Genomic DNA, 56175 nt, shown 5'->3' on the forward strand with positions numbered 1-56175 from the left:
GGCGGTGTCCCCGACGACCGGCAGAAGCAGGCCGAGTACGAGATGGACATCATCATCCAGATGGGGTTCCCCGGGTACTTCCTCGTGGTCGCCGAGTTCATCATGTGGGCCAAGAACAACGGCATCGCGGTCGGCCCCGGCCGAGGCTCCGCGGCAGGCTCGATCGTCGCGTACGCCATGGGCATCACCGACCTCGACCCGATCACGCACGGACTGATCTTCGAGCGGTTCCTCAACCCCGAGCGCGTCTCCATGCCCGATGTCGACATCGACTTCGACGAGCGTCGGCGCGTCGAGGTGATCCGGTACGTGACCGAGAAGTACGGCGCCGACAAGGTCGCCATGATCGGTACGTACGGCAAGATCAAGGCGAAGAACGCCATCAAGGACTCCGCGCGCGTGCTCGGATATCCGTACGCGATGGGCGACCGCCTCACCAAGGCGATGCCCGCCGACGTCCTCGGCAAGGGCATCGACCTCTCCGGCATCACCGACCCCAAGCACCCGCGCTACAGCGAGGCGGGCGAGATCCGGGGGATGTACGAGAATGAGCCGGACGTGAAGAAGGTCATCGACACCGCCAAGGGCGTCGAGGGCCTGGTCCGGCAGATGGGTGTGCACGCGGCCGGCGTGATCATGTCCAGCGAGCCGATCGTCGACCACGCCCCGCTCTGGACCCGGCACACCGACGGCGTGACCATCACGCAGTGGGACTACCCCCAGTGCGAGTCGCTCGGCCTGCTCAAGATGGACTTCCTGGGTCTGCGCAACCTCACCATCATGGACGACGCCGTCAAGATGGTGCGGGCCAACAAGGGCATCGACCTGGAGATGCTCTCCCTCCCGCTCGACGACCCGAAGACCTTCGAACTGCTCTGCCGCGGTGACACGCTCGGCGTCTTCCAGTTCGACGGCGGCCCGATGCGCTCGCTGCTCCGCCAGATGCAGCCCGACAACTTCGAGGACATTTCCGCCGTCTCGGCCCTGTACCGGCCGGGCCCGATGGGCATGAACTCGCACACGAACTACGCCGAGCGGAAGAACGGCCGCCAGGAGATCACGCCGATCCACCCGGAGCTCGAAGAGCCCCTGAAGGAGACGCTCGGCCTCACCTACGGCCTCATCGTGTACCAGGAGCAGGTGCAGAAGGCCGCCCAGATCGTCGCGGGCTACAGCCTCGGCGAAGCCGACATCCTGCGCCGCGTGATGGGCAAGAAGAAGCCCGAGGAGCTGGAGAAGAACTTCGTCCTCTTCCAGGCCGGCGCCCGGAAGAACGGCTACTCGGACGAGGCCATCCAGGCCCTGTGGGACGTCCTGGTCCCCTTCGCCGGCTACGCGTTCAACAAGGCGCACTCCTCCGCGTACGGCCTCGTCACCTACTGGACCGCCTACCTCAAGGCGAACTATCCGGCCGAGTACATGGCCGCGCTGCTCACCTCGGTGAAGGACGACAAGGACAAGTCGGCCGTCTACCTCAATGAGTGCCGCCGCATGGGCATCAAGGTCCTCCCGCCGAACGTGAACGAGTCCGTGCACAACTTCGCCGCCCAGGGCGACGACGTGATCCTCTTCGGCCTGGAGGCCGTCCGCAACGTCGGTACGAACGTGGTGGAGTCGATCATCCGCTCGCGCAAGGCGAAGGGGAAGTTCACCTCCTTCCCCGACTACCTCGACAAGGTCGAGGCCGCCGCCTGCAACAAGCGCACCACGGAATCGCTCATCAAGGCGGGCGCCTTCGACACCATGGGCCACACCCGCAAGGGCCTCACCGCGCAGTACGAACCGATGATCGACAACGTGGTCGCGGTCAAGCGGAAGGAGGCCGAGGGCCAGTTCGACCTCTTCGGAGGGATGGGCGACGAGTCCGGCGGCGACGAGCCCGGCTTCGGGCTCGACGTGGAGTTCTCCGAGGACGAGTGGGAGAAGACCTACCTCCTCGCCCAGGAGCGGGAGATGCTCGGTCTGTACGTCTCCGACCACCCGCTCTTCGGCCTGGAGCACGTGCTCTCCGACAAGGCGGACGCGGGCATCGGACAGCTCACCGGCGGTGACTTCTCCGACGGCTCCGTCGTCACCATCGGCGGCATCATCTCGGGCCTCCAGCGCAAGATGACCAAGCAGGGCAACGCCTGGGCCATCGCCACCGTCGAGGACCTCGCGGGCTCCATCGAGTGCATGTTCTTCCCGGCGACGTACCAGCTGGTGTCGACGCAACTCGTCGAGGACGCGGTGGTCTTCGTCAAGGGACGCCTCGACAAGCGCGAGGACGTGCCGCGGCTCGTCGCGATGGAGCTCCAGGTCCCCGACCTGTCGAACGCGGGGACCAACGCGCCCGTGATCATCACCATCCCGACCGTCAAGGTCAGCCCGCCCATGGTCCACCGGCTCGGCGAGGTCCTCAGCCACCACCGGGGCAACAGCGAGGTGCGGATCAAGCTCCAGGGGGCGCAGAAGACCACCGTGCTCCGGCTCGACCGGCACCGCGTCAAGCCGGACCCGGCGCTCTTCGGTGACCTGAAGGTGCTGCTCGGCCCGTCCTGCCTGGCGGGCTGACCCACCGCGCGACCGAGAGGCCGCCGGCCTGTGACCAAGGCCGCCGACCCACGACTGAGGGGCGCACCCGGGAGACCGGGTGCGCCCCTCATGTGTGCCTGGATGTGTGTCAGTTGTGGCCGAAGCGACGCTGGTGCTTACGGGCAACATCGGCAGGGCTGCCCTGAGCCTGCGACTGCATCGCCGACTGGGCATCGGTGGCGGCCGTCTTGGCCTGCTCCTGCGCCTGCTCGGCCTGCGAGGCGCGGTTCTGTTCGCCGCCCTGCTTGCGGTTCTTGTTCTTGGCCATGGTGATCTTCCTCCTGAAGGGGATCTGGGGGCCAGGACGCGATCAGATTCACATACCGCAACCAAGAGCGCATTTCGGAGAATTACCGTGCGTAATAAGGCCTGTGGACGGGCGATCCGCGGCTGCGCCACGCCGAAGATCGAGTTCCGGCCGTTAACCTCCGCCGGGTCGGGCAGACTCGAAGGGAACCCGACGCGGACCCGCACCCCTGATTCGTTGTCCTTACAGGGTGTCTTCGTGGGACTTCGAGGGAACGTCCAGAGACCTCCGGGCAGGGAAAGAGGGTGGACCGCGTGGATCGCTGCATCGTCCTGGTGGACGCCGGGTATCTGCTGGGTGCCGCCGCGAGTCTCCTCGCCGGCGAGCCCTCCAGGTCCCGGATCACCGTCGATCACACCGCCCTGATCCAGGGCCTGCGCGAGCGCGCGGAGGCGGACACCGAGCGCCCCCTGCTGCGCATCTACTGGTTCGACGGTGCCCCCGACCGGGTCCCGCAGCCCGAGCACCGGCGGCTGCGCGTCATGCCCCGTGTGACGGTCCGGCTCGGCGCCCTGACCCGCAGCGACGGACGGTGGGCCCAGAAGGGCGTCGACGCCGCGATGCACGCCGAGCTGACGGAGCTGGCCCGCAACCGCGCCTGCTCCGACGTCGTGCTCGTCACCGGCGACGGCGACCTGCTGCCCGGCATGATGGCCGCCAAGGAGCACGGCGTCGCCGTCCACCTGTGGGCCGTCCAGGCCGCCGACGGCGACTACAACCAGTCCGAGGACCTGGTCGCCGAGGCCGACGAGCGGCGCGTGCTCGACCGGACCTGGATCACCAAGGCCGTCCGCCCCAAGGAGCTCACCGGCATCTGCGCGCCGCCGCCCGCGCCGCGCCCCGAGATCGCCGCGATCCTCTCGGCGCCCCTCCCGGAGTCCGCGCTCGCCGCCGCCGCGCAGCGCGCCGAGGAGGAGGCCCCCGCCCGGCACGCCGAGCCCGCCGCGAACGGCCGGCAGACCGACGAGCACCGCGTCCCCCCGGGCAAGGGCGTCCCCACCCCCAAGGACCTCGCCGCCCTGCGCGGCCCCGGCACCCAGCCCGCCCAGCACCCCACGAACGCGACGCTGCGCTGGTCCTCCGACAAGGGCTGGATCGAGCGGCCCGGCGGCGCGGCCGAGAGCACCGAGGCCGCCGCCCTGCCCACCCTCGCCCAGCTGACCACGGCCGAGCAGCGCTGGGCCGACCGCGAGGAGGACATCACCACCGTCGGCGGCGACCCCTACGAGGTCGGGCAGGTGTTCGCCCGACGCTGGATGGCGCGCCTCCCCGAACAGCACAACCTGCAGAAACTCTCGACGATGTACCCGCGCATCCCGCACCGCATCGACGGCGAGCTGCTCCGCTACGCCGCGCGGTTCGGCCTCCTCGCCCACAAGGACGACCAGATCGACGAGCACGACCGGTACGCGATCCGGGCGGGCTTCTGGCGCGAGGTCGACGTGCGGACGGCCGCCGAGCACGCGCCCGCGGGGGACCGCGCCGGTGACTGACACGGGCCGTACGGACCGCCCCGGGCGTCGCCCGCGCCCGCGGACCCCGTAGGCTCGTCCTTCGTGAGTACGCGCCCGGCACCGGCAGTCCGACAGGGACTCCGTCAGGAACACGGCAACGACGCCGTCTGCGCGGTGCGCGACCTGGTGAAGACCTATCCCGCCGCCCGCGCCCGACGCGGCAGGCCCGCGACCCCCGAGGTCCGCGCCACCGACGGCATCGGTCTGACGGTCGGCCGCGGCGAGATCTTCGGTCTGCTCGGCCCCAACGGCGCCGGCAAGTCCACCCTCGTACGCCAGCTGACCGGCCTGATGCGGCCCGACAGCGGGAGCGTCGACATCCTCGGCCACGACATCGTGCGCCACCCCGAGCGGGCCGCGCGCCTTCTCGCGTACCTGGGCCAGGAGTCCACCGCCCTCGACGAGCTGACCGTGTCGCTCGCCGTCGAGACGACCGGGCGGCTGCGCGGGCTCGACGTGCCGCGGGCCCGGGCCGAGCGGGACGCCGTCCTGGCGGAGCTCGGACTCACCGCGCTGGCCTCGCGGCCGCTGAAGAAGCTCTCCGGCGGGCAGCGCAGGCTCGCCTGCTTCGCCACCGCGCTGGTGGGGGAGCGGCCGTTGCTCGTCCTCGACGAGCCGACCACCGGCATGGACCCCGTCGCGCGGCGCGCGGTCTGGGCGGCGATCGACTCGCGGCGCGCCGAGCACGGGACGACGGTCGTGCTGGTCACCCACAACGTGATCGAGGCCGAGACGGTCCTCGACCGGGTCGCCGTCCTCGACCAGGGCAAGGTCATCGCCTGCGACAGCCCGGCCGGGCTGAAGGAGAAGGTCGCCGACGAGGTCAGGGTGGAGCTGGTGTGGCGGGAGCGGGCACCGCTCGGCGTCCCCGAAGTGGCCGCGCTGCGCTCCCTCGCCGTCGAGTCGGGGCGGCGCTGGACCCTGCGCCTCGCGCCCGACGCGGCGCGGGCCGCCGTCGCCGCGGTGACCGGCGGCGCCGCGTTCGCCGCGCTCGACGACTTCACGCTGGCCACGCCGAGCCTGGAGGACGTCTATCTCGCCCTGGGCGGGAGCGGACAGGGGTTGGTCAAGGCGTGACTCTTTCCGCGACCCGGTGCGGCCGTCCCCGCGCCGCCGCTTGTAGGAACGAAGACGGAGGGGTTGTCCGGTGAGTGCGGTTCCCTTGGAAGCCGCCGTGCGGGCCGACGGCGGCCGTGCGGAGCGGGAGGCCGGAGGCCCCGCGCCCCTCGGACCGCCGGCGCGGCTTTTCCCCGCGCTCTCGGCCGTCTACCGGGCCCAGCTGTCCCGGGCCAGGGTCGCCCGGATACCGCTGCTGTTCGTGGCGACCTTCCAGTCCGTCGGCATCATGATCCTGATGCGCGGGGTCGTCGACGGGGGCGGTGAGGCGCGGGCCGTCGTCGCCGGTTCGTCCGTGCTCGTCGTCGCGTTCGTCGCGCTCAACCTGCTCGCGCAGTACTTCGGGCAGCTCCGCTCCGACGGAGGGCTCGACCACTACGCGACGCTGCCCGTGCCACCCGCCGCCGTGGTCCTCGGGGCCGCCGCCGCGTACGCCTCCTTCACGGTCCCCGGCACCTTCGTCACGGCGCTCGTCGGGTGCGGGCTCTTCGGGCTGCCGTTCACCCACCTGTGGGTGCTCCTCGCGGTGATCCCGCTGGCCGGCGCCGCGCTCGCCGGGCTCGGCGCGGCCCTCGGGCTGCTCGCGCCACGGCCCGAACTGGCCACGCTCCTCGGCCAGATGGGCATGTCGGCGGCGCTGCTGCTCGGCGTGCTCCCGGCCGACCGGATGCCGACCCTGCTCCAGTACGCGCGTGACCTGCTGCCCTCGACGTACGGCGTGGAGGCCTTCGCCCGGACGTTCGGGCCGGATCCGGACTGGGCCGTCGTCGCCCTGGACCTGGCGGTCTGCGCGGGCGTCGGCGTGGTCTCCCTGGCCGTGGCCACGTGGGCTTTCCGCCGGGCGGCCGTCCGGTGACGCGCCGCACAGGGAGTGCTGGCACGATGTGGGGGTGACCGCACCGCATACACCCTCCCAACCGCCGCACGACCGCACCCCGCACGAGTCCTGGCAGTCAGCCGCGCAGCCGTCGGGAGCGACGTCTCCGCACGGATACGAGGACGAGGACGGTCCTGGTATGAAGACCGAAGTGCGGCAGGCCGCAGTGATCACGGTCGCGGTGGCCGTCGGCGGTGTCCTGCTCGGCCTCCTGTGGATGTGGCTCGCGCCGCGGGTGCCGCTCGTCTCGGACGGCGAGGCGGTGTACCTCAAGGACACCGAGGGCGAGCAGGCGATGGGCGTAGACGGAACGTTTACGCTGCTCTCGCTCGGGTTCGGCCTCGTCAGCGGTGCCGTCGTCTTCCTGTTGCGCAGGCGCGGCGGAATCCCGCTGGTCGTGGGGCTCGGCCTCGGCAGCCTGCTCGGCGCGCTGCTCGCCTGGCGGCTCGGCGTCTGGCTCGGCCCCGAGACGGACGTCGTGGCGCACGCCAAGTCCGTCGGCAAGGGCGTCGTCTTCGACGCGCCGCTCGAACTCAAGGCCAAGGGCACGCTCCTCGCCTGGCCGGTGGCCGCGCTCGCCGTGCACCTCGGCCTGACCGGCCTCTTCGGACCGCGGGACCCCGAGCCGTACCCGGAGGCGTACCCGGACCCGTACCCCGCTCCCTAGGCGGGGCGCTTCCCGTGGTTGGCCTTGCGCTTCTTCGCCCGCCACTTCCGCATGCGCGTCTTCTTCGACATGCCCTCGGTACTAGTCCCGCCCGGGACATGTGTCGAGGGCGCTTTCACGTCGTCCCTCTCAGGCCCGGCCGATGGGCGCGAGGACCGCGCCGGTGAGCTCCGCCAGGTCGCCCGGCGCTAGCTCCACCTCCAGGCCGCGGCGGCCCGCCGAGACGCAGACGGTGGCGTGCGCCGACGCCGAGTCGTCCAGGACCGTGCGCAGCTTCTTGCGCTGGCCGAGCGGGGAGATGCCGCCCCGAACATAGCCCGTGGTGCGCTCGGCGGCGGCCGGGTCGGCCATCACGGCACGCTTGCCGGAGACCGCGGCGGCCAGCGCCTTCAGGTCGAGGGAGCCCGCGACGGGCACGACGGCCACGGTGAGCTCCCCGTCGACCTCGGCGACCAGCGTCTTGAAGACCCGGTCGGGGGAGACGCCCATGGCCTCGGCGGCCTCTTCGCCGTACGAGGGGTGGGACGGGTCGTGGTCGTAGGCGTGGACGGTGAACTCCGTGCCCGCCGCGGTGAGGGCCACCGTCGCGGGGGTCCCCGCCGACTGCTGCTTCTTCTGCTTCTTCGCCAACGTGCTCGTGCCCTTTCCCGGGCTCAGTTGAGGCTGGTCGTCCCGCGTGTCAGGTCCGTCGCGGGCAGCGACGGCAGATTACGGATGATCGCGGTCTCGGAGCGCAGCGTCTTCAGCTCGTCCCGCAGCCGCGACGCGGTGTCCGGCGCCTCCAGGAGCCGCTGCTTGGTCGCGGTGTCCAGGACGGCCGCCGCGGCGACGAGGTACGACACGACGGACGGGTCGTCGGGCAGTTCGGCTCCCGTGGACAGGGAGCCCTCCCGCGCCCCGGCCAGCCGCTTCTGGTAGGAGCGGAAGGCCCGCAGGACGCCCTCGGCCAGGGCGCCCGCGCCGTCGCCCGGCTCCTCGGGCAGCTCCTCGACCTCGGCGGTGAGGAAGGCTCCCGAGGCGTCGACGGAGTGGACCCGCACGCGGGTCGTGCCGGTGGCGAGGACCTCGAAGCCGCCGTCGTCGCGCTCCCTGATCGTCGCCGCGCTCGCCACGCAGCCCACGGCGTGGAAGGCCTTGAGCGGGTCGCCGCCGAAGCCCGCTGCGGGGCCGTGCTCGGGCAGTGCCGTGGGGTCGGGGAGGCCGGGCGCGCTCGGCGCCACCTCCAGGCCGTCGCGGATCGCGACGACGGCGAACAGACGCTGCTCCTCCTCGGGGGTCTTGAGCAGTTCGCGCATCATGGCGCGATATCGCTCCTCGAAGACGTTCAGCGGCACGACGAGGCCGGGGAACAGCACCGAGTTGAGCGGAAAGAGCGGAAGCCGGGTGGTCACGACCGGCAAGCCTAATGCTCGCCGGAGCGGTCGCGTTCGCGCGGAGTGCGCAGCGGCGTCATCGACGCCACTTCGATGCGTACGCCGTCCCGCAGCTCCAGGAACTGGCCGAGCGGATCGTCGGCCATCCGGTCCCAGGGGAACGACGTCGCGTACGGCCCGATCAGGCGCAGCTGCTCCAGCGCGTCGTCCCAGCGCTCCAGGCGGACCAGGACGTACGTGAGGAGGTTGCGGACCTCGGCGGGCCACGGGTCCCCGGCCTCGTACTCGTACGAGAGGGCGATCGCGAGGTCGGCGGCCGCGTCCAGGCGCTCGCGCGGCAGGTTCCCCGAGGGGCTGGTCAGATAGGCGAAGGCGGCCCGCGCGGGGAGGACCTGTATCAGCGAGCCGGGCAGCGCGTCGGCCGCGGCCCGCTCGGCGAAGTCGAAGCACTCGCGGTGCGAGCCGTACCAGGCGGCGGACAGGTACTGCAGGGCCGAGGCGTGGCAGCCGTAGTGGTACGAGGAGCGGCGCACCGCCTCCTCCCACAGCCGCTCGAAGACGGTGTGCGGGGCGTGCGTGCCGCGGGCGTGGTCGAGGGCGATCCGCCAGGGCACCGGGTCGCGCGGGTCGGCCTCGGCGGCGGCGGTGAGCAGCGGGCCCGACTCGCGCAGGAGCTCGGCGCGGGCCGGTGACTCCCAGCCGCGGACGACGGCGAGCTCGGCCTTGACGAGCAGGGCGTCCGGGTCGTGCGGGGACGCGCCGAGCCAGTCGTCGAACCACTCGGGGCGGGAGCGGGCGAAGGCGGCGAGGCGCGTGGTGTAGCGGTCGCGGTTCTCCCACTCGGCGGCCTCGCGGGTGGTGGCGAGGACCTTCGCGGCCGGGCCGTAGTCTCCGCGTCCCGCGGCGACCAGGGCGGGGGCGAGCCGCTCGTCGGGCACGTCGAGGAGCACCTCGTCGTCCGGCGGCAGCCCGGCGGCGAGCCGCGGGGTGTGCCGGAGCATGCGGGCGGTACGGATGAAGGCACGCAGCACCCGTGCCCTCCTTTGCGCCTGAACCGGCGCCGCTCGCGCGGGCTCGCCGGTCACCGTCGTGGTTGCTCTTTTGTTGGTCGCAGGGATGACGGACGGGGGAGGGCGATGGTTGCCCGGCGGCGCATAACGGTTCAGCCGCCGGATGTCCGCCGCGCAGGGGCACCGGATCTCAGTTGCGGCGCAGCAGCCGGGTGGCGCCCGCCGCGACCGTGGTGGCGAGGACCCAGCCGAGCAGGATCAGCGCGGTCGAGAACCACTGCCAGCCGCCGCGCAGCTGCCAGTAGGTGTCCTGGCCGAGGTTGATGACGGGCAGCAGCAGGTCGAGGGCGAAGAGCGCGGGGTTCCACTGCGGGTGCTCGCCGGGCTTGATCGCCGGATGGTCGGCGCGCGAGAACGCCACGGCGCTGACCGCCCACAGCACGGCCATCCAGACCGCGGCCCGGCCCGGCCGGTAGCCGTAGGCGACGGTCCAGTCCTGCGCGTACCCCCAGAGCTTCGCGGCCAGGGGCAGGGTCTCGCGGCGCCGCCGCTGCTTGGCGAGGAGGACCTCACGGGCGTCGGCGTCCTCGCCGCCGTTGCGCAGGACGGCGGCGAGCTTCTCGTACGGCTCGGGGTTGTACTCGGCCGTCGCGGCGAGCACCCAGTCGAGGCGCCGGGAGAGCGGGAAGCTGCCCTGCGGCACGAGGTTCTCGTACGTGAACCCGCCCATCTGGAGGCCGCCCGGCCCCGGCCAGCTGGTCGCCCTGTCGATGAGGTTGACGACCTTGGCGCCGGACAGCACGACCTTGCCGCGCCGCGGCGCCTCGCCGAGGAAGCGGAGCTCGGGCGTCTGGACGCGGCGCAGCGAGATCTCCTGGTCCTGCCGGAGCGTGAAGCGGGCGTGCGCGAAGTCGATGGCGTCGCCGAAGCGGCCGTCGTCGAGACGGATGCCGCCCACGCACTCGAAGTGCTGCACGCGGGTGCCGCGGGCCGGTGTCGTGCCGCTGGTCTGCGGCGGATTGCCGACGGCCGCCGGGGTCAGGTACAGGGTGCGCTCGACGGTCATCTGCGGGGCGTTCAGGGCCTGCCTGCCGTACTGGTTGATCAGTCTGCTGCCGCGCAGGCTGAGCGAGACGCCGACCTTCGCGCCGCGCAGGCTGAGCTGGCCGTGCGACTCCATCATCTCGGCCTGGAGGTCCTGTCCGACGGTGAGGCCGTCGCCGGTGATGGACTGGCCGCGCCGGTCGCGGTAGACCACCGCCTGGTTGAGCAGCAGGTCGGTGCCGATGTGCGCGTCGGTGAGGCGGATGCCGTTGTGCACCCGGCAGCGCGGCAGGTGCAGATCGCCCTCGGTGTGCAGCCTGGCGGCCTCGATGCGGGGCACGGAGCAGTCGACGAGCCGCAGTGTCGCGAAGCGGGACTCGGGGAGCAGGACCTCCTTCTCGAAGCGGCAGTGCTTCATCTCCGTGTACGGGACGACCGTGCCGCCCGCGAGGTCGAGCGGATCGGTGATCTGCACGCCCGCTAGCTTCAGCGACGATACCCGGCCCGCGAGCGCCGGCGGTCCGTCGAGCAGCAGCCAGCACACGATGCGCGCCCGCACGCTGCGCTCGGGGCCCCAGGGGTGCCCGCCGTGCGGGTCGTCGGCGGCCGGATCACCCGATCGGAGGTCGTAGACGCTGCCGTTCCGGAAGGCTTGCCACATGCCGATCTCCGCGGCGGTCAGGCCGTCCGGCGGGTCGCCGGTACCGGCGTCGTCGACCACTGCTTCCGTCCTCCGTCCTGCGGTGCGCGGCTCCCTCGTACACCCGTTTCATGCCCGCTCTGTGACCGGCTGAACGCCAGGGGTGAACACGGTCTTCCGTGGCTCATATCAGTCAGTGATACGGGCGACCGACGTCGAAAGAAGGTCTGAGAGAATTGGCCATGTGATCTCTCGAATCGATCTGCGCGGCGATGCCCTCACGGACTTTCCGTCGGGGGCCGCCCTGCGCGCCCTGCTGCCCCGTGCCGACTTCGACGTCGCGGCCGCCCTGGAGAAGGTGCGGCCCATCTGCGAGGACGTGCATCATCGTGGCGACGCGGCGCTGATCGAGTACGCGGAGAAGTTCGACGGGGTGCGCCTGGACCAGGTCCGCGTCCCCGCGGCCGCGCTCACCGAGGCCCTGGCCGGCCTCGACCCGGCCGTGCGCGAGGCCCTGGAGGAGTCCATCCGCCGCGCCCGCGCCGTCCACCGCGAGCAGCGCCGCGCCCCGCACACCGTCCAGGTCGTGCCCGGCGGCAAGGTCACCGAGAAGTGGGTGCCCGTCGAGCGCGTCGGGCTCTACGCCCCGGGCGGCCGGTCCGTCTATCCGTCCTCCGTGATCATGAACGCCGTGCCGGCGCAGGAGGCGGGCGTCGAGTCCATGGCGCTCGCGTCCCCGCCGCAGGCCGACTTCGGCGGGCTCCCGCACCCGACGATCCTCGCCGCCTGCGCCCTCCTCGGCATCGATGAGGTGTACGCGGTCGGCGGTGCCCAGGCCGTCGCCATGTTCGCGTACGGCACCGAGACCTGCGCCGCCGCCAACATGGTCACCGGCCCCGGCAACATCTGGGTCGCCGCAGCCAAGCGCTACTTCACCGGCCGCATCGGCATCGACACCGAGGCGGGCCCGACCGAGATCGCGGTCCTCGCCGACGACACCGCCGACCCGGCGCACGTCGCGTCCGACCTGATCAGCCAGGCCGAGCACGACCCGCTCGCGGCCGCCGTCCTCGTCACCGACTCGGTGGCGCTCGCGGACGCGGTCGAGAAGGAGCTGGCGCCGCAGGTCGCCGCCACCAAGCACGTCGAGGACCGGATCGTGCCCGCGCTGAGCGGCCGCCAGTCCGCGATCGTCCTGGTCGACGGCCTGGAGGAGGGCCTGCGGGTCGTCGACGCGTACGGCGCCGAGCACCTGGAGATCCAGACCGCCGACGCCACCGCCGTCGCGGGCCGCGTCAAGAACGCGGGCGCGATCTTCGTCGGCCCCTGGGCGCCCGTCTCCCTCGGCGACTACTGCGCGGGCTCCAACCACGTCCTGCCCACCGGCGGCTGCGCCTGCCACTCCTCGGGCCTGTCCGTCCAGTCGTTCCTGCGCGGCATCCACATCGTGGACTACACCCGCGACGCCCTCGCCGACGTCGCGCACCACGTGGTGACGCTCGCCGAGGCGGAGGACCTGCCCGCGCACGGCGCGGCGATCAAGGCGAGGTTCGGATGGAAGGTGCCGGGCCAGTGAGCGACGTACGCATCGACGACCTCCCCGTCCGCGCCGAGCTGCGCGGCAAGTCGCCCTACGGGGCACCCCAGCTGGACGTCCCCGTGCGGCTGAACACGAACGAGAACCCGTACCCGCTCCCCGAGCCGCTCGTCGAGCGCATCGCCGAGCGGGTGCGCGAGGCCGCCCGCGACCTCAACCGCTACCCCGACAGGGACGCGGTCGAGCTGCGCACCGAGCTGGCGCGCTACCTCACCCGCACCGGCGGGCACGAGGTCACCCTCGCCAACGTCTGGGCGGCCAACGGCTCGAACGAAGTCATCCAGCAGCTCCTGCAGACCTTCGGCGGCCCCGGCCGCACGGCCATCGGCTTCGAGCCCTCGTACTCGATGCACGGCCTCATCGCCCGCGGCACCGGCACCGGCTGGATCTCCGGCCCGCGCCACGACGACTTCACCATCGACGTCGAGGCGGCCACGAAGGCCATCGCCGAGCACCAGCCGGACGTCGTCTTCATCACGACGCCCAACAACCCCACGGGCAACGCCGTCTCGGCCGAGGCGGTCCTCGCCCTGTACGAAGCCGCCCAGGCCGCGAAGCCGTCCATGGTGGTGATCGACGAGGCGTACGTCGAGTTCAGCCACGGCGACTCGCTGCTCCCGCTGATCGAGGGGCGCCCGCACCTCGTCGTCTCCCGCACCATGTCGAAGGCGTTCGGCGCCGCCGGGCTGCGCCTCGGCTATCTCGCCGCCGCCCCGGCGGTCGTCGACGCCGTGCAGCTCGTACGCCTGCCGTATCACCTGTCGGCCGTCACACAGGCCACCGCGCTGGCCGCCCTGGAGCACACGGACACCCTCCTCGGGTACGTCGATCAGCTCAAGGCCGAGCGGGACCGCCTGGTCACCGAGCTGCGCGCGACGGGGTACGAGGTGACCGACTCCGACGCCAACTTCGTGCAGTTCGGGCGGTTCCCGGATGCTCATGAGGTGTGGCGGAAGATCCTCGACCGGGGCGTCCTGGTCCGTGACAACGGAGTGCCCGGCTGGCTCCGGGTGTCCACCGGAACCCCCGCCGAAAACGACGCGTTCCTCGATGCGGTACGCGAACTCAAGAAGGAGCAGGACGCATGAGCCGCGTAGGACGGGTCCAACGCACCACCAAGGAGACGTCGGTCCTCGTCGAGATCGATCTCGACGGCACCGGCAAGGTCGACGTGTCGACCGGAGTCGGTTTCTACGACCACATGCTCGACCAGCTCGGCCGCCACGGCCTCTTCGACCTCACGGTCAAGACCGAGGGCGACCTGCACATCGACTCGCACCACACCATCGAGGACACCGCGCTCGCGCTGGGCGCCGCCTTCAAGCAGGCGCTCGGCGACAAGGTCGGCATCTACCGCTTCGGCAACTGCACCGTCCCGCTGGACGAGTCGCTCGCCCAGGTGACGGTCGACCTCTCCGGCCGTCCGTACCTCGTGCACACCGAGCCCGAGAAGATGGCGCCGATGATCGGCGAGTACGACACGACGATGACCCGGCACATCCTGGAGTCCTTCGTCGCGCAGGCCCAGATCGCGCTGCACGTCCACGTGCCGTACGGCCGCAACGCCCACCACATCGTGGAGTGCCAGTTCAAGGCGCTGGCCCGCGCGCTGCGCTACGCCTCCGAGCGCGACCCGCGCGCGGCCGGCATCCTTCCGTCCACGAAGGGCGCGCTGTAAACCCATGACCGGTCTGAACACCATCCTCATCGTCGTCGGGCTCTTCCTGATCGGCGGCATCATCTCCTTCGTCAAGCAGGGCATGCCGAAGAGCCTGATCACGCTCCTCTCCATCGGTGCCGCGATGTGCCTGGCCGCGGGCATCCTGCGGCTCGACTACTGGAACTGACGGGAGGAGTACGCGACATGAGCTCTCCCAAGAAGGTCGTCGTCTTCGACTACGGCTTCGGCAACGTCCGCTCCGCCGAGCGTGCCCTCGCGCGCGCGGGCGCCGACGTCGAGATCACCCGTGACTACGACAGGGCCATGAACGCCGACGGCCTGCTGGTGCCCGGTGTCGGCGCCTTCGCCGCCTGCATGCAGGGCCTGAAGGAGGCGCGCGGCGACTGGATCGTCGGGCGCCGGCTCTCCGGCGGCCGTCCTGTCATGGGCATCTGCGTCGGCATGCAGATCCTCTTCGCGCGCGGCATCGAGCACGGCGTGGAGACCGAGGGCCTGGACGAGTGGCCGGGCACGGTCGCGCCGCTGAAGGCCGAGATCGTCCCGCACATGGGCTGGAACACCGTCCAGGCCTCCGCGGGATCCCCGCTCTTCAAGGGCCTGGACGACGACGCCCGCTTCTACTTCGTGCACTCCTACGCCGTGCACGACTGGACCCTGGAAGTCGCGAACCCGGCGATGCGCGCCCCGTACGTGCACTGGTCCACCCACGGCGAGCCCTTCGTGGCGGCCGTCGAGAACGGCGCGCTGAGCGCCACCCAGTTCCACCCCGAGAAGTCCGGCGACGCCGGCGCCCAGCTCCTCACCAACTGGATCGGAACCCTGTGAGCACCCTCGAACTCCTTCCCGCCGTCGACGTCCGCGACGGCCAGGCCGTACGCCTCGTCCACGGCGAGTCCGGCTCGGAGACCTCCTACGGCTCCCCGCTGGAGGCCGCCCTCGCCTGGCAGCGGTCGGGCGCCGAGTGGCTGCACCTGGTCGACCTGGACGCCGCCTTCGGCACCGGCGACAACCGCGAGCTGATCTCCGAGGTCGCGGGCGCCATGGACATCAAGGTCGAGCTGTCCGGCGGCATCCGCGACGACGCCTCGCTGGCCGCCGCCCTCGCCACCGGCTGCACCCGCGTCAACCTCGGCACCGCCGCCCTGGAGACCCCCGAGTGGGTCGCCAAGGTCATCGCCGAGCACGGCGACAAGATCGCGGTCGGCCTCGACGTACGTGGTACGACGCTGCGCGGCCGCGGCTGGACCCGCGACGGCGGCGACCTCTACGAAACCCTGGAGCGCCTGAACGGCGAGGGCTGCGCGCGCTATGTGGTGACCGACATCGCCAAGGACGGCACGCTGCAGGGCCCGAACCTGGAGCTCCTGAAGAACGTGTGCGCGGCGACGGACCGCCCCGTGGTCGCCTCCGGCGGTGTGAGCAGCCTGGACGACCTGCGCGCGATCTCCGAGCTCGTCCCGCTCGGCGTCGAGGGCGCGATCGTCGGCAAGGCGCTGTACGCGAAGGCGTTCACGCTGGAGGAAGCGCTGGAGGCCGTGTCCCGATGAGTGGCGTACGACGAGTGCAGAGCGGCAGCCCCTGGGAGGAGGCCTTCGGCTTCGCCAGGGCCGTCGAGGCGGGCGACCGGGTGGTGGTCGGCGGCACCACGTCCTTCAAGGGCGACATCCTGTACGGCGAGGGCGATCCCTACGAGCAGACGCGGGTGGCCATCGCCAACGCGCTGGCGGCGATCGCCGAGTTCGGGCTCGGCCCCGAGTCCGTGACCGCCGTGCGGCTCCTCATCACCCACGCGCGGGACGTCGACGCGGTGGGCCGTGCGCACAAGGAGGTCTTCGACTCCGTGCGCCCGGTGATGACCATGGTGGTCGTCTCCGGCTTCGTCGACTCGCGCATCCTGGTCGAAGTGGAGCTGGAAGCCTACCGAGGAGCGTCCGCATGACCCTCGCGGTACGCGTGATCCCCTGCCTCGACGTGGACAACGGCCGCGTCGTCAAGGGCGTCAACTTCCAGAACCTGCGCGACGCGGGCGACCCCGTCGAGATGGCCAAGGTGTACGACGCCGAGGGCGCCGACGAGCTGACCTTCCTGGACATCACCGCGTCGTCCGGCAACCGCGAGACCACGTACGACGTGGTCCGCCGCACCGCCGAGCAGGTCTTCATCCCGCTCACGGTGGGCGGCGGCGTGCGCACCGCCGAGGACGTGGACAGGCTGCTGCGCGCGGGCGCGGACAAGGTCGGCGTCAACACGGCGGCGATCGCACGCCCCGACCTGATCCGCGAGATCGCGGAGCGGTTCGGACGCCAGGTGCTCGTCCTGTCGGTCGACGCGCGCAGGACGGCGTCGGGCGGCTTCGAGGTCACCACCCACGGCGGCCGCGAGTCCGCCGGCATCGACGCCGTCGAGTGGGCGCACCGGGCCGCCGAGCTCGGCGCGGGCGAGATCCTGCTCAACTCGATGGACGCCGACGGCACGAAGGACGGCTACGACATCGAGATGATCTCGGCGGTCCGCAAGCACGTCACCGTGCCGGTGATCGCCTCCGGCGGCGCGGGCCGCCTGGAGCACTTCCCGCCGGCCATCGAGGCGGGCGCTGACGCGGTGCTCGCGGCTTCGGTCTTCCACTTCGGGGATCTGCGGATCGGCGAGGTCAAGGAGACGCTGCGGGGGGCGGGGCACCCCGTCCGCTAGGCAACCGCTTCCTGCCCACGGGCAAGCTCTCTGCCTGATGGGCAAGCTCTCTGCCGCCACGGCCTCGTGCCGTGGCGGCATTGTCTTGGCGAGATGCGAAAGATCTGTTGCGCAATACTTATTGTGCAACCTTTCTTTCGTATCTAGGGTGAGCGCATGGAGAACCGTCGCCGGATCACGGACCTCGGCACCCTCAAGGCCTTCGGGCACCCCCTGCGGATGAAGCTGTACGGCACGCTGCGCGTGGGCGGCCCCGCGACCGCCTCGCACCTCGCCGCGCAGGTCGACGAGGCCGTCTCGCTGGTCAGCTACCACCTGCGCAAGCTCGCCGAGCACGGCCTCATCGAGGAGGCCGAGACGCAGAGCGAGGACGCCCGGGAGCGCTGGTGGCAGGCCGCGCAGGACACCCTGAGCTTCCGCCACGAGGACTTCAAGGACACGCCGGAAGGAGCGGCCACCCACGCGGCCGTCCTCCGCGGCCTCATCGCCCACCGCAGGGAGCAGTACGAGACCTACCTGGACCAGCAGGCGGCCTGGGGCGCCGAGTGGCGCACGGCGGCGGACCAGTCCGACTTCCTCGCCCGGCTGAACCCCGCCGAACTGAAGGCCATGAACGAAGAGATCCACGCACTCGTCAGGACGTACGAGGAGCGCGGCAGGGCCGCCGAGGCGGCCGGCGACACCGAGAACCGCGAGAACGTCGCCGTCCACCTGGCCAGCTTCCCCTTCCGGCTCTGAGAGGGCGCCCCGTGACCGCCGCGATATCCCCGCACCCCGTCACCGAGCGCCCCGCCCACCGCGACGGCAACGTCCTGCGCTGGCTGAGCGCCTACACCGCCTCGATGGTCGGCGACAGCATCTACTTCCTCGCGCTGTCCTGGGCCGCCACCCGCAGCGGAAGCCCCGCGCAGGCGGGCCTCGTGCTCGCCGTCGGCGCCGTCCCGCGCGCCGCGCTCATGCTGGGCGGGGGAGTCGTCGCCGACCGCTTCGGACCGCGCCGCGTCGTCATCGGCAGCGACGCGGTGCGGTGCGCGGTGATCCTCGCGGTGACCGTGCTGCTCCTGGTGTCCACGCCCGGGATCTGGCCGCTCGCGGCCCTCGCCCTCGTCTTCGGCGCGGTCGACGCCCTCTTCCTGCCGAGCGTCGGCGCGCTGCCCCCGCGCATCACCGCCCCGGGCCAGCTGGGCCGCGTGCAGGGCATGCGGGGGCTCGCACAGCGCGTCGCCACCGTGACCGGGGCGCCGCTGGGCGGGCTCGCGGTGGCGGCGGGCGGGCCGGTGGCGGGGTTCGGCGCGGCGGGGGCGCTGTTCGCCGTGTCGCTCGTGCTGCTCCTCGCCGTACGCGTCCGGGACCTCGCGCCCGACGAGGCGGCGGGGCGGACGGAACCGGCCCGGCGGCAGCTCGTCGACGGCCTGCGCTACATCCGCGGGCACCGCGTCCTCGCCCCGCTGGTCGTCACGGCCGGGGTCGTGGAACTGGGCTTCGCCGGACCCGCCAACATCGGGCTCGTGCTGCTCGCCGAGGAGCGCGGCTGGGGCGCGACCGGCCAGGGCTGGATGCTCGCCGGCTTCGGCGTCGGCGCCGGGTGCGCCGCCCTCCTCATCGCCGTCCGCGGCCGCGTCCCGCGCGCCGGGCTCGTCCTGTCCTGGGCGGTGATCGGCGGCTCGGTCGCCCTGGGCGCGATCGCCTTCGTGCCCTCCGTGGTGACCGCGACGGCGGCCGGGCTCTGCGTGGGCCTGCTCACCGGCCTCGGCGGCGCCGTCATCGGCACCCTGGCCCAGACGGTGACGGACCCCGCCTACCTCGGCCGCGTCACGTCCGTGTTCACGTTCTTCACCATGGGCGTCGCCCCGCTGAGCTACCCCGTCGCGGGCGCGGCGATCGGCGCCTGGGGCGCCGGGCCCGTGTTCGCCGCGAGCGCGGCGCTCAGCGCGGCCGGAGGCGTCGTCGGCCTCTGCGCCCGCCCCCTGCGCCGCGCCGAACTCCCGCGCTGAACACCACCGTTCAGCAGACCAGCGCAGTTCAGCCGAACAGCACGGTTCACCCGAGCAGCACCGCTCAAAGGCCCAGCTGCTTCGATTCGTGCAGCGTGGCGATCGCCTCCTTGTCACCGTCGAGACCGACGTCGGCGACCTCCTGCCTGCCGAACGCGAACAGCAGCAGCTCGGCCGGCTCACCGGTCACCGTCACCACCGGAGTGCCCCGGTGCGCCACCGCCGTCCGGCCGTCCGGGCGGCGCAGCACCAGGCCCACCGGTGACTTGCGGCCCACCAGGCGGGCCGTGCGTTCAAGACGGGACCACAGGGCGTCCGAGAAGACCGGGTCGAGCTCGCGCGGCGTCCAGTCGGGCTGCGCGCGGCGCACGTCCTCGGTGTGGATGTAGAACTCGACGGCGTTCGACGCCTCGTCCACCTGCTTCAGGGCGAAGGGCGAGAAACGCGGCGGCCCCGTCCGGATGAGCTGGATCAGCTCCTCGTACGGCTTCGCGGCGAACTCGGCCTGCACCCGCTCCAGGCGCCCTGCCAGCTGCTTGATCAGCAGCCCGCCCGCCGCGTCCGCGCGGCGCTCGCGCACCACCACGTGGGCCGCGAGGTCACGGGTCTTCCAGCCCTCGCACAGAGTGGCCGCCTCGGGCCCCTCCGCCTCCAACAGGTCGGCGAGAAGAAGTCGTTCACGCTTCGCATGGGTCGACATACCAGCCAGCCTACGACCGTGCCACCGGTCCGCACAGTGGACGCCCGCAGGAAGCACCTCCCGAGAGCGGCACAATGGGCCCATGACCAGCGTGCCCCCGCCCAGCAGCAGCCTCGACCCGGAGATCGCCGCGCGCCTCAGGCGCAGCGCCGACGGGCTCGTCCCCGCCATCGCCCAGCAGTACGACACCGGTGAGGTGCTGATGCTCGGCTGGATGGACGACGAGGCGCTGCACCGCACCCTCACCACCGGGCGCTGCACCTACTGGTCGCGCAGCCGCCAGGAGTACTGGGTCAAGGGCGACACGTCCGGCCACTTCCAGTACGTCAAGGAGGTGGCGCTCGACTGCGACGCGGACACCGTCCTCGTCCAGGTCGACCAGGTCGGCGCGGCCTGCCACACCGGCACCCGCACCTGCTTCGACACCGACGTGCTGCCCGTGCTTCCCGTGCCCGGCGCGCCCGCGCCCGGTCAGTAGGGTCCTGCCATGGACCTCGAGACCTTCCGCAAGCTCGCGACCGACCGCCGTGTCATCCCCGTCAGCCGCAAGCTCCTCGCGGACGGCGACACCCCCGTCGGGCTCTACCGCAAGCTCGCCGCCGAACGCCCCGGCACGTTCCTCCTCGAATCCGCGGAGAACGGCCGGTCGTGGTCCCGGTACTCCTTCGTCGGCGTCCGCAGCGCCGCCGCCCTCACCGTCCGCGACGGCGAGGCCCACTGGCTCGGCACCCCGCCCGTCGGCGTGCCCACCTCCGGCGACCCGCTCGCCGCGCTGCGCGCCACCATCGGCATACTGCACACCCCGCGCGACGTGGTCAGCGCCGACGGCCTGCCGCCCTTCACCGGCGGCATGGTCGGCTACCTCGGCTACGACATCGTGCGCCGCCTGGAGAAGATCGGCCCCGGCGACCGGGACGACCTGAACCTGCCCGAACTGACCATGCTCCTCACCAGCGACCTCGCCGTCCTCGACCACTGGGACGGCTCGGTCCTCCTGATCGCCAACGCGATCAACCACAACGACCTGGAGACAGGAGTCGACGAGGCGTACGCCGACGCGGTCGCCCGCCTCGACGCCATGGAGGCCGACCTCTCCCGGCCCGTCTCCCAGCCCCCTGCCGCCCTGCCGCCCTCCGAGCTCCCCGAGTACACCGCCCTGTGGGGCGGCGAGCAGTACCAGGAAGCCGTCGAGGACATCAAGGAACGCATCCGGGCCGGCGAGGCCTTCCAGGTCGTGCCCTCCCAGCGCTTCGAGACCCCGTGCACCGCGACGGCGCTGGACGTCTACCGCGTGCTGCGCGCCACCAACCCGTCGCCGTACATGTACCTCTTCCGCTTCGACGGATTCGACGTGGTCGGCTCCTCGCCCGAGGCCCTCGTCAAGGTCGAGGACGGGCGCGCCATGGTCCACCCCATCGCCGGGACCAGGCACCGCGGCGCCACCCCGCGCGAGGACCAGGCGCTCGCCGACGAACTGCTCGCCGACCCCAAGGAGCGCGCCGAGCACCTGATGCTCGTCGACCTGGGCCGCAACGACCTGGGCCGGGTCTGCGAACCGGGCTCCGTCGAGGTCGTCGACTTCATGTCCATCGAGAAGTACTCCCACGTCATGCACATCGTGTCGACGGTCACCGGACAGGTCGCCCAGGGCCGCACCGCCTTCGACGTCCTCACCGCCTGCTTCCCGGCGGGCACCCTCTCCGGCGCCCCCAAGCCGCGCGCGATGCAGATCATCGACGAGCTCGAACCGTCCAGGCGCGGCCTGTACGGCGGCTGCGTCGGCTACCTCGACTTCGCGGGCGACTCCGACACCGCCATCGCCATCCGCACCGCCCTCCTCCGCGACGGCACGGCATACGTGCAGGCCGGAGCCGGGGTCGTCGCCGACTCGGACCCCGTCGCCGAGGACACCGAGTGCCGGAACAAGGCCGCCGCAGTGCTGCGCGCCATCCACACGGCGAACCGGCTGCACGACCGTTCGGGCCGTGAGGGATAGTGGACGGGTGACTTCTGCCGTACCTCCGCCCCGTACCGAGGCCGTGTCCGAGAGCCGCGCCCAGCGCAGCAGCCGGCGCAGCATCGCCGCCGCGCTGCTGCTCGGCGCCGTCGGCGCGGCCCTCGCCCTGCTCGCCTCCCGCCAGGACTGGGCCCACGGCACCGCGTCGGTGGCCGGCGGCGAGCTGCCGCTGACCGCCAAGGGCAGCGACGTCACCGGCGTGCCCGCGGCCCTCGCCATAGTGGGCCTCGCCGCGCTCGTCGCGGTCTTCGCGGTCCGCCGCGCCGGACGCTTCCTCGTCTCCCTGCTGCTCACGCTCAGCGGCGGCGGCATCGTCGCCGCCGCCCTGCTCGGCGCCGACGACAAGGACGCGCTCGACGAGAAGGCCGCCACGGCATCCGGCGACGCCGCCGCCACCATCGGCGACCTCAGCCACACCGGCTGGCCGTACGCCGCGGCCGCCGCGGGCGCCCTGATCCTGCTCGCCGGACTCCTCGCCCTCACGTACGGCCGTTCCTGGCCCGCGATGTCCGGGCGCTACGAACGCGACGGCTCGCCGAGCCCCCGCAAGGCGCGCCGCGTCGCGGACCCCGAGCGGCCCGAGGAGCTGTGGAAGGCCCTCGACCGCGGCGAGGACCCCACCCGCGGAACGTGAGCCCCCGCTCTCCCGGAACATGACCCCCCGCGCTCGGGGCATACGCGCGGGTACGGGACAATGTCAGCGAGCGTCCGCCGCGCGGTGGGCTCCGCAGCCACCACCGCGCACACAGCAACAAGGAGCACTTTCATGGCGACAGGCCACGGACACACCCCGGCCGCCTGGACCGGTTCCATCATCGCCTTCGTCGGTTTCTGCGTCGCGGGCGCCTTCATGGTGATGGCCAACGTGCCCGGCTTCTGGGCCGGCATGGCCATCATCGCGATCGGCGGCCTCGTGGGCGGCGTCATGCACCTCATGGGCCTGGGCTCGCAGAAGCGTCCGCACCGCCAGGCCGCGGGCGGCCGCCAGGCCGCGGGCGCCAAGAGCTGACGTCGCTGTACGAGACGTACGAGCTGTACGAGCCTTACGGGAAGAGGCGGTCCGGCAGGTGCCGGGACCGCCTCTTTCGCGTGGCCGGGCACGGGGACTCCGGCCGGGCGGCCGGGCGGCGCACCCGGACACGCGGCAGAATGCACGGGTGACCGCCAGACCCGAGAGCGCCGCGCCCGCCGTCCTGACCCGCCTGCTCGTGCCGGCCGGCGTGCTCGCCTCGGTCGCCGGCGCCTTCGCGTACGTCGGCGCCGTCGACCCGAACGAACCCGGCCACTACCCCGCCTGCCCGCTGCTGCGCCTCACCGGCGTCTACTGCCCCGGCTGCGGCGGCCTGCGCAGCGCCCACGCCTTCATTCACGGCGACCTCACGGCGGCCCTCGGCGCCAACGCGCTCGCCGTCGCCGGATACGTCCTCTTCGCCGTGGTGTGGACCGTGTGGGTGGTCAGGACGGTGCGCGGGCGGCCGGTGCGGATCGAGCCGGGGCCGCTGCAGCTGTGGGGCCTCGGCGCCCTGGTCGCGCTCTTCACCGTCGTACGGAATCTGCCGTTCGGATCCTGGCTGCACCCCTGAAAGTGCAGGCCGGACGGGTGGTGAATGTCCAGGTCGTGGGACGCCTGTCAACCGGATGCGAGGCCTTCGCCCCTCTGCGGATACCATCGCAGTGACCAGCTTGAACGTCAGCTCAACCGTCAGGGAAGGGGGCCGCTCGCGTGAGTGTGCTCGACGAGATCATCGACGGAGTCCGTGCCGACCTCGCGGAGCGGCAGGCACGCGTCAGCCTCGACGAGCTCAAGGAGCGTGCGGCCAAGGCTCCCGCGGCCAAGGACGGCGCAGCGGCCCTGCGCGGCGACGGCGTCAAGGTCATCTGCGAGGTGAAGCGCTCCAGCCCCTCCAAGGGCGCGCTCGCCGCGATCGCCGACCCGGCGGGTCTCGCCGCCGACTACGAGGCGGGCGGCGCGGCCGTCATCTCCGTGCTCACCGAGGAGCGCCGCTTCGGCGGCTCGCTCGCCGACCTGGAGGCCGTCCGCGCCAAGGTCGACATCCCGGTGCTCCGCAAGGACTTCATCGTCACCTCGTACCAGCTGTGGGAGGCCCGGGCGTACGGCGCCGACCTCGCGCTCCTGATCGTGGCCGCCCTGGAGCAGCCCGCCCTGGAGTCCCTGATCGAGCGTGCCGAATCGATCGGCCTCACACCGATCGTCGAGGTGCACGACGAGGACGAGGCGGAGCGTGCCGTGGACGCGGGCGCGCGGGTCATCGGCGTCAACAACCGCGACCTCAAGACCCTGAAGGTCGACCGCTCCACCTTCGAGCGGGTCGCCCCCGAGCTGCCGGACAGCGTCGTCAAGATCGCCGAGTCCGGTGTGCGCGGACCGCACGACCTGATCGCCTTCGCCAACGCGGGCGCCGACGCGGTGCTGGTGGGCGAGTCCCTGGTGACCGGCCGCGACCCGAAGGGCGCGGTCTCCGACCTGGTCGCCGCGGGCACGCACCCGGCCCTCCGGCACGGGCGGAGCTGACTCCTCCCCATGCCGATCTCCGCCCGCCTCGCACCCGGCTGCCGCCCCCGCGGCTGCCGGGCGCCCGCGCGGCGTGTGCGGGGGCGGCGTGTGCGGTACCACATCGGCTCGGAGCCGGGTCAGATCCCTGGGATGCGATGGCAGGGCGGCGCCTGAGCTGAAAAGCCCTCGCGCCGTCGCCGGCCAGGGTTTCGCCGCGACCGCGGCCCGTCGTGGGCTTGTCGCGCAGTTCCCCGCGCCCCTGAAGGGGCGCGCGCCAGCACCCGTTGTCATCGCCGTTCTTGACAAGGATCCAGCCATGCCCAGCGAATACTTCATTCCTGACCCGGAGGGTCACATCCCCAGCGCCGAAGGGTACTTCGGCGCCTTCGGCGGGAAATTCATCCCGGAGGCCCTCGTCGCCGCCGTGGACGAGGTCGCCGTCGAGTACGACAAGGCGAAGAGCGACCCGGAGTTCGCCCGCGAACTCGACGCGCTGCTCGTCGACTACACGGGACGCCCCAGCAGCCTCACGGAGGTGCCCCGCTTCGCGGAACACGCCGGCGGCGCCCGCGTCTTCCTCAAGCGCGAGGACCTGAACCACACCGGCTCGCACAAGATCAACAACGTGCTCGGGCAGGCCCTGCTCACCAGGCGCATGGGCAAGACCCGCGTCATCGCCGAGACCGGCGCGGGACAGCACGGCGTCGCCACGGCCACCGCCTGCGCGCTCTTCGGCCTCGAATGCACCATCTACATGGGCGAGATCGACACCGAGCGCCAGGCCCTGAACGTGGCCCGCATGCGGATGCTCGGCGCCGAGGTCGTCGCCGTGAAGTCCGGCAGCCGCACCCTGAAGGACGCCATCAACGAGGCGTTCCGCGACTGGGTCGCCAACGTGGACAGGACCCACTACCTCTTCGGGACCGTCGCGGGACCGCACCCCTTCCCCGCCATGGTCCGCGACTTCCACCGCGTCATCGGCGTCGAGGCCCGCCGCCAGATCCTGGAGCGCGCCGGACGCCTGCCCGACGCGGCCGTCGCCTGCGTCGGCGGCGGCTCCAACGCCATCGGCCTCTTCCACGCCTTCATCCCGGACGCGGACGTGCGCCTCATCGGCTGCGAGCCCGCAGGCCACGGCATCGAGACCGGCGAGCACGCGGCCACCCTGACCGCGGGCGAGCCGGGCATCCTGCACGGCTCCCGCTCCTACGTCCTCCAGGACGAGGAGGGCCAGATCACCGAGCCCTACTCGATCTCGGCGGGCCTCGACTACCCCGGCATCGGCCCCGAGCACGCCTATCTCAAGGACAGCGGCCGCGGCGAGTACCGCGCGGTCACCGACGACGCGGCCATGCAGGCCCTGCGCCTGCTCTCCAGGACCGAGGGCATCATCCCCGCCATCGAGAGCGCCCACGCGCTCGCCGGGGCCCTGGAGGTCGGCAAGGAGCTCGGCAAGGACGGGCTGATCGTCGTCAACCTCTCCGGGCGCGGCGACAAGGACATGGACACGGCCGCGCGCTACTTCGGCCTGTACGACACGGACGCCACCGTCGAGGCCGACGAGCCCGGCACCGGCGCGGAGATCGAGGGGGACGCCAAGTGAGCGGCAACGTCAAACTGCTGGACGAGACCCTCGCGGCCGCGAAGGCCGAGGGCCGGTCCGCCCTCATCGCCTACCTGCCCGCGGGCTTCCCCACCGTCGACGGCGGCATCGCGGCCGTCAAGGCCGTCTTCGAGGGCGGCGCGGACGTCGTCGAGGTCGGCCTGCCGCACTCCGACCCGGTGCTCGACGGCCCGGTCATCCAGACCGCCGACGACATCGCGCTGCGCGGCGGCCTCAAGATCCGCGACGTCATGCGCACCGTCCGCGAGGCCCACGAGGCGACCGGCAAGCCGGTGCTCGTCATGACGTACTGGAACCCGATCGACCGCTACGGCGTGGAGCGCTTCACCGCCGAGCTCGCCGAGGCGGGCGGCGCGGGCTGCATCCTGCCCGACCTGCCCGTCCAGGAGTCGGCGCTGTGGCGTGAGCACGCCGCGAAGCACGACCTGGCGACGGTCTTCGTCGTCGCGCCGAGCAGCAAGGACGAGCGGCTCGCCACGATCACCGCGGCGGGCTCCGGCTTCGTCTACGCGGCCTCGCTGATGGGCGTCACCGGCACCCGCGAGTCCGTCGGCGAGCAGGCGCAGGACCTGGTGCGGCGCACCAAGGCCACCACGGACCTGCCGGTCTGCGTCGGCCTCGGCGTCTCCAACGCCCGGCAGGCCGCCGAGGTCGCGGGCTTCGCCGACGGAGTGATCGTCGGCTCCGCCTTCGTGCAGCGGATCCTCGACGCGCCGGACGAGGCCGCGGGCCTGGCCGCCGTGCGCGCCCTCGCCGGTGAGCTCGCCGACGGGGTCCGCGGCAAGGCGTAACTCGTACGGGTGGACCTGGACCGGGGAGGCGCGCTCGCGCCTCCCCGGTTCGTTTGGCGGGGTGTGAGCGAGAAGAACCGTGAGGAAAAGCGATCGGCCCGCGCGCGGATGGCGGCAGAGCGAGAGCGGCAGAAGGCCCGCGACAAGCGGCGCAGGGCGCTGGTCGTGAGCGCCGCGGTGGTCGGTGTCCTCGGCCTCGCCGCCGTGGTGGGACTGCTCGCCGCCAATTCCGGCGACGACAAGAGCGACGCGGCGGGACCGGTGGTCGCGCCCAAGGGGGCGGGCGACAAGGACGGGCCGATGATCCCCGTCGGCAAGGACAGCGCCAAGTCGACCCTCACCATCTGGGAGGACTTCCGCTGCCCGGCCTGCAAGCAGTTCGAGGACGGCTTCCGCTCGACGATCCACGAGCTCGCCGACAAGGGGCAGCTCAAGGTGGAGTATCACCTGGCCACCCTCATCGACGGGAACATGGGCGGCAGCGGCTCCCGCCGCTCGGCCAGCGCCGCGGCCTGCGCCCAGGACGCCGGCAAGTTCACTCCGTACCACGACGTGCTCTTCAAGAACCAGCCCCCGGAGCCCGACGACGCGTTCGGCAAGAACAGCCGACTGATCGAGCTCGCCGGTGAGGTCGACGGACTGGTGACCGACTCCTTCAAGAAGTGCGTCGAGGACGGCACGCACGACAGCTGGGTCGACAAGTCCAACAAGGCCTTCCAGGACGCGAAGCTGCGCGGCACCCCCACCGTGAAGCTCGACGGCAAGGACATCTTCGGTGACCCGCAGAAGCCGCTGACGCCCCAGAAGCTGAAGCAGCTGGTGGAAGCGGCGAACCGCTCGTGACGGTGGGGGCGGCGGCTCTCCTGTTATGCACCCGTAGCCGGACCGGTTGCCGCCCCCGACGCCCGGCACGGTAGCGTCGGTCGTGTCATGGACCTTGCCTTCATTCCCAGTCCGTCGCGCGGTGTGGTCGAACTCGGACCCATCCCGTTGCGCGGCTACGCGTTCTGCATCATCATCGGCGTCTTCGTAGCCGTCTGGCTCGGCAACAAGCGGTGGATCGCTCGCGGGGGCCGGTCAGGCACCGTGGCCGACATCGCCGTGTGGGCCGTGCCGTTCGGCCTCGTCGGCGGGCGTCTCTACCACGTGATCACGGACTACCAGCTGTACTTCAGCGACGGCCGTGACTGGGTGGACGCCTTCAAGATCTGGGAGGGCGGCCTCGGCATCTGGGGCGCGATCGCGCTCGGCGCCGTCGGCGCCTGGATCGGCTGCCGCCGCCGCGGCATCCCGCTGCCCGCCTGGGCCGACGCGCTGGCCCCCGGCATCGCCCTCGCGCAGGCCATCGGCCGCTGGGGCAACTGGTTCAACCAGGAGCTGTACGGCAAGCCCACGGACGTGCCCTGGGCGCTGAAGATCACCTCCGCCGAGGACGGCCGGGTCCCCGGCACGTACCACCCCACTTTCCTGTACGAGTCGCTGTGGTGCATCGGCGTCGCCGTCCTGGTCATCTGGGCGGACCGTCGCTTCAAGCTCGGACACGGCCGGGCGTTCGCACTGTACGTCGCCTCGTACTGCGCCGGGCGCGGCTGGATCGAGTACATGCGGGTCGACGACGCGCACCACGTGCTCGGCCTCCGGCTGAACGTGTGGACCGCCATTGTGGTGTTCCTCCTGGCGGTCGCCTACCTCGTGGTGTCGGCGAAGACCCGCCCCGGACGCGAGGAGATCGTCGAGCCGGGCGCCGAGCCCGCGGTCGACGGCGGTGACTCCGTGAAGCTCACCAAGGGCGAGACGGACGCCGAGGCCGAGAAGGAGTCCGAGAGTAAGCCCGAGGGCGAGAAGGACTCCGCCGACGGAGCGAAGTCCTCGGCCGAGCCGAAGAGCTGAGGCTCGCTCCTCGGACGCGCATGCATGGTGAAGGGCCGTCGGATCGGGTGATCCGGCGGCCCTTCGCGTGGGCGGTCACTTCCTGTGGGCCAGCGCCAGGACGCGCCGCGCGCCCTCCACCACCGCCTTGTCCACGAAGCGGCCGTCCGGCAGTGCCAGGGCGCCCTCGTCCGTCGCGGCCGCCTTGGTGATCTCCTCGGCCCGCTCGATCTCTTCCTGGGTGGGGAGATAGGCCTGCTCGATGACCGGGAGCTGGCGGGGGTGGATCGCCGCGCGGCCGAGGAAGCCGAGGGCGCGGCCCCGGGCGCAGGACGCGGCGAGGCCTTCCAGGTCGCGGATGTCCGGGTGGACCGACTGGGCGGGCGGGGCCAGGCCCGCCGCCCGCGCGGCCACCACCACCCGGGAGCGCGCCCAGTCGAGGCCCGACTCCTCGCGCATCCCCAGGTCCGCGCGGAGGTCGGCCTCGCCGAGGGAGATGCCGCGCAGGGCCGGGTGCGCGGTGGCGATGGCGTAGGCGTGCTCCAGGCCGAGCGCCGACTCGACGAGCGCGTGGAGGGCGAGCGCCCCGCCGTCGGCGGGCACCGCGCGCTCGGCGACGCGGATGACCTCGGCGCGCGTGGTGACCTTGGGCAGGCGCAGGCCCGCGAGGCCGGGGAGCGGGGCGAGGGCGCGGAGGTCGACCTCGGCGAGCGGGCCGTCCAGGGCGTTCACGCGGACGTGGACGGGGACAGGGGACGGGTGAGGGTCGGAGAGCAGTTCGGCCGTCGCCGCTCTCGCGTACTCCTTGCGGTCGGGGGCGACCGCGTCCTCCAGGTCGACGATCACCGCGTCGGCGCCCGTGTGGAGGGCCTTGGCGACCACCTCGGGCCGGTCCCCGGGAACGTACAGCCAGGTCAGCGGGGTGTGGCCGGTCACAGCGCGCCCTCCTTGCGCAGGGTGGTGATCTCGCGTTCGGTCAGGCCGAGTTCGGTGAGGACGGCGTCCGTGTCGGCGCCGTGCGGGCGGCCCGCCCAGTGGATCGCACCGGGGGTCGCGGAGAGCCGGAAGAGGATGTTCTGCATGCGCAGCGGGCCGAGTTCCGGGTCGTCGACCGTGGTGAGCGTGGAGAGGGCCGCGTACTGGGGGTCGGTCATGACGTCGCGTACGTCCTGGATGGGGGCGACCGCGGCCTCCGCCTTCTCGAACGCCTCGATCACCTCGGCGCGGGTGTGCCGGGCGATCCAGCCGCCGACCGCCTCGTCGAGGACGTCGGCGTGGCGCGCCCGGTCCGCGCCGGTGGCGAACCACGGCTCCGCGATCAGGTCGGCGCGGCCGACCAGGCGCATCAGGCGCTCCGCGATCGACTGGGCGGAGGTGGAGACGGCGACCCAACCGCCGTCCGCCGTACGGTAGGTGTTGCGCGGCGCGTTGTTCGTGGAGCGGTTGCCGGTGCGGGGCTGTACGTGGCCCAGCTGGTCGTACCAGAGCGGCTGGGGGCCGAGGACCGTGAGGATCGGTTCGATGATCGCCATGTCGACGACCTGGCCCTCGCCCGTGCGGTCGCGGGCCGCGAGGGCCGTCATCACCGCGTACGCTGTCGCCAGGCCCGCGATGGAGTCGGCGAGGCCGAACGGCGGCAGGGTCGGCGGGCCCTCCGGCTCCCCGGTGATGGCGGCGAAGCCGCTCATCGCCTCGGCGAGCGTGCCGAAGCCGGGGCGGCGGGAGTACGGCCCGAACTGGCCGAAGCCGGTGACGCGGGTCAGGACCAGGCGGGGGTTGGCGGCGTGCAGCTCGGGCCAGCCCAGGTCCCACTTCTCCAGGGTGCCGGGGCGGAAGTTCTCGACGATGACGTCGGCGGTGGCGGCCAGGCGCAGCAGGGTCTCGCGGCCGCCGGGCGTCGACAGGTCGAGGGTCATCGTGCGCTTGTTGCGGCCGAGCAGCTTCCACCACAGGCCGACCCCGTCCTTCGACGGGCCGTGGCCGCGGGACGGGTCGGGGCGCGAGGGGTGCTCGACCTTGATGACCTCGGCGCCGAAGTCGCCGAGCATCGTGGCGGCGAGGGGGCCCGCGAAGAGGGTGGCGAGGTCGAGGACGCGGAGGCCGGTGAGGGGGGCGGTCATGACGCGGCGCCCAGTTGCTCGACGAGGCTGTCGATCTCTTTGCGGTACGGCATGGAGGACGACGCCCCCGGGCGCTGCACGGCGAGCGCCGCCGCCGCCGCCGCCCAACGGAGTGCGTCGGGCGGTGAGTTGCCCTCGGCGAGTGCCACGGCGAGGGTGCCCGCGAAGGTGTCGCCCGCGCCGGTGGTGTCGACCGCGGTGACCTGTTGGGCGGGGACCGTGACCGGTTCGGTGCCGCGCGCCGCGTACAGGCTGCCGCGCGAGCCGAGGGTGATGACGACCTCGGGCACCTGGGAGAGCAGGACCGCGGCGGCGGCCCGTGGGTCGTCGGCGATGCCGGTGAGGGCGGCGGCCTCGTGTTCGTTGGGCAGCAACAGGTCGGTGGCGGCGAGGAGTTCGGGTGGCAGGGGCTGGGCCGGGGCGGGGGTGAGGACGGTGCGGACGCCGTGGCGCCGGGCGGCCTGCGCGGCGGCGACGACCCCTGCCAGGGGTACCTCCAACTGGAGGAGCAGGGCGTCGGCGGAGGCGATCAGGCCCTCGTCGCCGGGGCCGAGGGCGGTGACGGTGCCGTTGGCGCCGGGGATCACGACGATCGCGTTGCCGCCCTCGTCGTCGACGACGATGTGCGCGGTGCCGGTGGGCGTCTCGACGGTGCGCAGGAGGTCCGTGTCGACGTCGGAGTGCTCAAGGCAGGAGCGGATCGTGCTGCCGTGGGCGTCGGTGCCGACCGCGCCGATCAGGGTGACGGTGGCGCCCGCGCGGGCCGCCGCGACGGCCTGGTTGGCGCCCTTGCCGCCGGGCGCGGTGCGGAACTCGCGGCCGGTCACGGTCTCGCCGCGGCGCGGCGCCTCGGCGACGTACGCGACGAGGTCCATGTTGGCGCTGCCGAGGACGGCGATGTGGGGCGTGGGACTCATGGGCGGGGTGCCTCCCGGGCGGTGAGTGCGGTGGTGAGGTCTGCGAGGGTGTCGAAGCCGATGCCGTCGAAGTCGCCCACGGAGGTGGCGAGCCGGTTCTTGAGGGGCGCCGTCCAGCGGTCGGGGAGCGCGTCGGGGCGGCCGGCGAGCAGGCCCGCGACCGATCCGGCGGTGGCGCCGTTGGAGTCGGTGTCCCAGCCGCCGGAGACGGCACGGGTGATGGAGCCGGTGAAGTCGCCGTCGGCGTGGGTGAGGGCGGCGGCGAGGAGAGCGGCGTTGGGGACGACGTGGACCCAGTGGTGGGTGGCGTGGCGCGCGTGGAGGTGATTGACGACGTCGTCGAAGTCCCGTGTGTCGTATGCCAGTTGAATGGCTTCTCGCACGGCTTCGGCCAGGCGCGAATCGGCCGGTACGACGGACAGGCCGGCCCGCAGACAGGTGTGGACGTCGGCGGTGCCGCCCGCCGCCGCGGCGATGGTGGCCGCCGCGAACTCGGCGCCGTGCACGCCGTTCGCCGTGTGGGTCAGGACCGCGTCCCTGCGGGCCTGTTCGGCGGCCGCCTCGGGGGCCCCGGGGTTGGTCCAGCCGTGCATGTCGGCGCGGATCAGGGCGCCGATCCACTCGCGGAACGGGTTGCGGTGGGTGGCGGTGTGCGGGGGTTCGATGCCCTGGAGGAGGTTGCGGTAGGCGACGCGCTCGGCGGTGAAGGTGCGGCCCGCGGGGAGCTCGTCGAGCCAGAGCCGTGCCACGTCCTCGGTGGTGAAGTCCCTTCCGTGGCGCTGGAGGAGGAGCAGGTTCAGGAGGGGGTAGTTGAGGTCGTCGTCCTCGGGCATGCCGTCGATGTTCTCGGCGAGGGAGGTCGGCGCGGAACGCCTGTTCCAGGGGTACGCCGCCCTGAGCCCGGGCGGGACGCCCCGCTCGGTGAACCAGGTGTGCAGGGGCCAGTTGCCCGCTGCCCTGGCAAGGCTGCGGATGCCGTCCAGGGGGAGCTTCTCCACCGGTTTGCCGAGGAGGCAGCCCGCGGCTCTGCCGAGCCAGGCGGCGTGGAGACGGGACCGCAGGCCGACCGGGGCGGGAGGGGCGGTGACAGGTGCTCGGCGTGGCGCGTCTGCCCGCGGCGGGGGCAACTGGGCCAGCTCGTCGAGGAGTTGGTCCGCCAGGGCGCGGAGGTGCGGTGGGGCAGGGGAGGGGGACGCGCCCGCGTGGGAGGGGGGCAGGTGGCCGCCTGCCGCGAGCCAGCGGGCGCGTACCGCCGTGACGTCGTGGCCCTCCTGTTCGGCCTGGCGGAGTTCGTGGCCGATCAGGTCCTCCGGCTGGACCCACGTCAGGCGGATCACCGGTCGGCCGTCAGGGTCGCGAACGCGGACTCGTGGGCGCGGCGACGGCGTACGTCCCGGGCGAAGATCTCCTCGGCCACCGCCGTCAGCGCGGCCGCCGGGGCGTGCAGATCGAGGCGGCTGGCCTCGGCGACCCGCTTGGCCCAGTCGGCGGGGACCGCCTCCGCGCCGCGCAGCGCGCCGACGATCGCGCCGCTCATCGTCGCGATGGAGTCGCAGTCGCGGCCGTAGTTGACCGACCCGAGCACCGTGCGGCGGTAGTCGGCCTCGCCGACCAGGAGCATGCCGAGGGCCACGGGGAGCTCTTCGACGGCGTGCAGGCGGGAGGGGCGGCGGGCGCCCAGGGACGGGGCGCGGTAGTCGGGGCCGACCGTGTCGAAGGGGGCGACGGCGGCCCGGATCGGGGCAAGCGCCGATTCGAAGTCCCGGTGCCGCGCGGCGACTTCGGCGACCGCCTCGATCGCCGCGCGCGTCCCGTCCTTGGCCAGGGACAGGCAGGTCCCGACCACGGAGTCCGCCGTGGCGCCGGGCGCGCAGGCCGCCGCCACGGCCGCCGCGAAGACGCCCGCGGCCTCCCTGCCGTACGAGGACTGGTGGGCGCCCGCGATGTCGAGGGCCTCGGCGTACGCGGCCTGCGGGTTCGCGGCGTTGACCAGGCCGACCGGCGCCATGTACATCGCCGCGCCGCAGTTGACGATGTTCCCGGTGCCGGCCTCGCGCGGGTCGACGTGGCCGTAGTGGAGACGGGCGACGAGCCACTTCTCGGCGAGGAAGATCCGGTGCAGGGGGAGCGCCTCGGCCTCCAGCTCGGGGATCCAGCGCGGGGTCGTCATCAGGTCGGGGACGAGGTGGTCGGCCACGGCGTACGCGTCGAGGTGGTCGCGGACCGCCGCGTACACGCGGACCAGCGCGTGGGTCATGAGGGTGTCGTCGGTGACGTGTCCGTCGCCCTTGTGGTACGGCGCGATGGGGCGGGCCGTACGCCAGTCGTCGCCGTTCCAGGGGCCGACGATGCCGTGGACGCGGCCCCCGTGCCGCTCGGCGATCTGTTCGGGCGCGTACCCCTCGACGGGTCCGCCGAGCGCGTCGCCGACCGCGGCTCCGACGAGGCTGCCCGCGATGCGGTCGGACAGGGACAGCTCGGTTCGTGGGATCTCAGGACGTGGCGTCATGGTCGTCATGTCGGAATTGTCCACCTGGAGTGGCCAGTTCCGTGTCTGCCAGGTGACCGGCGAGTTCCACCAGGTCGGTGCCCGCGAGACGGGGCAGCGCGCAGCCCGAGAGGGTGCGGCAGGCGTCCCGCCAGGCTCCGGGGATCGCGGCCGCCGTGCCGAGGACGCCGGTCAGCGCCCCGGCGAGCGCGGGCGCCGAGTCCGCGACGCGCGACAGGCACGCGGCGGCGGGCACCGCCTCCCCGATGCGGCCGCGCGCGGCGGTGGCCAGGGCGAGGGCGACCGGCACGGTCTCGGCCGCGGCGATGCCGTAGCTGTAGACGTGGTCGACGATCTGGTGCTCCAGGAGCGGTACGAGGGCGAAGGCGCCGTCGTCCGCCTGGGCGCGGGCCGTCTTCACGGCGTGCCGGGCGTTCCTGCCGATCTCCGTGTGCTCGGGGAGCTGGTCGAGCGCGCACTCCACCGCGGCGTCGACGTCGGCCCCCGCGAGCGCGGCGGAGAGCGCGGCGGCCATCGCGCGGGCGCCGTGCGTGCCGTCGCCGTCCTGGGTGTAGCGGGCGTCGAACTCCGCGAGTGCGGCGGCCCGTTCGGGGTCACCGGGGTGGACCAGGGCCAGCACGCAGGCGCGTACGCAGGCCGCGTCGTCGAAGTAGTGCGGGTTGTCGTGGCCGGTGGCGGGCGGGCGCAGGCCCGCGGCGAGGTTGCCGAGGCCCGCGCGGACGGAGATGCGGGCGCGCAGCGGGAGGACGGCGGACTCGACCTCGGGGGCGCGGGCCGCCGCGGCGGCGATCTCGGCGGCGAGGGTGTTCCAGGAGAGGTCGAGGGCCGCGCGCACGCGGCGGTCCGGGCTCAGGGTGGTGCTGAGGGTGCCGTCCGCCGCGCGGAGCAGGGACTCGGCGGTGAAGGCCGCCCATTCGGCGTCGTCCGACGGGCCGAGGCGGAGGGGTTCGGGGGACTGGTTCAGGGCGATGGGGACGGGGAGGGTGGTCGTGGCGTTCTGCTCGGCGAAGGTGTCGAGTTCGCGGGTGAGTCTTCGTGTCCACTCCGGCATGCGGGCGGCGCGGTGTCTGGCGGCGGGCCACCCTGCGGCGTCGCCTGCCGCTAGGCCCAGCAGTAGCGCTTCGGCTGGCGGCGCCTCGCTTCGGTTGACGCCTCCGTTCTCGGCGCCCGGTACCGGGGGCTGTGCCCACCCTCCCCCAAGCTCTCGACTGCGCTCGACCAGGGGGGACCCCCATCGCCGTGCGGAACGCCTGCCCACAGCGGGACCGGACCGGCCCCTCATCACGCCTCACCCTCCGGTGTCAGCAGGGCTGCTACGTCCAGTACGTGGTGGCCCCGTATTGAAGGGAGGCAGGTGCCTCGGGCCGGGCCGATGGCTGCGGACCAGGGTTGGGGGATCGCCGCGGCGCCGCATGTCGCGCCCGCGAGGGCGCCTGCGACCGCCGCCGTCGTGTCGGCGTCACGGCCCATGTTCACCGCCGAGAGCACCGCGCAGCGGAAGTCGCCGCGCGCCGCCGCGTACGCCCCGAACGCGAGGCCCACCGCCTCCGGCGCGAGGTCCGTCCAGGGGTAGCCGCCGATGACCACCGCCGAACGGACCGCCCGCTCGCCGCGGTGCGCGACCGCCACCGCGCGGCGCAGGGAGCGGGCCGTCCAGCTGTCGTCCGGGATGACGGAGAGAGCCGCCGTCACGACGGCGTCCACGCGCGCCCCGGTCATGGCCGCCGCGACGCCCGCCGCCACCGCCCGGCCCCCGTGGATGCCCTCGCCGTCATGGCTGACGGAGCCGTCGATCGCGACGAGGCGGGCCGCCTCCTCGGGGCGGCCCGCCGCGAAGACGCCGAAGGGCGCGGCCCGCATCGCGAGGCCGTCGCTCCACGCGTGCCGGTGCTGGGCGGAGATGGGGGCGGCGAGGCCCCTGCGCAGGTTCTCCAGGGTGCCGCGCTCGCTGAAGCCCGCGCCGCGGAACGGGCCTTCGTCGAGGTCGGCGATCCACTGGTGCCAGGCCGTCTCGACGTGGGCGACCGTCAGCGCGGAGCCGTGCCGGGCGAGCAGCAGCCCGGAGAAGATCGCGTACTCGGTGTCGTCGGTGCCGGCCGGGTGTTCGGCGACGTAACCCGTGATGCGGCCCCAGCGGCGGCGGATCTCGGACGGTTTCATGTTCTCGGCGGGGGCGCCGAGCGCGTCGCCGACCGCGAGGCCGAGCAGGGCGCCCCGCGCCCGCTCGCGGAGGTCGTCGGCGTCACCGGGCGCCGGGACCGAGGGAACGCATGCGGTGGACGCCATGCCGAGCCTCCCTTGTGCGGACCGCCGGCTGCGCGCGGACCGCGGACGGAGCGTGAACCGCTGGATGCGGTTGCTTGGTGCATCTGTGCCACGCGGGGTGCCCACACGCGCATGTACGGGCTCGGATCACTCCTTCGCCGCTCCCCGCAGGAGCCTCCGCCAGGCGCGTTTTCGCAGGTAAGTACGGCCTTCCTTGCTGGCGGGAGATTTTTTTCGCGCGTACTTTCGAGATCGTCCACGCACGAAAGAGGGGGTCCACCATGGCGATCATCGAGACCGAGGCGACGCTGCACGAGGCGCACCGCGACAACCACACCCACCGCGACGTCAACGGTGGCTGGCTGCGCCCGGCGGTCTTCGGGGCGATGGACGGACTCGTCTCCAACCTCGCGCTGATGACCGGTGTCGCGGGCGGCGCGGTGTCGCGGGAGACCATCGTCATCACCGGCCTGGCGGGACTCGCCGCCGGTGCCTTCTCCATGGCGGCCGGCGAGTACACCTCCGTGGCCTCCCAGCGCGAGCTGGTGGAGGCCGAGCTCGACGTGGAGCGGCGCGAGCTGCGCAAGCACCCCAAGGACGAGGAGAAGGAGCTCGCCGAGCTGTACGCGTCGCGCGGCGTCGAGCCCGAGCTGGCCCGCGAGGTCGCCAGGCAGCTGTCCAAGGACCCCGAGCAGGCCCTGGAGATCCACGCCCGCGAGGAGCTCGGCATCGACCCGGGCGACCTGCCCTCGCCGACCGTCGCCGCGGTGTCGTCCTTCGGCTCCTTCGCGCTGGGCGCCCTGCTCCCCGTACTGCCGTATCTGCTCGGCGCCACCGTGCTGTGGCCCGCGCTGCTGCTCGCGCTCATCGGGCTCTTCGCCTGTGGCGCGGTGGTGGCCAAGGTGACCGCGAGGTCCTGGTGGTTCAGCGGTCTGCGGCAGCTGGCGCTCGGTGGAGCGGCGGCCGGTGTGACGTACGCCCTGGGCAGCCTGTTCGGTACCGCCGTAGGATGAGCCGCTGCAGTCCTATGCGGGACCTTGCATAAGTAGCCGTTACTCGGCGGTTTCGACACCGTGACCAGTGGGCATGAGCCGTAAGCGCTGCGGGCAATGAGGCCTGTGTCGCTACGGACCTTCGGTCACGGATCTGTCCGCAATGGTCCCGAGGGTCCCCTCCGAACCGCGCGGGTACCCCTGCGAACCGCTCCTCACCTTCGCGAGCGGTGTCCACATGGTGGAATGAGCTATCCGCTTTTCGAGAAGCGTTCCATCATGTAATCTGCACGAAATTTTGCCAGGGCCAACGTCGTCCCTCGCCACATGTAGTTGCCTCGACGACGACGGGAGTGCCGATGCGTACCCACGCCTGGTCGCCCATGGACGGTCGCCCCGCCCCCCAGGGGCTGTACGACCCCCGCAACGAACACGACGCCTGCGGTGTCGGATTCGTGGCCACCCTGACCGGTGTGGCCAGCCATGAACTGGTCGAACAGGCGCTGACCGTACTGCGCAATCTCGAGCACCGCGGCGCCACCGGCTCCGAGCCGGACTCGGGTGACGGTGCGGGCATCCTGCTCCAGGTCCCGGACGCCTTCCTCCGCGAAGTGGCCGGATTCCAGCTCCCCGCGGCCGGCGCCTACGCCGTCGGCATCGCCTTCCTGCCCGTGGACACCGCAGGCACCACCGACGGAGCCGTCTCGCAGATCGAGACGATCGCGTCCGAAGAAGGGCTCACCGTCCTCGGCTGGCGCGACGTCCCCGTCGCCCCCGAGCTGCTCGGTGCCACCGCCCGCTCGACGATGCCCGTCTTCCGGCAGATCTTCGTCGCCGACGGCGACACCACCGGTCTCGAGCTGGACCGCAAGGCGTTCCTGCTCCGCAAGCGCGCCGAGCGCGAGGCCGGGACGTACTTCCCCTCACTGTCGTCGCGCACCATCGTCTACAAGGGCATGCTGACCACCGGCCAGCTGGAGCCCTTCTTCCCCGACCTGTCCGACCGCCGCTTCGCCACGGCCGTCGCGCTCGTCCACTCCCGCTTCTCGACGAACACGTTCCCGAGCTGGCCGCTCGCACACCCGTACCGCTTCGTCGCGCACAACGGCGAGATCAACACGGTCAAGGGCAACCGCAACTGGATGCGCGCCCGCGAGTCGCAGCTCGCCTCCGACCTCTTCGGGAGCCAGGAGAAGCTGGACCGGATCTTCCCCGTCTGTACGCCGGACGCCTCCGACTCCGCGTCCTTCGACGAGGTCCTCGAACTCCTGCACCTCGGCGGCCGCTCCCTGCCGCACTCCGTGCTGATGATGATCCCGGAGGCCTGGGAGAACCACGCCTCCATGGACCCGGCACGCCGCGCCTTCTACCAGTACCACTCCACGATGATGGAGCCCTGGGACGGCCCGGCCTGCGTCACCTTCACCGACGGCACCCAGGTCGGCGCGGTCCTCGACCGCAACGGCCTGCGCCCCGGCCGCTACTGGGTCACCGACGACGGCCTCGTCGTCCTCGGCTCCGAGGTCGGCGTCCTCGACATCGACCCCGCGAAGGTCGTCCGCAAGGGCCGCCTCCAGCCCGGCCGGATGTTCCTCGTCGACACCGCCGAGCACCGCATCGTCGAGGACGACGAGATCAAGGCCGCCCTCGCCGCCGAGAAGCCGTACCAGGAGTGGCTGGAGGCCGGCGAGATCGAGCTGTCCGACCTGCCCGAGCGCGAGCACATCGTGCACACGCACGCCTCCGTCACGCGCCGCCAGCAGACCTTCGGCTACACCGAGGAAGAGCTGCGCATCATCCTCGCGCCGATGGCCAAGACCGGCGGCGAGCCGCTCGGCTCCATGGGCACGGACACCCCCATCGCGGCCCTCTCCGAGCGCCCGCGCCTCATCTTCGACTACTTCACGCAGCTGTTCGCGCAGGTCACCAACCCGCCGCTGGACGCCATCCGCGAAGAGCTCGTCACCTCGCTGCACAGCTCGCTGGGCCCGCAGGGCAACCTGCTCGAGCCGACCGCCGCGTCCTGCCGCAGCGTCACCCTGCCCTTCCCGGTGATCGACAACGACGAGCTGGCCAAGCTCATCCACATCAACGCCGACGGCGACATGCCCGGCATGAAGGCCGCCACGCTCTCCGGCCTCTACCGCGTCAGCGGCGGCGGCACCGCGCTCGCCGCCCGTATCGACGAGATCTGCGCCGAGGCCGACGCCGCCATCGAGGCCGGCGCCCGCCTGATCGTGCTCTCCGACCGGCACTCCGACGCCGAGCACGCGCCGATCCCCTCACTGCTGCTCACCTCGGCCGTCCACCACCACCTCATCCGCACCAAGCAGCGCACCCAGGTGGGCCTGCTGGTCGAGGCGGGCGACGTCCGCGAGGTCCACCACGTGGCCCTTCTCATCGGCTACGGTGCCGCGGCCGTCAACCCGTACCTCGCGATGGAGTCCGTCGAGGACCTCGTCCGCGCCGGAACGTTCCTGCCCGGCATCGAGTCCGAGCAGGCCATCCGCAACCTCATCTACGCCCTCGGCAAGGGCGTCCTGAAGGTCATGTCCAAGATGGGCATCTCCACCGTCGCCTCCTACCGCGGCGCCCAGGTCTTCGAGGCCATCGGTCTCGAACAGTCCTTCGTGGAGCGGTACTTCAGCGGGACGACGACGAAGATCGGCGGCGCCGGCCTCGACGTCATCGCCCAGGAGGTCGCCGCCCGGCACGCCAAGGCCTACCCGGCCTCCGGCATCCCCTCCGCGCACCGCGCGCTCGACATCGGCGGCGAGTACCAGTGGCGCCGCGAGGGCGAGCCGCACCTGTTCGACCCGGACACGGTGTTCCGCCTCCAGCACTCCACGCGCAGCCGCCGCTACGACATCTTCAAGCAGTACACGGGCCGCGTGAACGAGCAGTCCGAGCGCCTGATGACGCTGCGCGGACTCTTCGGCTTCAAGAGTGGCCGGCAGCCGATCTCCATCGACGAGGTCGAGCCCGCCTCCGAGATCGTCAAGCGCTTCTCCACCGGCGCCATGTCGTACGGCTCCATCTCCAAGGAGGCGCACGAGACCCTCGCCATCGCCATGAACCAGCTGGGCGGCAAGTCCAACACCGGTGAGGGCGGCGAGGACCCGGAGCGCCTGTACGACCCGGCGCGCCGCTCCTCCATCAAGCAGGTCGCGTCCGGCCGCTTCGGCGTCACCAGCGAGTACCTGGTCAACGCCGACGACATCCAGATCAAGATGGCGCAGGGTGCCAAGCCCGGCGAGGGCGGCCAGCTGCCGGGCCACAAGGTGTACCCGTGGGTCGCCAAGACGCGGCACTCGACGCCCGGCGTCGGCCTCATCTCGCCGCCGCCGCACCACGACATCTACTCCATCGAGGATCTCGCCCAGCTGATCCACGACCTCAAGAACGCCAACCCGCAGGCCCGCATCCACGTGAAGCTGGTCTCCGAGGTCGGCGTCGGGACCGTGGCCGCCGGTGTGTCGAAGGCCCACGCGGACGTCGTCCTCATCTCCGGCCACGACGGCGGCACCGGCGCCTCCCCGCTGACCTCCCTCAAGCACGCGGGCGGCCCCTGGGAGCTCGGCCTCGCCGAGACCCAGCAGACCCTGCTGCTCAACGGCCTGCGCGACCGCATCGTCGTCCAGACCGACGGTCAGCTGAAGACCGGCCGCGACGTCGTGATCGCCGCGCTGCTCGGCGCCGAGGAGTTCGGTTTCGCGACCGCGCCGCTCGTCGTCTCCGGCTGCGTCATGATGCGCGTCTGCCACCTGGACACCTGCCCGGTCGGCATCGCCACGCAGAACCCGGCGCTGCGCGAGCGCTTCTCCGGCAAGGCCGAGTACATCGTCAACTTCTTCGAGTTCATCGCCGAAGAGGTCCGCGAGCTCCTCGCCGAGCTGGGCTTCCGCTCCATCGAGGAGGCCGTCGGCCACGCCGAGCTCCTCGACACCGAGAAGGCCGTCAGCCACTGGAAGGCGCAGGGCCTCGACCTGGAGCCGCTGTTCCACGTGCCGTCGCTGCCCGCGGGCGCCGTCCGGCACCAGATCACGGTCCAGGACCACGGCCTGGAGAAGGCGCTCGACAACGAGCTGATCAAGCTCGCCTCCGACGCGCTCGCCGCGAACAGCGCCACGGACGCCCACCCGGTCCGCGCGCAGGTCGCCATCCGCAACATCAACCGCACGGTCGGCACCATGCTCGGCCACGAGGTGACGAAGAAGTTCGGCGGCGCGGGCCTGCCCGACGACACCATCGACATCACCTTCACCGGCTCGGCGGGCCAGTCCTTCGGCGCCTTCGTGCCGCGCGGTGTGACGCTGCGCCTGGAGGGCGACGCCAACGACTACGTCGGCAAGGGCCTCTCCGGCGGCCGCATCGTCGTCCGCCCGGACCGCGGCGCCGACCACCTCGCCGAGTACTCGACCATCGCGGGCAACACCATCGCGTACGGCGCGACCGGCGGCGAGCTGTTCCTGCGCGGCCGCACCGGCGAGCGCTTCTGCGTCCGCAACTCCGGCGCGACGGTGGTCTCCGAGGGCGTGGGCGACCACGGCTGCGAGTACATGACCGGCGGCCACGCGGTCGTCCTCGGCGAGACGGGCCGCAACTTCGCGGCCGGCATGTCCGGCGGCATCGCGTACGTCATCGACCTCGACCGCGACAACGTCAACGCCGGGAACCTCGCGGCCGTCGAGCCCCTCGACGACACCGACAAGCAGTGGCTGCACGACGTCGTGCGCCGCCACCAGGAGGAGACGGGCTCGACCGTCGCGGAGAAGCTGCTCGCTAACTGGGCTTCACATGTTGAGCGGTTCAGCAGGATCATTCCAAGGACGTACAAGGCAGTGCTCGCCGCCAAGGACGCCGCCGAGCGAGCGGGTCTCTCCGAGACCGAGATCACCGAGAAGATGATGGAGGCGGCGACCAATGGCTGATCCCAAGGGCTTTCTGAACCATGGCCGCGAGGTCGCGCAGACCCGCCCGGTCGAGGAGCGCGTCCGCGACTGGAACGAGGTCTACGTTCCCGGCTCCCTCCTGCCGATCATCTCCAAGCAGGCGTCGCGCTGCATGGACTGCGGCATCCCGTTCTGCCACAACGGCTGCCCGCTCGGAAACCTGATCCCGGAGTGGAACGACTACGCCTACCGCGAGGACTGGTCGGCCGCGCAGGAGCGGCTGCACGCCACCAACAACTTCCCGGAGTTCACGGGCCGCCTGTGCCCGGCCCCGTGCGAGTCGGCGTGCGTGCTCGGCATCAACCAGCCCGCCGTCACCATCAAGAACGTCGAGGTCTCGATCATCGACCAGGCCTGGGACCGCGGCGACGTCGCGCCCCAGGCGCCGGAGCGCCTCTCCGGCAAGACCGTCGCGGTCATCGGCTCGGGCCCGGCGGGCCTGGCCGCCGCCCAGCAGCTGACCCGGGCAGGACACACGGTCGCCGTGTACGAGCGCGCCGACCGCATCGGCGGCCTGCTCCGCTACGGCATCCCCGAGTTCAAGATGGAGAAGCGGCACATCAACCGCCGCATCGAGCAGATGCGCGCGGAGGGCACCAAGTTCCGCACCGGCGTGGAGATCGGCCGCGACATCGACGCGGCGAAGCTGCGCAGGCGCTACGACGCCGTCGTCATCGCCGCAGGCGCCACCACCGCCCGCGACCTGCCCGTCCCCGGCCGCGAGCTCAAGGGCGTCTACCAGGCGATGGAGTACCTGCCCCTGGCCAACAAGGTCCAGGAGGGCGACTACGTCACCACGCCCGTCTCCGCCGAGGGCAAGCACGTCGTCGTCATCGGCGGCGGCGACACCGGCGCGGACTGCGTGGGCACCGCGCACCGCCAGGGCGCGGCCTCCGTCACCCAGCTGGAGATCATGCCGAGGCCGGGCGAGGACCGCGCCCCGCACCAGCCGTGGCCGACCTTCCCGATGCTGTACAAGGTCACCTCCGCGCACGAGGAGGGCGGCGAGCGGGTCTACTCCGTCTCGACCACGCACTTCGAGGGCGACGAGGACGGCAACGTCCAGTTCCTGCACCTCGTCGAGGTGGAGTTCGTCGACGGCAAGCTGACGCAGAAGCCGGGCACCGAGCGGAAGATCCCCGCCCAGCTCGTCACCCTCGCGATGGGCTTCACCGGCACGGACCGCGAGAACGGCCTCGTGGACCAGTTCGCCCTGGAGCTCGACGAGCGCGGGAACGTCGCGCGCGACGCCGAGTTCCAGACGAACGTCCCGGGCGTCTTCGTCGCCGGTGACGCGGGCCGCGGCCAGTCGCTCATCGTGTGGGCCATCGCCGAGGGCCGCTCGGCCGCCCGCGGTGTGGACCGCTTCCTCACCGGTGCGAGTGATCTTCCCGCCCCGATCCGCCCGACGGACCGCTCCCTGACGGTCTGACCCGTACGGTTTCGGCCGTACGACCCCTCATACGTCCCGTACAACGGCGTACGGAACTGAGCGACGCCCGCCTCGTCCCCGACCGGACCTGGGCGGGCGTCGTTGCGTCCGCACCCGGTTCTGGGACCAGAGCGTTGCATGGGGCGCAATGCTATGAGCGTATGTTGCGTCACCCGCAACCCTCATCACGGTTCGGCCGCTTATCCCAATGGGTCTAGACCGCCTCCGCCCAGTGTGACCACAATCGCTCCCACCAATCGGAATCTGGAGGGGCCGGCATGAATCGACGTGTCATCGCCGCTGGTTGTATCGCCATGAGTCTCGGACTGACCGCCACGGCATGCGGCGGCGATGACGGCGACGAGGGCGGCAACGCCACCGACGGCAAGGGCAAGACCCTCACCGTATGGATCATGGAGGGGACCAACCCCGACCCGCGGCCGTTCTTCAAGGAGGTCGGTGACGCCTTCGAGAAGAAGACCGGCGCCAAGATCAAGGTCGAGTACCAGCAGTGGGCCACCGCGCAGAAGAAGTTCACGACCGCCATCGAGGGCGGCGAGGACCAGGTGCCCGACGTCGCCGAGGTCGGCACCACCTGGGTGCCGCAGTTCGCGAAGACGGACGCGCTCATCGACGTCACCGACGAGGTGAAGAAGTCGGGCCTCGGTGACGACCTCGTCGAGGGCCTCAAGGACGCGGGCACGCTCGACGGCAAGCAGTACGGCATGCCCTGGTACGCGGGCGTCCGCTCGATCGTGTACCGCAAGGACATCTTCGAGAAGCACGGCCTGAAGGCCCCGACCACGTGGCCGGAGCTCAGGGCGACCGCCAAGAAGCTCAAGGAGAAGGAGCCGAAGCTCGTCTCCTTCCCGGTGGCGGGCGGCGCGGAGATGTTCGCGGCCCCCTTCGTCTGGGGCGCGGGCGGTGAACTCGCCACCGAGTCCGGCGACAAGTGGAAGTCCGGCATCAACTCGCCCGAGGCCATCAAGGGCCTCGAGTTCTACACCGGCCTCGCCACCAAGGACAAGGTCTCCCCGGCCAAGGTCAACACCTGGACCGAGAAGGAGGTCGGCGACGCCTGGAACAAGGGCGAGGTCGCCATGGCCATCGGCGGCAACTGGACCCCGAAGGCCATCGTCGACGCGAACCCCGACCTCAAGGGCAAGCTCGCCGCCGTCCCGATCCCCGGCCAGAACGGCGGCATGAGCAAGTCCTTCCTCGGCGGCTCCTACCTCTCCACGTTCAAGACCGACAAGCAGGCCCTCGCCTGGGAGTTCGTGAAGCTGATGACCACCGGCGAGTTCGCCGCCAAGTGGGCCGAGCAGACGAACTACTTCCCCGGCCAGAACTCCGAGCTGAAGAAGATCGAGGCGAAGAAGGACCCGCTCGTCGAGCCGTTCGCCAAGCAGATGCTGGAGGCCGGCGCGACCGTCCCCAAGACCCAGGCGTACGGCGAGATCCAGGCCTCCAAGGTCATCCCCGGCATGGTCCAGTCGATCCTCACCGGCAAGGCGTCCGTCAAGGAAGCGGCGGACAAGGCCGCCAAGGACATGGACGCCATCTTCGCCAAGGACGAGTAGGCAGGGACGCGCAGGCAAGGGTGCGTGAGCAAGTGCGCCCCGGCACAGGCGAGTTCGGCACTGTGAAGGACTTACCGTGAAAGACACGCTCGTCAGCGACGGACCGGAGACCCCGGTCCGCCGCGCCCCCCGGCAGCCGGACGGCGCGGCCGAGGCGGCTCTCCGTCGCAAGAAACTGATCACCCTCACCCGTCCCTGGCTCCTCCTCGCACCCGCCCTCGTGGTCCTCGCGGGCCTGCTGCTCTGGCCGCTGATCCAGGTCGGCAAGCTCTCCCTGCAGGACTACGAGGTCAAGTTCGGCGGCGGCACAGGGACGTTCACCGGCTTCGACCACTACACCGACCTGCTCTCCAGCAGCCTCCTGTGGAAGACGGTCCTGCCCAACACCGTCTTCTTCGCGTTCGCCTGCGTCGGCCTCACCGTCGCGCTCGGCACCCTCGTGGCGCTGCTGCTCAACCGGCTCGGCGCCACCTGGCGGATGATCTGCTCCATCGCGATCCTCGCCGCCTGGGCGATGCCCGCGGTGACGGGGACGTACGTCTGGATCTGGCTCTTCCAGCCGCAGGACGGCATGGTCAGCCAGATCGCGGGCTCGGTCGGCCTGATCGACCCCGAGACCACCAACTGGTTCACCGAGCGCGGCCCGTTCTACGCGATCGCCACGCTCAACGTCATCCACCACGGCTTCCCGTTCGTCGCCATCACCGTCCTCGCGGGACTCCTGACGATCCCCAAGGAGCTCTACGAAGCGGGCGAGCTGGACGGCGCCAACGCCTGGCAGCGGTTCTGGAACATCACCGTGCCGACCATCAAGCCGGTCTTCCTCGTGGTGACCATCCTCTCCACCATCTGGGACTTCAAGGTCTTCACCCAGGTCTATCTGCAACCCGGCGGCGACGGCTCCAACGAGGAGGTCTACAACCTCGGCGTCTTCTCCTACATCCAGGCCTTCGCCAAGAACGACTACGGCACGGGCGCCGCGGCCGCGGTCCTGCTCACCGTGCTGCTCCTCGTCATCACCGTCGTCTACATCCGCACGCTGTTCCGGCAGGGGGACGAGGAACTGTGACCAGCCGCCGCACCACACTCGCCGCACGCATCGGCCTGCCGGCCGCGGTCGTCGGGCTCCTCCTCTTCACGCTCTTCCCGGTCTACTGGATGATCTCCACGGCGCTCGACCCGAAGGCCACCCTGCGCGGCTCGGACGTCCTGCCGAGCGGCGTCAGCCTCGAACACTTCGAGTTCGTCTTCGAGAAGGGCAACTTCGGTACGTACCTGCTGAACTCGGCGCTCGTCGGCCTCGCCACCATCGTCGCGGCCGGGCTGCTCTCGCTCTTCGCGGCCATCGCGGTGGCACGGTTCAAGTTCCGCTTCCGCACCTCCGTGCTGATCATGATCCTGATCGTGCAGATGGTGCCCCTTGAGGCGCTCGTCATCCCGCTCTTCATCCAGATGCGGGACTACGACATGCTCAACTCCCTGCTCGGCCTGAGCATCGTCTACATCGCGCTCTCGCTGCCCTTCGCCATCTGGACGCTGCGCGGCTTCGTCGCCACCGTCCCCAAGGAGGTCGAGGAGGCCGCCTACATCGACGGGGCGTCCTGGCCGCGGATGTTCTGGTCGGTGCTGCTCCCGCTGGTCGCGCCGGGCCTTGTCGCCACCTCGATCTTCGCCTTCATCACGGCGTGGAACGAGTTCGTCTTCGCGTACACCTTCATGAAGGGCAGCGACAAGTACACGGCGGCCGTGGGCATCTACCAGTTCTTCGGTGAGAACTCCACGGCGTGGGGCCCGGTCATGGCCAGCTCCACGCTGGTCACCGTGCCGGTGATGATCTTCTTCGTGATCGTGCACAGGAAGCTGGGTTCGGGCCTGGCGGCGGGCGCCGTCAAGGGCTGACGACTCACGGCTGACAACAGTGCGGAAGGTGTACGGGGACCCCCCGTACACCTTCTTCTTTTTCTCCGTAGGGCACAAAATCAATCAGGCTGCAAATCTCGGCAGAGGTTATGCAGAGGGCATGAATTCCCTTCGGTCGCAACACTTTTGGCGGGAAATTCCACGCTTGACGGCATCGTGGGGTTTGCTTATGGTCCAGTCGTTCGAGATTCCGTCGATCGATATCCGAAGGTGTTCATGACCCCGCCTCCAGCGTTGCCGAAATCCAGGCAACGGTTGATTCTTGCCGCTCTCATGGTGTGTTCACTGCTGATCTGGCTGGAAAACACAGTTCTCAGCACCACGCTGGAAACCCTCGCGGACCCCGCCCGTGGACTCGGGGCCGATCCCGGCCAGCTGCAATGGGCGACCGGTGCGTACACCCTGGCCTTCGCCACCCTGATGTTCACCGCGGGCGCCCTTGGCGACCGGTTCGGTCACCGGACCGTGTTCTTCAGCGGCCTCGTGATCTTCGCCGGGTCCTCGCTGTGGGCGGCGTACGCGAGCGATGTGGGCCAGTTGATCGCGGCTCGAGCCGCGATGGGTACGGGCAGCGCGCTGATCACGCCCGCCATGATGGCCATCCTCATGTGGACCTTCACCGGCCCGGCCCGGGCTGCCGCGATCGGCATCTTCTCGACGTCGGCCGGTGTGGGAATGGCTGCCGGACCCGTGCTTGCGGGATTCCTGCTCGACCATTTCTGGTGGGGCTCGGTCTTTCTCATCAATGTCCCGGTCGCGGTATTGGCTCTGATCGGGCTCGCCGTACTGGTGCCGAATTTCCGCAGCCCCAGTCCGCGTCCCCTTGACCCCGCCGGAATGCTGCTCTCGATCAGCGGGCTCGTGGCGCTGGCCTACGGGCTGATCCGGGCGGGGCAGGTGGCGGCGTGGGGTCGTACCGACGTCTGGGGCCCCATCGTCGTCGGCGTTGTTCTGCTGGCCGTTTTCGTACTCGTCGAATTGCGCGTCAAGGTGCCCAGCTTCGACCCGCGACTGCTCGCCCACCGCACATTCGGCGGCGGCAATGTGGCCCTCGGACTGCTGCTCTTCGGCGTGGCCGCCATCACCTTCTACAACGCCTTCTATCTGCAGGGCGCGCTGGGCTTTTCGCCGATGAAGGCCGGTCTGGCCAATATTCCGACCGCATTGGGCGCGCTCGCGGCGGCGCCCCTCGCCTCCCGCCTGGTCCGCCGCCTGTCGCTGCGCGTCGTCGCCGTGCCGGCGCTGACCGTGGCCGCGCTCACCATGGGCGGCTACGGCTTCCTCGGGCTCCACACACCGCTCGTCTGGATCGAGATCCTGCTGTTGGTGCAGGGTCTCTCGATCGGCATGGTGATCGGACCGGTCACCGCCGCGCTGCTCAGCGACCTGCCGTTGGAGCGGGCCGGTGCCGGGTCGGCCGTCACCAACACCGTGCGGCAGACCGGCAGCGTGATCGGAATCGCGGTGGGCGGCACGATCATGTCGATCGTCTACCGGCGTGCGATCGAACCTTCGCTGGCGGACGCACCCGGTCCGGTGCGGGAGCAGGCGCGGGTCTCCGCCGAGCAGGCCCGCCACGTCGCCACCGCTGCCGACCGGCCCTCACTCGCCCAGGCCGCCGATGACGCGTTCATCCACGCCATGCACGTCGGCGCGGGCTGGATCGCGGCCATCGCACTCCTCGGAGCGGCCGTACTGCTGATCGCCTTGCCCGCCGCCGGCAAGAAGAAGGGCCCCGTGCCGGAACCGGACCGCGAAGAGGCCCGCAGCTCCGTCTGTATTGACTAAAAGTCAATTCGGCGCCACTCTCGGGACCCGGATCCAGCTGAGAGCCGTCCCCCGGGAGGCGACGTGGGCACCGAAGCACGGCAGCAGCGCGAACGGCTCGCAACCGAGCTGCGCGACGAACCACCGCGATCCTTCGACCGTTTGACGCCGGAACAGCTGGCGGAGCTCGCCGACGCGCTGGCACGGCAGCGCGAGAGCCGGGCCGCGGGACTGACCGAGGCCGCCGAGGAGGCACTGAAACTCGTGCCCGCCCTGGCCCGCGGCCCCGTCCGCCGGATTCTCTTCCGCTAGCCGAGGAGTGAGGAGCGAGGAGTCAGCATGGACAAGCTGCGCGGCAGAGCAGAGACCCGCAAGATCGCCCACCTGCTCGACGTCGAACCCGACACGCTCACCTTCCTCCAGGACCTGCCCGTGGAGGACGTACGCCGCTTCCGCACCCAGACCGTCGCGGCCCTCTTCGACCGGGCGCCCGACATGCTCGACCGGATCGCCGCCGCGACCCGACTGGTGCCCGCCGGAGTCGCCGCCGCCATCTCCCAGAAGGCGCTCGGCCCACGCCTGGCCGCCGCCGTCGCCGGACGGCTCGAACCCGCGCGCGCCGCCGACATCATCGAGAAACTGCCGGTCTCCTTCACCGCCGGGTCCTGCGCACACCTCGACCCGCGCCGGATCGAGGGCATCGTCGGCCGGCTCGACGAAGACCTCGTCGTACGTATCGCCGTCGCACTCGCCGAGCGCGGCGACCACCTCACGATGGGCCGCTTCGTCGGTCACCTGTCCGACTCCGCGCTGCGCCGCATCCTGCCGCAGGTCGACGACGCCGCCGTGCTCAGGACGGGCTTCGTGATCGACGTGCCCGAACGGCTCGGCCACATCATCGACCTGATGGGCGCGGACCGGCTCGCGTCGGTCATCGGCTCGGCCTCCGCCGACGGCCTGTGGCCCGAGGCGCTGGCCGTCGCCGGCATGGTGACCGGCGAACAGCGGGGCCGCATCGCCTTGCTCGCCGCCGGACAGCCGCAGGACCGCCTCGACACACTCGTCGCGACGGTCGCGGAGCAGGACCTGTGGGAGTCCCTGCTGCCGCTGGTCGCGCTGCTGAGCGAGGCGGAGCGCCGCACGGTGGCCGAACTGCCGTCCCTGCGCGGCGCGGACGTGCTCGCCGCGGTGGTGCGCGCGGTCGTCGCCACCGGCCTGTGGGCGGAGTTCCTGCCGCTCGTGGACGCGCTCCCCGCCGACTCCCGCAAGACCGTCGCCGACACCGCGGGAGCCCTGCCCGAACCCGATCTGGACGCGCTCGCCAGGGAGGTCGACAAGCAGGACCTGTGGGAACTCGTCATGCCGCTCGTCGAGCTGATGGACGACGAGGCGAAGACGCGGATCTTCGCGCTCCCGGCGTTCCAGGAGCAGACCGGACGCCGGCCCTGACGGGTACGCCACACGGCGGACGCGGCACCGGTGTGGCGGCCCCGCGCGGGTGACACCCCGCATAAACGGGCCGCGGACCGGGGAAGGCGGAGCCGGACCCGTCGACTCCCGCACGGGTCCGGCCACCCCTCCCAGCCGCCGGGCCCCCGCCCGGCGCCCGTACGGAAAAAGGTCACATGCGCCCTCGCCACACCGTCGCCGCCCTCCTCGGCGCGCTCGCCCTCACCGTCGCCCTGCCGACCTCCGCGAGCGCCACCGGCGGCGCCTTCCACTACAAGTTCCTCGACGACGGCAAGACCCGGTACGCCACCCTCCACCACCCGGCGAGCCCCGCCTGCATCACCCTCCCCGAGGTCGCGGACGAGGACATGTCCAAGCCCGCGTTCGCCCCGTACAACGACACCGAAGCCACGGCGATCGTGTTCGAGGACGCCGACTGCGGCGGCGACCACTGGACCCTGAAGCCGCACGGCAAGCCCGCCAAGGACCGCCTCAAGCTCCGCTCGGTCTACTTCTACGACCGCGTCTGACCCACAGGGCGCTCATCCCGTCGTCGAACCGCCGTCCACGGTGAACTCCGCTCCCGTGACGTACGACGCCGCGTCCGACGCCAGGAACAGCACCAGTTCGCCGACCTCCTCCGGGCGGCCCATCCTGCCCAGCGGCAGATGCGACCAGTCCCGCCCGGCGGAGGCCGCGGAGATCATCGGGGTGTCGACCGCCCCCGGGTGCACGGAGTTCACCCGCACCCGGTACTTCGCCAGATCCAGCGCCGCCGAGCGGGTCAGCCCCCGCAGGCCGAACTTCGTCGAGCCGTACGCCGCGTGGCCCGGGATGCCGACCAGGCCCGCCGTCGACGACACGTTCACCACCGAGCCGCCGCCCGCCTCCTTCAGCGCGGGCAGCACCGCCTGGATGCCCAGGAAGGGCCCCAGGAGATTCACCCGGACCAGGGCCTCGAAGTTCTCGTACGTCTCGTCCTCCACGGACGCCGTCCGCCACAGCGCGGCGTTGTTCACCAGGACGTCGAGCCGCCCGAAGGCACCGAGAGCCGCCGCCACGGCCGACGCCCAGCTCTCCGCGCCGGTGACGTCGTGGCGTACGAACAGCCCCTGGTCCCCCAGCGCACGGGCCACCTCGCGGCCCTCCGCCTCCCGTACGTCCGTGACCACGACCCGCGCACCGGCCGCCGCGAAGAGCCGTGCCTCCGCCGCGCCCTGACCGCGCCCCGCCCCGGTGATGAGGACGACCTTGCCGTCCAGGCCGTGGTGCATGCCATCCTCCGTACGTCCGTACGTGCCGAATCGGCATGTGTCTAGCAGTCATGTGTGCAAGTCGGAAGGGCGGGGCGGGACATGGGATCCGCGATCAGTCTGCGCAAGGTGGAGGACTCGGCTCCGGCGCTGGTCAGCCTCTACAAGAGCGCCGGGGTCTCCCTGCGCAAACACGGCCTGGACGGGGCACGGGCCGCCGTCTACCTGGTCGTGGACTACTCCGGTTCCATGCGGCCCTACTACAAGGACGGCAGCGTGCAGGCGCTCGCCGACCGCGTCCTCGGCCTCTCCGCGCACCTGGACGACGACGGGGTCGTGCCCACCGTCTTCTTCTCGACCGACGTCGACGCGGTGACGGACATCGCGCTGGACAACCACAGCGGGCGCGTCGACGAGATCGTCGCCGGGCTCGGGCACATGGGCAAGACGAGCTACCACCTGGCGATGGACGCCGTCATCGATCATTACGTCGACAGCTGTGCCGACGGTGCCACGGCGCCCGCCCTCGTCGTCTTCCAGACCGACGGCGGCCCCATCAACAAGCTCGCCGCCGAGCGCTATCTGTGCAAGGCGGCGAAGCTCCCGCTGTTCTGGCAGTTCATCGGCTTCGGCGACCCGGCGAGCAAGCAGTTCGACTACCTCAGGAAGCTCGACGAGCTCGCCGTGCCCGCCCGGCGTCCGGTCGACAACGCGGGCTTCTTCCACGCGGGGGAGGACCCGCTGGCCGTGCCGGACGACGAGCTGTACGACCGGCTCGTGGGGGAGTTCCCCGCGTGGCTCGCGGCGGCGCGGGACGCGGGGATCGCTGCTCCCGCGGGCGGCTAGTCGACCAGGCGCTCGCGCAGCTTCAGGATCGTGCCCGCGTCGAGCCCGAGCCCTTTGCTCAGATAGCCCTGCAGGCCGCCGTACCGCTGCGCCGCCTCGTCGAGCGCCGTGTCGAGGTACTCGGTGCGGACCTCCTGGAGGGGGATGATCAGGTCCGGGTTCTGCATCAGGCCGCCCTGCTTCAGCTGCTCGCGGAGCCTCGCGTCGTGTGCGGCGCGGTAGGTGTTGGAGGCCAGGTAGTCGCCGACGGCGGTCTGTCCGGGCACGCCGACCAGGCGCAGCAGGAGGTACGTCGTCCAGCCGGTGCGGTCCTTGCCCGCCGTGCAGTGGTAGAGCAGGGGCGAGCGGGTGCCGGCGATGTCGCGCAGGGTGGCCGCGAACTGGGCGCGGTTGGCGGCGTCGCTGACGAACGTGCGGTAGACGCCGCGCATGAACGCGGCCGCCTTTCCGTTGCCCAGCATCTCCTCCTGCCGGACCGGGTCCCGGGAGCCGATCGCGGTGATGAGCTGGGTGAACAGGCCGTTGTCGGTGATCGGCCTGGAGGTGGGGGAGAGCCCGGCGGGCAGCCGGTCGGGGCCGTCGTACTGCACCTCGGCGGGCACCCGGAAGTCGATGACCTTCGTCAGGCCGAGCCCGGCGACCCTGTCGACGTCGGCGTCGGTGAGGTCGCTGAGGGCGTCGGCACGGTAGACGCGGCCGTGGCGGACCCGCTCGCCGTCGTAGGTGCGATAGCCACCCACGTCCCGTACGTTCACCGCGCCCTGGAGCGGGATGTGACGGAGGGTGTCGGAGGCGTACCGGGATGCGGCGGGGGCCGCGAGCGCCGTGGGCGTGACGGGTTCGACGGGGGCCGCCCAGGCGGGCAGGGTGCCCAGGGCGAGCGCGGAGATCGCCAGTCCGGTCGCGGTACGGGTACGAGAGATGCGCATCGGTCCGCCTTCCCACCGGCAGGGTGCCGGCCGCTCTTCGGCTCAACCAAGCGATTGTTTGGTAGAAGGTAGCGAGGGCCTCCCCAAGGGGGAAGGGGCATGCCGGGGACGCCCGGCGCCCGGACGCGACGTACGTCTCACGGGGTCGGGAACAACGGGTCCCGCGGGCGTGTTAAAGTTATGTGTTGCAGTTTTGGTACCCATGAACTTTATGTGCGCCTGACGGGAATGCTCCGAGGGCGCATTATTGTTTTTTCCGGTTCTCTCCGGATGGGGGTCATTGCAGCGCTGGAGAATCGCAATACCGTGGTTCCCCATTCACTGCCCCTGTTGAGGAGATTGACATGGCAACCGGCACCGTTAAGTGGTTCAACTCGGAAAAGGGCTTCGGCTTCATCGAGCAGGACGGCGGCGGCCCCGACGTCTTCGCCCACTACTCGAACATCGCGTCCTCCGGCTTCCGCGAGCTCCTCGAGGGCCAGAAGGTCTCCTTCGAGGTGACGCAGGGCCAGAAGGGCCTGCAGGCCGAGAACATCGTTCCTGCCTGATCGTCGCAGCGCGCGAACCTCACAGCCGAGGCCCGCACCGGAAGGTGCGGGCCTCGGCTTGCGCTGTCATCGGGCCCTACCGGGCCCAGAGCCGCACCGGCTCAGAGGTCCATAGGTCCGGAAGTCCAGCGACCAGGAAGGCACTACTGCATGAATCGCCCCGAACGCCCGGCACGCCCCGCCCGCAAGCGTCCCGCCAACGCAGCAGGAAAGGGCAGGCCGAACGGCCAGGCAAAGGGCTCCGCGAATTCCGGGAGGAATTCAGGGAGCCGTAAGCCGAGGCCCGTCCAGGGCGGCGAGTTCGCGCTGCCCGAGAGCATCACGCCCGCGCTGCCCGCCGTCGAGGCCTTCGGTGACCTGGACATGCCCGAGGCCCTCCTGAAGACGCTGGCCACCCAGGGCGTCACGGACCCCTTCCCGATCCAGGCGGCCACCCTCCCCAACTCGCTCGCCGGGCGCGACATCCTCGGCCGCGGCCGCACGGGCTCCGGCAAGACCCTCGCCTTCGGCCTCGCCCTGCTGGCCCGCACGGCCGGACGGCGCGCCGAGTCGAAGTCCCCGCTCGCCATGGTCCTCGTCCCCACGCGCGAGCTGGCCCAGCAGGTGACGGACGCCCTCACGCCGTACGCGACGTCGGTGAACCTCCGCATGGCCACGGTCGTCGGCGGCATGTCGATCAGCCGGCAGTCCGGGACGCTGCGCCGCGGCGCCGAGGTCCTGGTGGCCACCCCCGGCCGCCTCAAGGACCTCATCGAGCGCGGCGACTGCGACCTGTCGCAGGTCCGCACGACGGTCCTCGACGAGGCCGACCAGATGGCCGACATGGGCTTCATGCCGCAGGTCACCGCGCTGCTCAAGCAGGTCGCGCAGGGCGGCCAGACGATGCTCTTCTCGGCGACGCTCGACAAGAACATCGACCGGCTCGTACGGATGTTCCTCACCGACCCCGTCGTGCACTCCGTCGACCCTTCGGCGGGCGCCGTCACGACGATGGAGCACCACGTGCTGTACGTCGCCGACGAGACGGACAAGAAGGCCGTGGCCATGCGGATCGCCGCCCGTGAGGGCCGCGTGATCATGTTCCTGGACACCAAGCGCGCGGTGGACCGCTTCACCAAGCGGCTGCTCGCCAACGGCGTGCGCGCCTCCGGGCTGCACGGCGGACGGTCGCAGCCGCAGCGCAACCGGACGCTCGACCAGTTCAAGAACGGCCAGGTCACCGCGCTGATCGCGACGAACGTCGCGGCGCGCGGCATCCACGTCGACGACCTCGACCTGGTCGTCAACATCGACCCGCCCGCCGATCACAAGGACTACCTCCACCGCGGCGGGCGCACGGCGCGCGCGGGGGAGTCGGGCAGCGTCGTCACCCTCGTACTCCCCGAGGAGAAGCGCGAGATGACGCGCCTCATGACCGACGCGGAGATCCGGCCGAACACGGCGCGGGTCTCCTCCTCGGACGAGGAGCTCGCGCGCATCACCGGCGCGCGGGAGCCGTCGGGCGTGCCGGTCGTCATCGAGACGCCGCAGCCGCAGCAGCAGCAGGCCAAGACGCCCGCGCAGCGCCGTCGTCGCCCGCGCGGAGGCGCGGGCACGGGTGCGCAGGCGCAGGGTGGCGGCCAGGGCCAGCGGCGCGCTCCCCGCCAGGGTCAGGGCCAGGGTGGCCAGGCCAGGGGTGGATCCGGCGGAGCCACCGCCGGCGCCCGCACCCGCCGCAGCCGCCCCAGTGGCGGCGAACAGGGGGGCCGCCGCTCAGCGGCGTGACACGGAGGCGTGAGCCTGGTGAGAGGTGGGGTGCGGGCGGCAATGTAGGCCGCCCGCACCCCTCGTACCGCCCGTATCACCGGCACCGTCAGTCCCCCCCCCGCACCACCAGCACCATCCCGCACCACCCGCACCACCCGGCCCAAAGGAGCCTGTCCGATGGCATCGGAGCGTGACCGCCTCGTCCTGCCCCTGCTCGAAGACGACCGTGCCGCGCTGCGCGCCGACTGCGGCAGCTGTTTCGGGTTGTGTTGTGTGGCGCTCACCTTCTCCGCGTCCTCGGACTTTCCCGTGAACAAGGACGCGGGCAAGCCGTGCGCCAACCTCCAGG

The 56175-nt window shown here is 71.7% G+C and carries 55 protein-coding genes (1 of these 55 only partly in view); 40 read left to right on the forward strand and 15 right to left on the reverse strand.

The genetic code is table 11. The annotated features are described in order from the left end of the window. The coding region (dnaE, locus tag ACZ56E_RS29825) for a DNA polymerase III subunit alpha (protein ID WP_471218854.1) at window positions 1–2553 on the forward strand (2553 nt) is incomplete at its 5' end. Window positions 2554–2662: 109 nt separating this feature from the next. Here the strand turns inward: dnaE and ACZ56E_RS29830 are convergent. Beyond that, on the reverse strand, window positions 2663–2842 hold the full coding sequence (locus ACZ56E_RS29830) for a hypothetical protein (RefSeq protein WP_468609862.1): 180 nt from the start codon (window positions 2840–2842) through the stop codon (window positions 2663–2665). 293 nt (window positions 2843–3135) lie between these two features. Between ACZ56E_RS29830 and ACZ56E_RS29835 the strand changes: the two genes are divergently transcribed. From ACZ56E_RS29835 to ACZ56E_RS29850, 4 genes are all read left to right on the forward strand, one after another. Then, the gene (locus ACZ56E_RS29835) at window positions 3136–4374 is read left to right on the forward strand and encodes an NYN domain-containing protein (RefSeq protein ID WP_471218856.1); all 1239 of its coding nucleotides are present in this window, start codon (window positions 3136–3138) and stop codon (window positions 4372–4374) included. 63 nt (window positions 4375–4437) lie between these two features. Beyond that, window positions 4438–5472, forward strand: a complete 1035-nt coding sequence (locus ACZ56E_RS29840) for an ABC transporter ATP-binding protein (protein ID WP_471218858.1) — start codon at window positions 4438–4440, stop codon at window positions 5470–5472. Between the two features lie 70 nt (window positions 5473–5542). Beyond that, a complete protein-coding gene (locus tag ACZ56E_RS29845; protein WP_468609856.1) occupies window positions 5543–6367 on the forward strand; it encodes an ABC transporter permease in 825 nt (274 codons plus the stop codon). A 34-nt stretch (window positions 6368–6401) separates the two neighbouring features. Beyond that, window positions 6402–7055, forward strand: coding sequence for a DUF2567 domain-containing protein (locus tag ACZ56E_RS29850; protein WP_471218860.1), 654 nt, complete (start codon window positions 6402–6404; stop codon window positions 7053–7055). A gap of 129 nt (window positions 7056–7184) precedes the next feature. On the opposite strand, the gene ybaK is transcribed toward ACZ56E_RS29850, so the two are convergent. From ybaK to ACZ56E_RS29870, 4 genes are all read right to left on the reverse strand, one after another. After that, entirely contained in the window at window positions 7185–7685 is a 501-nt protein-coding gene (ybaK, locus tag ACZ56E_RS29855) for a Cys-tRNA(Pro) deacylase (protein ID WP_468609852.1), read from the reverse strand. Window positions 7686–7708: 23 nt separating this feature from the next. Continuing rightward, window positions 7709–8455 (reverse strand): LON peptidase substrate-binding domain-containing protein, encoded by a 747-nt coding sequence (locus ACZ56E_RS29860; RefSeq protein WP_468609850.1) that lies wholly within the window; start codon window positions 8453–8455, stop codon window positions 7709–7711. A gap of 2 nt (window positions 8456–8457) precedes the next feature. Next, window positions 8458–9429: a hypothetical protein gene (locus tag ACZ56E_RS29865; protein ID WP_471219320.1), complete on the reverse strand. Its 972-nt coding sequence runs from the start codon at window positions 9427–9429 to the stop codon at window positions 8458–8460. A 199-nt stretch (window positions 9430–9628) separates the two neighbouring features. Next, complete coding sequence (locus ACZ56E_RS29870) at window positions 9629–11143, reverse strand: oxidoreductase (protein ID WP_471219323.1); 1515 nt, start codon at window positions 11141–11143, stop codon at window positions 9629–9631. 223 nt (window positions 11144–11366) lie between these two features. On the opposite strand from ACZ56E_RS29870, the gene hisD reads away from it, so the two are divergent. From hisD to ACZ56E_RS29920, 10 genes are all read left to right on the forward strand, one after another. Continuing rightward, entirely contained in the window at window positions 11367–12698 is a 1332-nt protein-coding gene (hisD, locus tag ACZ56E_RS29875; RefSeq protein ID WP_471218862.1) for a histidinol dehydrogenase, read from the forward strand. Further along, window positions 12695–13807, forward strand: a complete 1113-nt coding sequence (locus tag ACZ56E_RS29880; protein WP_471218864.1) for a histidinol-phosphate transaminase — start codon at window positions 12695–12697, stop codon at window positions 13805–13807. The genes hisD and ACZ56E_RS29880 overlap by 4 nt, the downstream gene beginning before the upstream one ends. Further along, window positions 13804–14397, forward strand: coding sequence for an imidazoleglycerol-phosphate dehydratase HisB (gene hisB, locus ACZ56E_RS29885; RefSeq protein ID WP_362992372.1), 594 nt, complete (start codon window positions 13804–13806; stop codon window positions 14395–14397). The genes ACZ56E_RS29880 and hisB overlap by 4 nt, the downstream gene beginning before the upstream one ends. 4 nt (window positions 14398–14401) lie before the next feature. After that, on the forward strand, window positions 14402–14566 hold the full coding sequence (locus tag ACZ56E_RS29890; protein WP_055563286.1) for a hypothetical protein: 165 nt from the start codon (window positions 14402–14404) through the stop codon (window positions 14564–14566). A 17-nt stretch (window positions 14567–14583) separates the two neighbouring features. Next, the gene (gene hisH / locus ACZ56E_RS29895; RefSeq protein ID WP_468609843.1) at window positions 14584–15225 is read left to right on the forward strand and encodes an imidazole glycerol phosphate synthase subunit HisH; all 642 of its coding nucleotides are present in this window, start codon (window positions 14584–14586) and stop codon (window positions 15223–15225) included. After that, entirely contained in the window at window positions 15222–15947 is a 726-nt protein-coding gene (priA, locus tag ACZ56E_RS29900) for a bifunctional 1-(5-phosphoribosyl)-5-((5-phosphoribosylamino)methylideneamino)imidazole-4-carboxamide isomerase/phosphoribosylanthranilate isomerase PriA (protein ID WP_468560795.1), read from the forward strand. Before hisH ends, priA begins: the two co-directional genes overlap by 4 nt. Beyond that, on the forward strand, window positions 15944–16339 hold the full coding sequence (locus ACZ56E_RS29905; protein WP_468328256.1) for a Rid family hydrolase: 396 nt from the start codon (window positions 15944–15946) through the stop codon (window positions 16337–16339). Before priA ends, ACZ56E_RS29905 begins: the two co-directional genes overlap by 4 nt. Next, the gene (gene hisF, locus ACZ56E_RS29910) at window positions 16336–17091 is read left to right on the forward strand and encodes an imidazole glycerol phosphate synthase subunit HisF (RefSeq protein ID WP_468609839.1); all 756 of its coding nucleotides are present in this window, start codon (window positions 16336–16338) and stop codon (window positions 17089–17091) included. Before ACZ56E_RS29905 ends, hisF begins: the two co-directional genes overlap by 4 nt. 156 nt (window positions 17092–17247) lie before the next feature. After that, window positions 17248–17829, forward strand: coding sequence for an ArsR/SmtB family transcription factor (locus tag ACZ56E_RS29915; RefSeq protein ID WP_471218867.1), 582 nt, complete (start codon window positions 17248–17250; stop codon window positions 17827–17829). Window positions 17830–17840: 11 nt separating this feature from the next. Further along, on the forward strand, window positions 17841–19085 hold the full coding sequence (locus ACZ56E_RS29920) for an MFS transporter (protein WP_471218869.1): 1245 nt from the start codon (window positions 17841–17843) through the stop codon (window positions 19083–19085). A gap of 64 nt (window positions 19086–19149) precedes the next feature. On the opposite strand, the gene ACZ56E_RS29925 is transcribed toward ACZ56E_RS29920, so the two are convergent. Beyond that, window positions 19150–19785, reverse strand: a complete 636-nt coding sequence (locus tag ACZ56E_RS29925; RefSeq protein ID WP_468609833.1) for a TIGR03085 family metal-binding protein — start codon at window positions 19783–19785, stop codon at window positions 19150–19152. An 82-nt stretch (window positions 19786–19867) separates the two neighbouring features. Here ACZ56E_RS29925 and hisI point away from each other — a divergent pair, with 82 nt between their 5' ends. From hisI to lgt, 11 genes are all read left to right on the forward strand, one after another. After that, a complete protein-coding gene (gene hisI / locus ACZ56E_RS29930) occupies window positions 19868–20263 on the forward strand; it encodes a phosphoribosyl-AMP cyclohydrolase (RefSeq protein WP_398307273.1) in 396 nt (131 codons plus the stop codon). A gap of 9 nt (window positions 20264–20272) precedes the next feature. Beyond that, window positions 20273–21781, forward strand: coding sequence for an anthranilate synthase component I (locus tag ACZ56E_RS29935; RefSeq protein ID WP_471218870.1), 1509 nt, complete (start codon window positions 20273–20275; stop codon window positions 21779–21781). 7 nt (window positions 21782–21788) lie between these two features. Then, entirely contained in the window at window positions 21789–22436 is a 648-nt protein-coding gene (locus tag ACZ56E_RS29940; RefSeq protein WP_471218872.1) for a TIGR02234 family membrane protein, read from the forward strand. Between the two features lie 132 nt (window positions 22437–22568). After that, window positions 22569–22811 carry an HGxxPAAW family protein gene (locus ACZ56E_RS29945; RefSeq protein WP_471218874.1) on the forward strand — a complete coding sequence of 81 codons (243 nt, stop codon included), beginning with the start codon at window positions 22569–22571 and terminating at the stop codon, window positions 22809–22811. Window positions 22812–22959: 148 nt separating this feature from the next. Next, window positions 22960–23385, forward strand: coding sequence for a DUF2752 domain-containing protein (locus ACZ56E_RS29950; RefSeq protein ID WP_471218876.1), 426 nt, complete (start codon window positions 22960–22962; stop codon window positions 23383–23385). A gap of 140 nt (window positions 23386–23525) precedes the next feature. After that, window positions 23526–24335 carry an indole-3-glycerol phosphate synthase TrpC gene (trpC, locus tag ACZ56E_RS29955; protein ID WP_398307283.1) on the forward strand — a complete coding sequence of 270 codons (810 nt, stop codon included), beginning with the start codon at window positions 23526–23528 and terminating at the stop codon, window positions 24333–24335. 9 nt (window positions 24336–24344) lie between these two features. Continuing rightward, window positions 24345–24491, forward strand: a complete 147-nt coding sequence (gene trpM, locus ACZ56E_RS29960) for a tryptophan biosynthesis modulator TrpM (RefSeq protein WP_398307285.1) — start codon at window positions 24345–24347, stop codon at window positions 24489–24491. A 142-nt stretch (window positions 24492–24633) separates the two neighbouring features. Next, a complete protein-coding gene (gene trpB / locus ACZ56E_RS29965; RefSeq protein ID WP_471218878.1) occupies window positions 24634–25920 on the forward strand; it encodes a tryptophan synthase subunit beta in 1287 nt (428 codons plus the stop codon). Further along, window positions 25917–26732 carry a tryptophan synthase subunit alpha gene (trpA, locus tag ACZ56E_RS29970; protein WP_468609819.1) on the forward strand — a complete coding sequence of 272 codons (816 nt, stop codon included), beginning with the start codon at window positions 25917–25919 and terminating at the stop codon, window positions 26730–26732. The genes trpB and trpA overlap by 4 nt, the downstream gene beginning before the upstream one ends. A 63-nt stretch (window positions 26733–26795) precedes the next feature. Beyond that, a complete protein-coding gene (locus tag ACZ56E_RS29975; RefSeq protein ID WP_471218881.1) occupies window positions 26796–27575 on the forward strand; it encodes a DsbA family protein in 780 nt (259 codons plus the stop codon). 87 nt (window positions 27576–27662) lie between these two features. Continuing rightward, a complete protein-coding gene (gene lgt / locus ACZ56E_RS29980) occupies window positions 27663–28622 on the forward strand; it encodes a prolipoprotein diacylglyceryl transferase (protein ID WP_471218882.1) in 960 nt (319 codons plus the stop codon). A gap of 75 nt (window positions 28623–28697) precedes the next feature. Here lgt and ACZ56E_RS29985 read toward each other — a convergent pair whose 3' ends face one another. From ACZ56E_RS29985 to ACZ56E_RS30015, 7 genes are read right to left on the reverse strand one after another with little or no spacing between them, the layout of a single operon-like run. Next, window positions 28698–29537 (reverse strand): HpcH/HpaI aldolase/citrate lyase family protein, encoded by an 840-nt coding sequence (locus ACZ56E_RS29985; RefSeq protein ID WP_471218884.1) that lies wholly within the window; start codon window positions 29535–29537, stop codon window positions 28698–28700. After that, entirely contained in the window at window positions 29534–30721 is a 1188-nt protein-coding gene (locus tag ACZ56E_RS29990; protein ID WP_471218886.1) for a CaiB/BaiF CoA transferase family protein, read from the reverse strand. The genes ACZ56E_RS29985 and ACZ56E_RS29990 overlap by 4 nt, the downstream gene beginning before the upstream one ends. Then, the gene (gene rbsK / locus ACZ56E_RS29995) at window positions 30718–31638 is read right to left on the reverse strand and encodes a ribokinase (RefSeq protein ID WP_471218888.1); all 921 of its coding nucleotides are present in this window, start codon (window positions 31636–31638) and stop codon (window positions 30718–30720) included. The genes ACZ56E_RS29990 and rbsK overlap by 4 nt, the downstream gene beginning before the upstream one ends. Further along, window positions 31635–32975: an ADP-ribosylglycohydrolase family protein gene (locus tag ACZ56E_RS30000; protein WP_471218890.1), complete on the reverse strand. Its 1341-nt coding sequence runs from the start codon at window positions 32973–32975 to the stop codon at window positions 31635–31637. Before ACZ56E_RS30000 ends, rbsK begins: the two co-directional genes overlap by 4 nt. Further along, entirely contained in the window at window positions 32972–34147 is a 1176-nt protein-coding gene (locus ACZ56E_RS30005) for an ADP-ribosylglycohydrolase family protein (RefSeq protein WP_471219325.1), read from the reverse strand. Before ACZ56E_RS30005 ends, ACZ56E_RS30000 begins: the two co-directional genes overlap by 4 nt. Further along, on the reverse strand, window positions 34131–35429 hold the full coding sequence (locus tag ACZ56E_RS30010; RefSeq protein WP_471218891.1) for an ADP-ribosylglycohydrolase family protein: 1299 nt from the start codon (window positions 35427–35429) through the stop codon (window positions 34131–34133). Before ACZ56E_RS30010 ends, ACZ56E_RS30005 begins: the two co-directional genes overlap by 17 nt. Then, window positions 35429–36433 (reverse strand): ADP-ribosylglycohydrolase family protein, encoded by a 1005-nt coding sequence (locus ACZ56E_RS30015; protein WP_468609803.1) that lies wholly within the window; start codon window positions 36431–36433, stop codon window positions 35429–35431. The genes ACZ56E_RS30010 and ACZ56E_RS30015 overlap by 1 nt, the downstream gene beginning before the upstream one ends. A gap of 260 nt (window positions 36434–36693) precedes the next feature. Between ACZ56E_RS30015 and ACZ56E_RS30020 the strand changes: the two genes are divergently transcribed. From ACZ56E_RS30020 to ACZ56E_RS30065, 10 genes are all read left to right on the forward strand, one after another. After that, window positions 36694–37425 carry a VIT1/CCC1 transporter family protein gene (locus ACZ56E_RS30020; RefSeq protein WP_468609801.1) on the forward strand — a complete coding sequence of 244 codons (732 nt, stop codon included), beginning with the start codon at window positions 36694–36696 and terminating at the stop codon, window positions 37423–37425. A 338-nt stretch (window positions 37426–37763) separates the two neighbouring features. Then, window positions 37764–42335 (forward strand): glutamate synthase large subunit, encoded by a 4572-nt coding sequence (gltB, locus tag ACZ56E_RS30025; protein WP_471218894.1) that lies wholly within the window; start codon window positions 37764–37766, stop codon window positions 42333–42335. Continuing rightward, a complete protein-coding gene (locus tag ACZ56E_RS30030; RefSeq protein ID WP_468609797.1) occupies window positions 42328–43788 on the forward strand; it encodes a glutamate synthase subunit beta in 1461 nt (486 codons plus the stop codon). The genes gltB and ACZ56E_RS30030 overlap by 8 nt, the downstream gene beginning before the upstream one ends. A 278-nt stretch (window positions 43789–44066) precedes the next feature. Then, window positions 44067–45368 (forward strand): sugar ABC transporter substrate-binding protein, encoded by a 1302-nt coding sequence (locus ACZ56E_RS30035; protein WP_471218897.1) that lies wholly within the window; start codon window positions 44067–44069, stop codon window positions 45366–45368. 76 nt (window positions 45369–45444) lie between these two features. Further along, on the forward strand, window positions 45445–46437 hold the full coding sequence (locus tag ACZ56E_RS30040; RefSeq protein WP_468609793.1) for a carbohydrate ABC transporter permease: 993 nt from the start codon (window positions 45445–45447) through the stop codon (window positions 46435–46437). Further along, window positions 46434–47267, forward strand: coding sequence for a carbohydrate ABC transporter permease (locus ACZ56E_RS30045; RefSeq protein WP_468609791.1), 834 nt, complete (start codon window positions 46434–46436; stop codon window positions 47265–47267). The genes ACZ56E_RS30040 and ACZ56E_RS30045 overlap by 4 nt, the downstream gene beginning before the upstream one ends. 237 nt (window positions 47268–47504) lie before the next feature. Continuing rightward, window positions 47505–49076, forward strand: a complete 1572-nt coding sequence (locus tag ACZ56E_RS30050) for an MFS transporter (RefSeq protein ID WP_471218900.1) — start codon at window positions 47505–47507, stop codon at window positions 49074–49076. A gap of 63 nt (window positions 49077–49139) precedes the next feature. Next, entirely contained in the window at window positions 49140–49367 is a 228-nt protein-coding gene (locus ACZ56E_RS30055; RefSeq protein ID WP_471218902.1) for a hypothetical protein, read from the forward strand. Between the two features lie 27 nt (window positions 49368–49394). Beyond that, on the forward strand, window positions 49395–50504 hold the full coding sequence (locus ACZ56E_RS30060) for a hypothetical protein (RefSeq protein ID WP_471218904.1): 1110 nt from the start codon (window positions 49395–49397) through the stop codon (window positions 50502–50504). Between the two features lie 176 nt (window positions 50505–50680). Continuing rightward, a complete protein-coding gene (locus ACZ56E_RS30065) occupies window positions 50681–51034 on the forward strand; it encodes a hypothetical protein (protein WP_471218906.1) in 354 nt (117 codons plus the stop codon). A 12-nt stretch (window positions 51035–51046) separates the two neighbouring features. On the opposite strand, the gene ACZ56E_RS30070 is transcribed toward ACZ56E_RS30065, so the two are convergent. Beyond that, window positions 51047–51778, reverse strand: coding sequence for an SDR family NAD(P)-dependent oxidoreductase (locus ACZ56E_RS30070; protein ID WP_471218908.1), 732 nt, complete (start codon window positions 51776–51778; stop codon window positions 51047–51049). An 81-nt stretch (window positions 51779–51859) separates the two neighbouring features. On the opposite strand from ACZ56E_RS30070, the gene ACZ56E_RS30075 reads away from it, so the two are divergent. Beyond that, on the forward strand, window positions 51860–52603 hold the full coding sequence (locus ACZ56E_RS30075; protein ID WP_471218911.1) for a VWA domain-containing protein: 744 nt from the start codon (window positions 51860–51862) through the stop codon (window positions 52601–52603). On the opposite strand, the gene ACZ56E_RS30080 is transcribed toward ACZ56E_RS30075, so the two are convergent. Further along, window positions 52600–53532: a tyrosine-protein phosphatase gene (locus tag ACZ56E_RS30080; RefSeq protein ID WP_471218914.1), complete on the reverse strand. Its 933-nt coding sequence runs from the start codon at window positions 53530–53532 to the stop codon at window positions 52600–52602. The genes ACZ56E_RS30075 and ACZ56E_RS30080 overlap by 4 nt on opposite strands. A gap of 344 nt (window positions 53533–53876) precedes the next feature. Between ACZ56E_RS30080 and ACZ56E_RS30085 the strand changes: the two genes are divergently transcribed. The 3 genes from ACZ56E_RS30085 to ACZ56E_RS30095 all read left to right on the forward strand — a co-directional run. Further along, window positions 53877–54080, forward strand: a complete 204-nt coding sequence (locus ACZ56E_RS30085) for a cold-shock protein (protein ID WP_030362889.1) — start codon at window positions 53877–53879, stop codon at window positions 54078–54080. A 150-nt stretch (window positions 54081–54230) separates the two neighbouring features. Further along, on the forward strand, window positions 54231–55844 hold the full coding sequence (locus ACZ56E_RS30090) for a DEAD/DEAH box helicase (protein ID WP_471218916.1): 1614 nt from the start codon (window positions 54231–54233) through the stop codon (window positions 55842–55844). 159 nt (window positions 55845–56003) lie between these two features. Continuing rightward, a protein-coding gene (locus ACZ56E_RS30095; RefSeq protein ID WP_471218918.1) for a pentapeptide repeat-containing protein crosses the window boundary here: on the forward strand, window positions 56004–56175 show its beginning. It continues 725 nt past the right edge of the window; the window shows 172 of its 897 coding nt (coding positions 1–172); it begins with the start codon at window positions 56004–56006; the stop codon falls past the right edge of the window.

The organism is Streptomyces sp. NPDC039480 (assembly GCF_055597165.1).

What these genes read in the sequence shown, in the direction of transcription:
- lgt (WP_471218882.1), top strand. Translation starts at nt 27,663, where the DNA reads ATGGACCTTGCCTTCATTCCCAGTCCGTCGCGCGGTGTGGTCGAACTC.
- hisB (WP_362992372.1), top strand. Translation starts at nt 13,804, where the DNA reads ATGAGCCGCGTAGGACGGGTCCAACGCACCACCAAGGAGACGTCGGTC.
- ACZ56E_RS29830 (WP_468609862.1), bottom strand. Translation starts at nt 2,842, where the DNA reads ATGGCCAAGAACAAGAACCGCAAGCAGGGCGGCGAACAGAACCGCGCC.
- ACZ56E_RS30015 (WP_468609803.1), bottom strand. Translation starts at nt 36,433, where the DNA reads ATGGCGTCCACCGCATGCGTTCCCTCGGTCCCGGCGCCCGGTGACGCC.
- ACZ56E_RS29915 (WP_471218867.1), top strand. Translation starts at nt 17,248, where the DNA reads ATGGAGAACCGTCGCCGGATCACGGACCTCGGCACCCTCAAGGCCTTC.
- ACZ56E_RS29990 (WP_471218886.1), bottom strand. Translation starts at nt 30,721, where the DNA reads ATGACCGCCCCCCTCACCGGCCTCCGCGTCCTCGACCTCGCCACCCTC.
- trpB (WP_471218878.1), top strand. Translation starts at nt 24,634, where the DNA reads ATGCCCAGCGAATACTTCATTCCTGACCCGGAGGGTCACATCCCCAGC.
- ACZ56E_RS29890 (WP_055563286.1), top strand. Translation starts at nt 14,402, where the DNA reads ATGACCGGTCTGAACACCATCCTCATCGTCGTCGGGCTCTTCCTGATC.
- rbsK (WP_471218888.1), bottom strand. Translation starts at nt 31,638, where the DNA reads ATGAGTCCCACGCCCCACATCGCCGTCCTCGGCAGCGCCAACATGGAC.
- ACZ56E_RS30030 (WP_468609797.1), top strand. Translation starts at nt 42,328, where the DNA reads ATGGCTGATCCCAAGGGCTTTCTGAACCATGGCCGCGAGGTCGCGCAG.
- ACZ56E_RS30075 (WP_471218911.1), top strand. Translation starts at nt 51,860, where the DNA reads ATGGGATCCGCGATCAGTCTGCGCAAGGTGGAGGACTCGGCTCCGGCG.
- ACZ56E_RS30020 (WP_468609801.1), top strand. Translation starts at nt 36,694, where the DNA reads ATGGCGATCATCGAGACCGAGGCGACGCTGCACGAGGCGCACCGCGAC.
- ACZ56E_RS30065 (WP_471218906.1), top strand. Translation starts at nt 50,681, where the DNA reads ATGCGCCCTCGCCACACCGTCGCCGCCCTCCTCGGCGCGCTCGCCCTC.
- ACZ56E_RS29865 (WP_471219320.1), bottom strand. Translation starts at nt 9,429, where the DNA reads ATGCTCCGGCACACCCCGCGGCTCGCCGCCGGGCTGCCGCCGGACGAC.
- ACZ56E_RS29945 (WP_471218874.1), top strand. Translation starts at nt 22,569, where the DNA reads ATGGCGACAGGCCACGGACACACCCCGGCCGCCTGGACCGGTTCCATC.
- ACZ56E_RS30010 (WP_471218891.1), bottom strand. Translation starts at nt 35,429, where the DNA reads ATGAGGGGCCGGTCCGGTCCCGCTGTGGGCAGGCGTTCCGCACGGCGA.
- ACZ56E_RS29925 (WP_468609833.1), bottom strand. Translation starts at nt 19,785, where the DNA reads ATGTCGACCCATGCGAAGCGTGAACGACTTCTTCTCGCCGACCTGTTG.
- ACZ56E_RS30070 (WP_471218908.1), bottom strand. Translation starts at nt 51,778, where the DNA reads ATGCACCACGGCCTGGACGGCAAGGTCGTCCTCATCACCGGGGCGGGG.
- ACZ56E_RS29935 (WP_471218870.1), top strand. Translation starts at nt 20,273, where the DNA reads ATGGACCTCGAGACCTTCCGCAAGCTCGCGACCGACCGCCGTGTCATC.
- ACZ56E_RS30035 (WP_471218897.1), top strand. Translation starts at nt 44,067, where the DNA reads ATGAATCGACGTGTCATCGCCGCTGGTTGTATCGCCATGAGTCTCGGA.
- ACZ56E_RS30060 (WP_471218904.1), top strand. Translation starts at nt 49,395, where the DNA reads ATGGACAAGCTGCGCGGCAGAGCAGAGACCCGCAAGATCGCCCACCTG.
- ACZ56E_RS30050 (WP_471218900.1), top strand. Translation starts at nt 47,505, where the DNA reads ATGACCCCGCCTCCAGCGTTGCCGAAATCCAGGCAACGGTTGATTCTT.
- trpM (WP_398307285.1), top strand. Translation starts at nt 24,345, where the DNA reads ATGCCGATCTCCGCCCGCCTCGCACCCGGCTGCCGCCCCCGCGGCTGC.
- gltB (WP_471218894.1), top strand. Translation starts at nt 37,764, where the DNA reads ATGCGTACCCACGCCTGGTCGCCCATGGACGGTCGCCCCGCCCCCCAG.
- ACZ56E_RS29870 (WP_471219323.1), bottom strand. Translation starts at nt 11,143, where the DNA reads ATGTGGCAAGCCTTCCGGAACGGCAGCGTCTACGACCTCCGATCGGGT.
- ACZ56E_RS29905 (WP_468328256.1), top strand. Translation starts at nt 15,944, where the DNA reads ATGAGTGGCGTACGACGAGTGCAGAGCGGCAGCCCCTGGGAGGAGGCC.
- ACZ56E_RS30005 (WP_471219325.1), bottom strand. Translation starts at nt 34,147, where the DNA reads ATGACGCCACGTCCTGAGATCCCACGAACCGAGCTGTCCCTGTCCGAC.
- ACZ56E_RS30080 (WP_471218914.1), bottom strand. Translation starts at nt 53,532, where the DNA reads ATGCGCATCTCTCGTACCCGTACCGCGACCGGACTGGCGATCTCCGCG.
- ACZ56E_RS30085 (WP_030362889.1), top strand. Translation starts at nt 53,877, where the DNA reads ATGGCAACCGGCACCGTTAAGTGGTTCAACTCGGAAAAGGGCTTCGGC.
- hisI (WP_398307273.1), top strand. Translation starts at nt 19,868, where the DNA reads ATGACCAGCGTGCCCCCGCCCAGCAGCAGCCTCGACCCGGAGATCGCC.
- ACZ56E_RS30090 (WP_471218916.1), top strand. Translation starts at nt 54,231, where the DNA reads ATGAATCGCCCCGAACGCCCGGCACGCCCCGCCCGCAAGCGTCCCGCC.
- hisF (WP_468609839.1), top strand. Translation starts at nt 16,336, where the DNA reads ATGACCCTCGCGGTACGCGTGATCCCCTGCCTCGACGTGGACAACGGC.
- hisH (WP_468609843.1), top strand. Translation starts at nt 14,584, where the DNA reads ATGAGCTCTCCCAAGAAGGTCGTCGTCTTCGACTACGGCTTCGGCAAC.